At 71.1% G+C, this 57,034-nt stretch carries 55 protein-coding genes and 2 pseudogenes (1 of these 57 cut by a window edge); 46 read left to right on the forward strand and 11 right to left on the reverse strand.

What is annotated here, in order from left to right:
• The 3 genes and pseudogenes from ACIQ8J_RS26435 to ACIQ8J_RS26445 all read left to right on the forward strand — a co-directional run.
• A pseudogene (locus ACIQ8J_RS26435) lies at positions 1–117 on the forward strand (3-isopropylmalate dehydratase small subunit); the annotation flags it as partial.
• Between the two features lie 239 nt (positions 118–356).
• The gene (locus ACIQ8J_RS26440) at positions 357–584 is read left to right on the forward strand and encodes a hypothetical protein (RefSeq protein WP_329462819.1); all 228 of its coding nucleotides are present in this window, start codon (positions 357–359) and stop codon (positions 582–584) included.
• 144 nt (positions 585–728) lie between these two features.
• Positions 729–1,367 (forward strand): HU family DNA-binding protein, encoded by a 639-nt coding sequence (locus ACIQ8J_RS26445; RefSeq protein WP_403275210.1) that lies wholly within the window; start codon positions 729–731, stop codon positions 1,365–1,367.
• 105 nt (positions 1,368–1,472) lie between these two features.
• On the opposite strand, the gene ACIQ8J_RS26450 is transcribed toward ACIQ8J_RS26445, so the two are convergent.
• Entirely contained in the window at positions 1,473–1,676 is a 204-nt protein-coding gene (locus ACIQ8J_RS26450) for a hypothetical protein (RefSeq protein ID WP_403275208.1), read from the reverse strand.
• Positions 1,677–1,850: 174 nt separating this feature from the next.
• Positions 1,851–2,474, reverse strand: coding sequence for a 2-phospho-L-lactate guanylyltransferase (gene cofC / locus ACIQ8J_RS26455; RefSeq protein WP_403275227.1), 624 nt, complete (start codon positions 2,472–2,474; stop codon positions 1,851–1,853).
• 250 nt (positions 2,475–2,724) lie between these two features.
• Here cofC and ACIQ8J_RS26460 point away from each other — a divergent pair, with 250 nt between their 5' ends.
• From ACIQ8J_RS26460 to ACIQ8J_RS26470, 3 genes are read left to right on the forward strand one after another with little or no spacing between them, the layout of a single operon-like run.
• On the forward strand, positions 2,725–3,471 hold the full coding sequence (locus tag ACIQ8J_RS26460; protein ID WP_403275206.1) for a lysophospholipid acyltransferase family protein: 747 nt from the start codon (positions 2,725–2,727) through the stop codon (positions 3,469–3,471).
• The gene (locus ACIQ8J_RS26465) at positions 3,468–4,481 is read left to right on the forward strand and encodes an NAD(P)H-dependent glycerol-3-phosphate dehydrogenase (protein ID WP_403275204.1); all 1,014 of its coding nucleotides are present in this window, start codon (positions 3,468–3,470) and stop codon (positions 4,479–4,481) included. The genes ACIQ8J_RS26460 and ACIQ8J_RS26465 overlap by 4 nt, the downstream gene beginning before the upstream one ends.
• A gap of 57 nt (positions 4,482–4,538) precedes the next feature.
• On the forward strand, positions 4,539–5,696 hold the full coding sequence (locus tag ACIQ8J_RS26470) for a D-alanine--D-alanine ligase family protein (protein WP_403275202.1): 1,158 nt from the start codon (positions 4,539–4,541) through the stop codon (positions 5,694–5,696).
• An 11-nt stretch (positions 5,697–5,707) separates the two neighbouring features.
• On the opposite strand, the gene ACIQ8J_RS26475 is transcribed toward ACIQ8J_RS26470, so the two are convergent.
• A complete protein-coding gene (locus ACIQ8J_RS26475; protein ID WP_403275200.1) occupies positions 5,708–6,193 on the reverse strand; it encodes a DUF3515 family protein in 486 nt (161 codons plus the stop codon).
• 20 nt (positions 6,194–6,213) lie between these two features.
• Entirely contained in the window at positions 6,214–6,447 is a 234-nt protein-coding gene (locus ACIQ8J_RS26480) for an Lrp/AsnC family transcriptional regulator (protein ID WP_053727902.1), read from the reverse strand.
• A gap of 224 nt (positions 6,448–6,671) precedes the next feature.
• Between ACIQ8J_RS26480 and ACIQ8J_RS26485 the strand changes: the two genes are divergently transcribed.
• Entirely contained in the window at positions 6,672–7,637 is a 966-nt protein-coding gene (locus ACIQ8J_RS26485) for a thiamine-phosphate kinase (RefSeq protein ID WP_403275198.1), read from the forward strand.
• Positions 7,634–8,440 (forward strand): bifunctional hydroxymethylpyrimidine kinase/phosphomethylpyrimidine kinase, encoded by an 807-nt coding sequence (thiD, locus tag ACIQ8J_RS26490; protein ID WP_403275196.1) that lies wholly within the window; start codon positions 7,634–7,636, stop codon positions 8,438–8,440. Before ACIQ8J_RS26485 ends, thiD begins: the two co-directional genes overlap by 4 nt.
• Positions 8,441–8,523: 83 nt before the next feature.
• On the opposite strand, the gene rpmB is transcribed toward thiD, so the two are convergent.
• Positions 8,524–8,709: a 50S ribosomal protein L28 gene (gene rpmB, locus ACIQ8J_RS26495; RefSeq protein ID WP_003957616.1), complete on the reverse strand. Its 186-nt coding sequence runs from the start codon at positions 8,707–8,709 to the stop codon at positions 8,524–8,526.
• A 262-nt stretch (positions 8,710–8,971) separates the two neighbouring features.
• Between rpmB and ACIQ8J_RS26500 the strand changes: the two genes are divergently transcribed.
• The 9 genes from ACIQ8J_RS26500 (at position 8,972) to mutM (ending at position 18,051) form a co-directional block, all read left to right on the forward strand.
• The gene (locus ACIQ8J_RS26500; RefSeq protein WP_403275193.1) at positions 8,972–10,579 is read left to right on the forward strand and encodes a DAK2 domain-containing protein; all 1,608 of its coding nucleotides are present in this window, start codon (positions 8,972–8,974) and stop codon (positions 10,577–10,579) included.
• Between the two features lie 72 nt (positions 10,580–10,651).
• Positions 10,652–12,865, forward strand: a complete 2,214-nt coding sequence (gene recG / locus ACIQ8J_RS26505) for an ATP-dependent DNA helicase RecG (protein ID WP_403275191.1) — start codon at positions 10,652–10,654, stop codon at positions 12,863–12,865.
• A 47-nt stretch (positions 12,866–12,912) separates the two neighbouring features.
• A complete protein-coding gene (gene rsmD / locus ACIQ8J_RS26510; RefSeq protein ID WP_403275189.1) occupies positions 12,913–13,509 on the forward strand; it encodes a 16S rRNA (guanine(966)-N(2))-methyltransferase RsmD in 597 nt (198 codons plus the stop codon).
• A gap of 26 nt (positions 13,510–13,535) precedes the next feature.
• The gene (gene coaD / locus ACIQ8J_RS26515; RefSeq protein WP_403275225.1) at positions 13,536–14,015 is read left to right on the forward strand and encodes a pantetheine-phosphate adenylyltransferase; all 480 of its coding nucleotides are present in this window, start codon (positions 13,536–13,538) and stop codon (positions 14,013–14,015) included.
• 96 nt (positions 14,016–14,111) lie between these two features.
• Positions 14,112–15,197, forward strand: a complete 1,086-nt coding sequence (locus tag ACIQ8J_RS26520; RefSeq protein WP_403275187.1) for an ATP synthase F0 subunit B — start codon at positions 14,112–14,114, stop codon at positions 15,195–15,197.
• Positions 15,198–15,381: 184 nt separating this feature from the next.
• Positions 15,382–16,029 carry a YceD family protein gene (locus ACIQ8J_RS26525; protein ID WP_403275223.1) on the forward strand — a complete coding sequence of 216 codons (648 nt, stop codon included), beginning with the start codon at positions 15,382–15,384 and terminating at the stop codon, positions 16,027–16,029.
• A gap of 2 nt (positions 16,030–16,031) precedes the next feature.
• A complete protein-coding gene (gene rpmF, locus ACIQ8J_RS26530; protein WP_007493396.1) occupies positions 16,032–16,205 on the forward strand; it encodes a 50S ribosomal protein L32 in 174 nt (57 codons plus the stop codon).
• A 19-nt stretch (positions 16,206–16,224) separates the two neighbouring features.
• Positions 16,225–17,037 carry a ribonuclease III gene (gene rnc, locus ACIQ8J_RS26535; RefSeq protein ID WP_403275185.1) on the forward strand — a complete coding sequence of 271 codons (813 nt, stop codon included), beginning with the start codon at positions 16,225–16,227 and terminating at the stop codon, positions 17,035–17,037.
• Between the two features lie 144 nt (positions 17,038–17,181).
• Positions 17,182–18,051, forward strand: a complete 870-nt coding sequence (gene mutM / locus ACIQ8J_RS26540) for a bifunctional DNA-formamidopyrimidine glycosylase/DNA-(apurinic or apyrimidinic site) lyase (protein ID WP_403275183.1) — start codon at positions 17,182–17,184, stop codon at positions 18,049–18,051.
• On the opposite strand, the gene ACIQ8J_RS26545 is transcribed toward mutM, so the two are convergent.
• Complete coding sequence (locus ACIQ8J_RS26545; protein ID WP_403275181.1) at positions 18,024–18,434, reverse strand: winged helix-turn-helix transcriptional regulator; 411 nt, start codon at positions 18,432–18,434, stop codon at positions 18,024–18,026. The genes mutM and ACIQ8J_RS26545 overlap by 28 nt on opposite strands.
• A 161-nt stretch (positions 18,435–18,595) precedes the next feature.
• Here ACIQ8J_RS26545 and ACIQ8J_RS26550 point away from each other — a divergent pair, with 161 nt between their 5' ends.
• Positions 18,596–19,186, forward strand: a complete 591-nt coding sequence (locus ACIQ8J_RS26550) for a flavodoxin family protein (RefSeq protein ID WP_403275179.1) — start codon at positions 18,596–18,598, stop codon at positions 19,184–19,186.
• A 214-nt stretch (positions 19,187–19,400) separates the two neighbouring features.
• Here the strand turns inward: ACIQ8J_RS26550 and ACIQ8J_RS26555 are convergent, their stop codons facing one another.
• Entirely contained in the window at positions 19,401–20,309 is a 909-nt protein-coding gene (locus ACIQ8J_RS26555) for a CAP domain-containing protein (protein WP_403275177.1), read from the reverse strand.
• A 179-nt stretch (positions 20,310–20,488) separates the two neighbouring features.
• Between ACIQ8J_RS26555 and ACIQ8J_RS26560 the strand changes: the two genes are divergently transcribed.
• The 4 genes from ACIQ8J_RS26560 (at position 20,489) to ACIQ8J_RS26575 (ending at position 27,029) form a co-directional block, all read left to right on the forward strand.
• The gene (locus tag ACIQ8J_RS26560) at positions 20,489–20,782 is read left to right on the forward strand and encodes an acylphosphatase (RefSeq protein ID WP_329462799.1); all 294 of its coding nucleotides are present in this window, start codon (positions 20,489–20,491) and stop codon (positions 20,780–20,782) included.
• Positions 20,783–21,161: 379 nt separating this feature from the next.
• Positions 21,162–21,380: a hypothetical protein gene (locus tag ACIQ8J_RS26565; RefSeq protein ID WP_403275174.1), complete on the forward strand. Its 219-nt coding sequence runs from the start codon at positions 21,162–21,164 to the stop codon at positions 21,378–21,380.
• 303 nt (positions 21,381–21,683) lie between these two features.
• A complete protein-coding gene (locus ACIQ8J_RS26570) occupies positions 21,684–25,385 on the forward strand; it encodes an AAA family ATPase (RefSeq protein ID WP_403275172.1) in 3,702 nt (1,233 codons plus the stop codon).
• 225 nt (positions 25,386–25,610) lie between these two features.
• Positions 25,611–27,029 carry a sugar porter family MFS transporter gene (locus tag ACIQ8J_RS26575; protein ID WP_403275170.1) on the forward strand — a complete coding sequence of 473 codons (1,419 nt, stop codon included), beginning with the start codon at positions 25,611–25,613 and terminating at the stop codon, positions 27,027–27,029.
• Between the two features lie 88 nt (positions 27,030–27,117).
• Here ACIQ8J_RS26575 and ACIQ8J_RS26580 read toward each other — a convergent pair whose 3' ends face one another.
• Together ACIQ8J_RS26580 and ACIQ8J_RS26585 are read right to left on the reverse strand one after the other, a co-directional pair.
• A complete protein-coding gene (locus tag ACIQ8J_RS26580; RefSeq protein WP_403275168.1) occupies positions 27,118–28,140 on the reverse strand; it encodes an LLM class flavin-dependent oxidoreductase in 1,023 nt (340 codons plus the stop codon).
• A 59-nt stretch (positions 28,141–28,199) separates the two neighbouring features.
• Positions 28,200–29,663, reverse strand: a complete 1,464-nt coding sequence (locus tag ACIQ8J_RS26585; protein WP_403275166.1) for a cytosine permease — start codon at positions 29,661–29,663, stop codon at positions 28,200–28,202.
• Between the two features lie 193 nt (positions 29,664–29,856).
• Here ACIQ8J_RS26585 and ftsY point away from each other — a divergent pair, with 193 nt between their 5' ends.
• Positions 29,857–31,065, forward strand: coding sequence for a signal recognition particle-docking protein FtsY (ftsY, locus tag ACIQ8J_RS26590; protein ID WP_403275164.1), 1,209 nt, complete (start codon positions 29,857–29,859; stop codon positions 31,063–31,065).
• A gap of 79 nt (positions 31,066–31,144) precedes the next feature.
• Here ftsY and ACIQ8J_RS26595 read toward each other — a convergent pair whose 3' ends face one another.
• Positions 31,145–31,810, reverse strand: a complete 666-nt coding sequence (locus tag ACIQ8J_RS26595; RefSeq protein WP_403275161.1) for a bifunctional DNA primase/polymerase — start codon at positions 31,808–31,810, stop codon at positions 31,145–31,147.
• Between the two features lie 462 nt (positions 31,811–32,272).
• Here ACIQ8J_RS26595 and ACIQ8J_RS26600 point away from each other — a divergent pair, with 462 nt between their 5' ends.
• From ACIQ8J_RS26600 to ftsH, 6 genes are all read left to right on the forward strand, one after another.
• On the forward strand, positions 32,273–33,748 hold the full coding sequence (locus ACIQ8J_RS26600; RefSeq protein ID WP_403275159.1) for a hypothetical protein: 1,476 nt from the start codon (positions 32,273–32,275) through the stop codon (positions 33,746–33,748).
• A 317-nt stretch (positions 33,749–34,065) separates the two neighbouring features.
• Positions 34,066–35,406, forward strand: coding sequence for an ammonium transporter (locus ACIQ8J_RS26605; protein WP_403275157.1), 1,341 nt, complete (start codon positions 34,066–34,068; stop codon positions 35,404–35,406).
• Positions 35,403–35,741 carry a P-II family nitrogen regulator gene (locus ACIQ8J_RS26610; RefSeq protein ID WP_399056553.1) on the forward strand — a complete coding sequence of 113 codons (339 nt, stop codon included), beginning with the start codon at positions 35,403–35,405 and terminating at the stop codon, positions 35,739–35,741. The genes ACIQ8J_RS26605 and ACIQ8J_RS26610 overlap by 4 nt, the downstream gene beginning before the upstream one ends.
• A 20-nt stretch (positions 35,742–35,761) precedes the next feature.
• Positions 35,762–38,209, forward strand: a complete 2,448-nt coding sequence (locus ACIQ8J_RS26615) for a [protein-PII] uridylyltransferase (protein ID WP_403275155.1) — start codon at positions 35,762–35,764, stop codon at positions 38,207–38,209.
• A gap of 207 nt (positions 38,210–38,416) precedes the next feature.
• Entirely contained in the window at positions 38,417–39,967 is a 1,551-nt protein-coding gene (ffh, locus tag ACIQ8J_RS26620) for a signal recognition particle protein (protein WP_403275153.1), read from the forward strand.
• Between the two features lie 255 nt (positions 39,968–40,222).
• A complete protein-coding gene (ftsH, locus tag ACIQ8J_RS26625) occupies positions 40,223–42,067 on the forward strand; it encodes an ATP-dependent zinc metalloprotease FtsH (protein WP_403275221.1) in 1,845 nt (614 codons plus the stop codon).
• 38 nt (positions 42,068–42,105) lie between these two features.
• Here the strand turns inward: ftsH and ACIQ8J_RS26630 are convergent, their stop codons facing one another.
• Positions 42,106–42,969, reverse strand: a complete 864-nt coding sequence (locus ACIQ8J_RS26630) for an SAM-dependent methyltransferase (protein WP_403275150.1) — start codon at positions 42,967–42,969, stop codon at positions 42,106–42,108.
• A gap of 197 nt (positions 42,970–43,166) precedes the next feature.
• On the opposite strand from ACIQ8J_RS26630, the gene proS reads away from it, so the two are divergent.
• The 17 genes and pseudogenes from proS to whiG all read left to right on the forward strand — a co-directional run.
• Complete coding sequence (gene proS, locus ACIQ8J_RS26635) at positions 43,167–44,579, forward strand: proline--tRNA ligase (protein ID WP_403275148.1); 1,413 nt, start codon at positions 43,167–43,169, stop codon at positions 44,577–44,579.
• A gap of 281 nt (positions 44,580–44,860) precedes the next feature.
• Positions 44,861–45,460, forward strand: coding sequence for a hypothetical protein (locus ACIQ8J_RS26640; protein WP_403275146.1), 600 nt, complete (start codon positions 44,861–44,863; stop codon positions 45,458–45,460).
• 232 nt (positions 45,461–45,692) lie between these two features.
• A complete protein-coding gene (gene rpsP, locus ACIQ8J_RS26645) occupies positions 45,693–46,130 on the forward strand; it encodes a 30S ribosomal protein S16 (RefSeq protein WP_053727931.1) in 438 nt (145 codons plus the stop codon).
• A 2-nt stretch (positions 46,131–46,132) separates the two neighbouring features.
• Complete coding sequence (locus ACIQ8J_RS26650) at positions 46,133–46,372, forward strand: RNA-binding protein (protein WP_005311361.1); 240 nt, start codon at positions 46,133–46,135, stop codon at positions 46,370–46,372.
• 126 nt (positions 46,373–46,498) lie between these two features.
• Positions 46,499–47,053: a ribosome maturation factor RimM gene (gene rimM, locus ACIQ8J_RS26655; RefSeq protein WP_403275144.1), complete on the forward strand. Its 555-nt coding sequence runs from the start codon at positions 46,499–46,501 to the stop codon at positions 47,051–47,053.
• The gene (gene trmD / locus ACIQ8J_RS26660) at positions 47,053–47,874 is read left to right on the forward strand and encodes a tRNA (guanosine(37)-N1)-methyltransferase TrmD (protein WP_403275142.1); all 822 of its coding nucleotides are present in this window, start codon (positions 47,053–47,055) and stop codon (positions 47,872–47,874) included. Before rimM ends, trmD begins: the two co-directional genes overlap by 1 nt.
• Positions 47,875–48,001: 127 nt before the next feature.
• Complete coding sequence (gene rplS, locus ACIQ8J_RS26665) at positions 48,002–48,352, forward strand: 50S ribosomal protein L19 (protein WP_350232925.1); 351 nt, start codon at positions 48,002–48,004, stop codon at positions 48,350–48,352.
• 56 nt (positions 48,353–48,408) lie between these two features.
• Positions 48,409–49,182 carry a signal peptidase I gene (gene lepB / locus ACIQ8J_RS26670; RefSeq protein WP_403275140.1) on the forward strand — a complete coding sequence of 258 codons (774 nt, stop codon included), beginning with the start codon at positions 48,409–48,411 and terminating at the stop codon, positions 49,180–49,182.
• Positions 49,175–50,281: pseudogene (gene lepB / locus ACIQ8J_RS26675) on the forward strand (signal peptidase I); the annotation flags it as partial. The gene lepB (ACIQ8J_RS26670) and the pseudogene lepB (ACIQ8J_RS26675), both read left to right, overlap by 8 nt.
• The gene (gene lepB, locus ACIQ8J_RS26680; RefSeq protein ID WP_403275219.1) at positions 50,187–51,173 is read left to right on the forward strand and encodes a signal peptidase I; all 987 of its coding nucleotides are present in this window, start codon (positions 50,187–50,189) and stop codon (positions 51,171–51,173) included. The pseudogene lepB (ACIQ8J_RS26675) and the gene lepB (ACIQ8J_RS26680), both read left to right, overlap by 95 nt.
• Before the next feature lie 104 nt (positions 51,174–51,277).
• The gene (lepB, locus tag ACIQ8J_RS26685) at positions 51,278–52,021 is read left to right on the forward strand and encodes a signal peptidase I (RefSeq protein ID WP_403275138.1); all 744 of its coding nucleotides are present in this window, start codon (positions 51,278–51,280) and stop codon (positions 52,019–52,021) included.
• 4 nt (positions 52,022–52,025) lie between these two features.
• Entirely contained in the window at positions 52,026–52,538 is a 513-nt protein-coding gene (locus tag ACIQ8J_RS26690; protein WP_403275136.1) for an NUDIX hydrolase, read from the forward strand.
• Positions 52,539–52,567: 29 nt separating this feature from the next.
• A complete protein-coding gene (locus ACIQ8J_RS26695; protein ID WP_003965949.1) occupies positions 52,568–52,876 on the forward strand; it encodes a DUF2469 domain-containing protein in 309 nt (102 codons plus the stop codon).
• Positions 52,877–53,050: 174 nt separating this feature from the next.
• Complete coding sequence (locus tag ACIQ8J_RS26700) at positions 53,051–53,425, forward strand: YraN family protein (RefSeq protein WP_403275134.1); 375 nt, start codon at positions 53,051–53,053, stop codon at positions 53,423–53,425.
• A 1-nt stretch (position 53,426) separates the two neighbouring features.
• On the forward strand, positions 53,427–55,043 hold the full coding sequence (locus ACIQ8J_RS26705; protein ID WP_403275132.1) for a YifB family Mg chelatase-like AAA ATPase: 1,617 nt from the start codon (positions 53,427–53,429) through the stop codon (positions 55,041–55,043).
• Positions 55,040–56,206 carry a DNA-processing protein DprA gene (gene dprA, locus ACIQ8J_RS26710; RefSeq protein WP_403275130.1) on the forward strand — a complete coding sequence of 389 codons (1,167 nt, stop codon included), beginning with the start codon at positions 55,040–55,042 and terminating at the stop codon, positions 56,204–56,206. The genes ACIQ8J_RS26705 and dprA overlap by 4 nt, the downstream gene beginning before the upstream one ends.
• Before the next feature lie 350 nt (positions 56,207–56,556).
• A protein-coding gene (gene whiG, locus ACIQ8J_RS26715) for an RNA polymerase sigma factor WhiG (protein ID WP_403275128.1) crosses the window boundary here: on the forward strand, positions 56,557–57,034 show its 5' portion. It continues 365 nt past the right edge of the window; 478 of the gene's 843 nt are visible here — the first part of the coding sequence; it begins with the start codon at positions 56,557–56,559; the stop codon falls past the right edge of the window.

Raw genomic sequence — 57,034 nt, forward strand, 5'->3', positions numbered from 1 at the left:
CGCTGGCGGCTCCTGAACGGCCTGGACGACATCTCGATCACGCTCCAGAACGAGCCCGACATCGCCACCTACGAAGCCCACCGCCCCACCTTCAAGCCCAGCACGATCCAGGCCTGAACCGCGTATTGACCCCCCTTCGGCTGCATCGCGCCCCCTGATTTCCGGATTGATTTCCGGGCAGGGGGCGCGTCGCGTTTTGGGCTCCGGGGGTGACGTCAACTAGCCTTGTGCGCAGGGCAGATGGCCGGATAGTCGCTTGCGCGATCGGGGGTGCGTACGGACGTCCAGGAGTCGCTGGATTCGCCCAGTTGCCCCCGCCGGAGGTGACAACTCGCCTCAGATGGCACAATCGACGCATGGAACGCGACAGCCAACTCGGGCTCTACGGGATGGTGGCGGACCAGCTCAAAGAAGCGCACACAAGGGTGCGCGAACTGCAAGTCCCGGAGGGCGTACGGATGGCGCTGTCCCGGAAGCTGCTGGTCATAACAGCGGCTGCCAAACACGATCTCGCCGATGCGGCAAGGCGTCTGGACCGGTTGATGAAGGACCTCGACGAGGGCCGATTCCCCGAAGGCGACTGAGCCGCAAGGAACTCGGCGAGAGCCGACTTCGTTGCGGCACTAGGGTGATTAGCCCGTTTCGTGTTTGATTTGCGGTATATATCTGCCTAACGTGCGAAAAGGCCTGGACACTTTCGCTCAGGCAATGTCTCCGAAGGGGAAGACGTGAACAAGGCGCAGCTCGTAGAAGCGATTGCCGACAAGGTCGGCGGCCGTCAGCAGGCCGCGGACGCGGTTGACGCGGTGCTGGACGCGATCGTCCGCGCAGTCGTCGCCGGCGACCGCGTCTCGGTCACCGGTTTCGGCTCGTTCGAGAAGGTCGACCGCCCGGCCCGGTACGCCCGCAACCCGCAGACGGGTGAGCGCGTACGGGTCAAGAAGACCTCGGTTCCCCGCTTCCGCGCGGGCCAGGGCTTCAAGGACCTCGTCGCGGGCTCGAAGAAGCTCCCGAAGAACGACGTGGCCGTCAAGAAGGCCCCCAAGGGCAGCCTCTCGGGCGGTACTTCCACCCGTACGACCGTCAAGAAGGCCGCGGCCAAGAAGGCCACCGCCAAGAAGACGACGGCCAAGAAGGCCACCGCGGTGAAGAAGACCACCGCGGCGAAGACCACGGCGGCCAAGAAGACCACCGCCAAGAAGGCCACGGCCAAGAAGACCACGGCCAAGAAGGCGGCGCCTGCCAAGAAGGCCGCCACCGCGAAGAAGACCGCGCCGGCCAAGAAGGCCGTCGCGAAGAAGGCGCCCGCGAAGAAGACCACGGCGCGCAAGACCACCGCCAAGAAGACCACCGCTCGCAAGAAGTAGTCCGCAGCGGTTACGCGGCAAGGCTCAAGCGCCGGGCCGGGCTCCCCTCGGGGAGACCCGGCCCGCGGTCGTTTCCGGCCAAGTCGCCCCGCGCGCGGCGGGGGCTCAGAGGGTCTGCAGCGTCACCAGCGTGATGCGCAGCTCCGCGCCGGACCCCTCGGTCTCGATCCGGACCCGCTGGCCCGGCCGCAGCAGCCGCAGACCGCCCGCGTCGAAGGCCGGGGCACCGAAGTCCACCAGGGTGCCGTCGTCGAGCAGCACACTGCCGCTGCGGGTCTCGGAGTCGTATGTGTACGCGGTCGCCTGCATAGCGCCAGCTTAGGGGGTGTTCGGTGGATCAGGGCCGGGGTCGCGACGCCTGGCACGGCACCTCGCCGCGTTGCCGAACCGCCCCGATAGCTCCGCTATCAAGACGCTCCGGCGCCTTGCGATGCACCGCACCAGCCGCCGCGCCCTGTCCGACCCTGATCCACCGAACACCCCCTAGTGCCCCCCTACGGGGTCCAGAGCTCCCCGCAGGGCTGCCGTGGCCGGGCCCACGCCCAGGGTCAGGGCGGCTCGCAGGTCCGTGCCGGTGTCGACGTCGCCGCGGACCGAATCCACGCCGTCGAGCAGGATTTCGGCGGCCCCCGACGCCGAATGCGCGGCCCGGGAAGGGCCGCCGAAAACCGGATTCAAATCGACGCCCGGAACGGCCGAAAGGAAAGTCGTCCCGATTCCCGCCGCGTCCGCGAGAAAAGCCCGCGGAAATGCGGCCGCCGCGGCGAGCACCCGGCCCAGTTCGGCGGGCCGCAGCGCCGGCAGATCCGCGTTCAGGGCCGCCACCGGGGCCGCCGGGCGCAGCGCGCGCACCCGGTACGCCCCGTGCGCCAGTGCGGCGTTGAGGCCCGCGCCGGGGGAGTCGGGCACGATGCGCGCGCCGAGCGCGGCCAGTTCCGCCCCCGCCTTCGGGTCGTTGGTGACGACCGCCACATCGCGCACCGCCGGGCAGTCGAGCGCGGCCGCCACCGTGTCGAGCGCGAACGCCAGCGCGAGCCGCGGCCGCAGCCCGCCGCCGACGGCGGCCGCCAGCCTGCTCTTGGCCAGCGCCAAGGGCTTCAGCGGTATGACGAGGGACCAGCGGGCAGCTGTGGCGGTGTTCGTGGCGTCCCCTCCGTCCGAGCGCCGCCCCGATCCGGCCGGGCCGCGGCGGGCTTCATTGTCACCCGCCCGGAGCCCCGCTGTCCGGGCCGGGGCGTACGGTGTTCTCGACAGACCAGGGGCCTGGGGCGACACTTGCCCCCAGCAGCCACGCAGAGTCAGTTCATCCCCCGGGTCTCGCAGCGGCCCGGCCGGGTCCACAAAGGAAGGTGTCCGAGTGTCCCGCCGCAGAATCGGCTTCTGGTACCGCCTGGCGGCGGTCATCGCAAAACCGCCGCTGGTGGTTCTGATCAAGCGGGACTGGCGCGGAATGGAGAACATTCCGGCCGAGGGCGGATTCATCACCGCGGTGAACCACAATTCCCATCTGGACCCGTTCGCGTACGCCCATTACCAGTACAACACGGGCCGTGTTCCGCGATTCCTGGCCAAGCACGGGCTTTTCAAGAAGGGATTCATCGGGGCCATCATGCGTGGCACCGGACAGATCCCCGTCTACCGCGAGACCACCAACGCGCTCAGCGCGTTCCGGGCCGCGATCGACGCCGTGGAGCGCGGCGAATGCGTCGCGTTCTACCCCGAGGGCACCCTCACCCGGGACCCCGACCAGTGGCCGATGACCGCCAAGACCGGCGCCGCCAGGGTCGCGCTGACCACCCGCTGCCCGGTCGTCCCGGTCGCCCAGTGGGGCGCCAACCTGGTGCTGCCGCCGTACGCGAAGAAGCCCCACCTGTTCCCGCGCAAGACGCACATCGTGCTCGCCGGACCGCCGGTCGACCTGTCGCGGTTCTACGGCAAGGACTTGACCCCGGACGTCCTCAAGGAGGCAACCGAGGTCATCATGGCGGCCATTACCGAACTCCTCGGCGAACTGCGGGGCCAGACCCCGCCCGCCGAACCGTACGACCCGCGCAAGGCACGTCTGGAACAGCGCCGCAAGGCCGCCGGGGAGGGCACCAAGTGACACACGGCACCACCAAGGCAGCGGTGTTCGGAACGGGTTCGTGGGGCACGGCGTTCGCCATGGTCCTCGCCGACGCGGGCTGCGAGGTGACCCTCTGGGCCCGCCGGCCCGAACTCGTCGAAGCGGTCAACTCCACGCGCACCAACCCGGACTACCTGCCCGGCATCGAACTCCCCGAGTCCGTACGGGCCACCACCGACCCCGCCGAGGCCGCGGCCGGCGCCGACTTCACCGTCCTCGCCGTGCCCTCCCAGACGCTGCGCGCCAACCTCGCCGAATGGGCCCCGCTGCTCGCCCCCGACACCGTGCTCGTCTCCCTCATGAAGGGCGTCGAACTCGGCACCGCCAAGCGGATGAGCGAGGTCATCGCCGAGGTCGCCAAGGTCTCCGAGGACCGCGTCGCGGTCGTCACCGGACCCAACCTGGCCAAGGAGATCGCCAAGCGGATGCCGGCCGCCGCCGTCGTCGCCTGCCGGGACGAGGCCGTCGCCCGGCGCCTCCAGGCCGCCTGCCACACCCCGTACTTCCGCCCGTACACCAACACCGACGTCGTCGGCTGCGAACTGGGCGGCGCCGTCAAGAACGTCATCGGCCTCGCCGTGGGCATCGCCGACGGCATGGGGCTCGGCGACAACGCCAAGGGCTCGCTCATCACCCGCGGCCTCGCCGAAACCACCCGGCTCGGCCTCGCGATGGGCGCCGACCCGCTGACGTTCTCCGGCCTCGCGGGCCTGGGCGACCTCGTCGCCACCTGCTCCTCGCCGCTCTCGCGCAACCACACCTTCGGCACCAACCTCGGCAGGGGCATGACCCTGCAGGAGACGATCGCCGTCACCAAGCAGACCGCCGAGGGCGTCAAGTCCTGTGAATCCGTACTGGATCTGGCGCGCCGGCACGGCGTCGACATGCCCATCACGGAGACCGTCGTCGGCATCGTCCACGAGGGCAAGCCGCCGGTCGTCGCGCTCAAGGAGCTGATGTCGCGCAGCGCCAAGGCCGAGCGGCGCTGACCGCGCCGGGCCCTCGGCAGCGGCGGCGGCGCCTCGAACGGGTACCCTCAACGCGATATGAGCAGCGAGAACCTCCCCCAGAGCCCTGAGAAGCAGCTCCGCAAGCCGCGGGTGGCCGTAGTGTTCGGCGGCCGCAGCTCCGAACACGGCATCTCGGTCGTCACCGCCGGTGCCGTGCTGCGCGCCATCGACCGTACGAAGTACGACGTGCTGCCCATCGGCATCACGACGGACGGCCGCTGGGCACTCACCGCCGACGACCCGGAGCGGATGGCGATCAGCGACCGCCGCACGCCCAGCGTCGAGGACCTCGCCGAGTCCCCCGAGGGCGGTGTGATCCTCCCCGTGGACCCGGCCAGCCGCGAGGTCGTCTACAGCGAGCCCGGATCGGTGCCCAAGGCGCTGGGCGAGGTCGACGTGGTCTTCCCCGTGCTGCACGGCCCCTACGGCGAGGACGGCACCCTCCAGGGCCTCCTGGAGCTCTCCGGCATCCCGTACGTCGGCGCGGGCGTCCTCGCCTCGGCCGTCGGCCAGGACAAGGAGTACATGAAGCGCGTCTTCACCTCCTTCGGGCTGCCCGTCGGGCCCTACCTCGTGGTGCGCCCGCGCGAGTGGGAGCAGGACGAGAAGAGCGCCCGCCAGCGGATCGCGGACTTCGCGGGCGAGCACGGCTGGCCGCTGTTCATCAAGCCGTCCCGGGCCGGCTCCTCGTTCGGCATCACCAAGGTGGACTCCTTCGAGGGCCTGGACGAGGCCATCGCCGAGGCCCGCCGCCACGACCCCAAGTTCCTCGTGGAGTCGCTGCTGCGCGGCCGCGAGATCGAGTGCGGGGTCCTGGAGTTCGAGGACGGGCCGCGCGCGAGCGTGCCCGCCGAGATCCCGCCGGTGACCGCCCACGAGTTCTACGACTTCGAGGCCAAGTACATCGACTCGGCGGCCGGCCTCGTGCCCGCGCCGATCGGCGAGGAGGCCACCGCCGAGGTGCAGCGGCTCGCCGTCGAGGCCTTCGACGCGGCGTCCTGCGAGGGCCTGGTCCGCGCGGACTTCTTCCTCCAGGACAACGGCCGGTTCGTCATCAACGAGATCAACACGATGCCGGGGTTCACGCCGATCTCGATGTACCCGCGGATGTGGCAGGAGAGCGGCGTCGACTACGCCGAGCTCGTCGACCGCCTCATCCAGGCGGCGCTGCGCAGGTCCACGGGACTGCGCTAGACCCTGGGCCCCTAGGGCACGTCCAGGGTCTTGGGGACCGTCTTGCCGACAGGGGCGCCGAACGGCTGGAGCACCGAGGCGTCGTGCTCGTACCGGGCCCCTGTCAGCAGCTCGACGTAGGGCTCGCGGTACTGGGTGATGAAGCGCGGCCCCTGGGGGCGGGGCTGCACGGTCCAGGAGACCCCCTCCACCTCGACCCCCGGATACTTCGGATCCGCCACCTCCGCGGGCCGCGGGATCCCGCAACGCAGTACGATCTCCGCGTCTCCCGCACCCCACCGCGCGGTCAGCGGGGATTCGGGCGCCGGGTCGTCGCGCTTCTGCCCGGCCACGGTGTCGGGCAGCAGCTTGTGCAGCGCCGCACAGGCGGCCGCCTCCTTCGCGGGTGGCGAGGGAACCGCTACCGGCGGGGTGGCGTCGGACGAAGAACAGCCCGCGGCCGCCAGTACGGCGGCCGCGGACAGGACGAGAAGCGGCCGGCGGCGAGAAGATGTCACCGGCCCAGGGTATGCGGGGGCTACAGATGGACGACCGGGCAGGTCAGGGTTCGTGTGATGCCGTCCACCTGCTGGACCTTGGCGACCACCATGCGACCGAGTTCGTCAACCGTCTCGGCCTGCGCGCGCACGATCACGTCGTACGGTCCGGTCACGTCTTCGGCCTGGATCACCCCCGCGAGCTTTCCGATGGCCTCGGCGACTGTCGACGCCTTGCCCACCTCGGTCTGAATGAGGATGTACGCCTGTACCACGGAACCTCCAGGGCGGCCACGAGGATCATGTGGGGGAGAGAAAGAGACGCCACGGTACCGCGTCGCCCCGCGCGACGGGGAGACCCGCGCGCCCGGCCGCGCACGCCGAGTGGCGAAGGCGGACATGAAGTTGACGTATGTGTTGACGGTACCCACGGCCGAGACCGCTCGCGACCGCAAGCGCGCCGGGGCACCCGGGGTACGAAGATGAGAGGTGGGACACGGTGAAAGGCACTGTGGGCGAGTTGGGGGAGTTCGGGCTCATCAGGGAGCTGACCTCCCGGCTCACCTCCACCCCCGCGGTACGGCTGGGGCCGGGCGACGACGCCGCGGTCGTGACCGCACCCGACCGCAGGGTGGTCGTCAGCACGGACGTCCTCCTGGAGGGCCGGCACTTCCGGCGCGACTGGTCGACGGCGTACGACGTGGGACGCAAGGCCGCCGCGCAGAACCTGGCCGACATCGCCGCCATGGGCGCCGTGCCGACCGCGGTCCTGCTCGGCCTGGTCGTGCCGGCCGAACTGCCGGTCACCTGGCCCACCGAGCTGATGGACGGCATCCGCGACGAGTGCCAGGTCGCGGGCGCGGCCGTGGTCGGCGGCGACGTCGTGCGCGGGGACACCATCACCGTCGCCATCACCGCACTCGGCGACCTGCGCAACCACGAGCCGGTCACCCGGGCCGGCGCCCAGCCCGGCGACGTGGTCGCGGTGACGGGCTGGCTCGGCTGGTCGGCGGCGGGGTACGCCGTCCTGTCGCGCGGCTTCCGCTCGCCGCGCGCCTTCGTCGAGGCACACCGCCGCCCGGAGCCCCCGTACCACGCGGGCCCCGCCGCCGCCGGGCTCGGCGCCACCGCCATGACCGACGTCAGCGACGGCCTGGTCGCCGACCTCGGCCACATCGCCGAGGCCAGCAAGGTCCGCATCGACCTGCGCTCCGGGCTCATCGACATCCCGACGCAGATGAGCGACATCGGCCAGGCCGTCGGCGTCGACCCGCTCCAGTGGGTGCTCACCGGCGGCGAGGACCACGCGATCGTGGCGACGTTCCCGCCCGACGTGAAGCTGCCCGCCCGCTGGAAGGTCATCGGCGAGGTCCTCAACCCGTCCGCGCTGCCCACCGTCACCGTGGACGGCGCGCCCTGGACCAGCAAGGGCGGCTGGGACCACTTCGGGGACGATCCCGCATGATCCCCCGTGTGCTGACCGTCGCCGGATCCGACTCCGGCGGCGGCGCGGGCATCCAGGCCGACCTCAAGACGATGCTGGCGCTCGGCGTGCACGGCATGAGCGTCATCACCGTCGTGACCGCGCAGAACTCGCTCGGCGTCCAGGGTGCCTGGGAGCTTCCGGTCGAGGCGGTGCGGGCCCAGTACCGGGCCGTCGTCGACGACATCGGCGTCCAGGCCGTGAAGACCGGCATGCTGTCGTCGGCGGCCCTCGTGGAGGCCGTCGCAGAACTGCTCGCCGGCACGGACGCGCCCGTCGTCGTGGACCCGGTGGGCGTCTCCAAGCACGGCGACCCGCTGCTCGCCGCCGAAGCCCTCGACTCCGTACGCACCAGGCTGCTGCCGGCCGCGACCGTCGCCACCCCCAACCTGGACGAGGTGGCCCAGCTCACCGGCGTGCACGTCGAGGACGAGGACGGGATGCGGCGGGCGGCGCGGGCGGTCCTGGAGTTCGGCCCGCGGTGGGCGCTCATCAAGGGCGGGCACTTGCCCGGGTACACAGGGCGGGCGGGTGGGAACGACGCAGTGGACCTGCTCACCGACGGCACCGAGGAGCACTGGCTGCGGGCTCCGCGCCTCGACAACCGGCACACCCACGGCACGGGCTGCACGCTGGCCTCCGCCGTCGCCTCGGGCCTCGCCAAGGGCCTCACGGTCCCCGAGGCGGTCCGGGCGGCCAAGGAATACGTCACGGGCGCCATCGCCGCGGGATTCGCGCTGGGCGGCGGAATCGGTCCGGTCGACCACGGCTGGCGCTTCCGGTAGCGGGTAAGGCAAAAAGCCGGTCCACCGAGGTGGACCGGCTTTTCAAGGCAACCGCAGGGGCTGCGCTACGACAGACGTCGCAATTAGCGCGAGACCTTGCCGGCCTTGATGCACGAGGTGCAGACGTTGAGCCGCTTCGGCGTCCGACCGACCACGGCACGCACACGCTGGATGTTCGGGTTCCAGCGACGAGACGTACGGCGGTGCGAGTGCGAAATGTTGTTGCCGAAGCCCGGCCCCTTGCCGCAGACGTCGCAGTTGGCAGCCACGGGTCACTCCAAAGACTTCAGATGCATTAAATGCACTTACAGTGAAAACCGGCGCACCGGAATCAGAGATCTGAAGTGGCTTGCCGGGGGAATCGGCCCGACTCTCGCCGGGCAACCGAAGCAGCATACAACGGCTGCTCCTGAGATACGAAACTACCACGGCCCCGGCCGCCCCCGCCCCGGCCCGGGGCCCGCACCGGGTCTACCCTGCGGTTCAGCCGCATCCCCGCTCGCCGTTCCCGTCCGCAAGGAGGACCACCAGGTGCCGCAGACCCTCGATGCCGTCGCGGTACGCAGCTGGTGCGCACTGGCGCTGGACGCGCTGGGCCGGGACCGCGAGGCGATCGACGCGATCAACGTGTATCCGGTCGCGGACGGGGACACCGGCACCAATCTCTATCTGACGATGGAGTCGGCGGCGCAGGCCGTGGAGGCGGTGTTCGCCGCCTACCCCGAGCCGCCGGTGTACGACGGCATCCCGGACACCGCCGACGTCGTACGCGCCATGGCGCACGGCGCGCTGATCGGCGCCCGCGGGAACTCGGGGACCATCCTCGCCCAGCTCCTGAGGGGCATGGCCGAGGTCGTCGCCGAGGGGGCGGGGGAACTCGCCGCGGCGCTGCGCAGGGCCGCCTCCGCCGCCTACCTGGCGGTCGCCCACCCCGTCGAGGGCACCGTCCTGTCGGTGGCCACCGCGGCCGCCAAGGCCGCCGAGAACGCGAGCGGAACCCCGGCCGCGGTGGCCCAGGCCGCGTACGCGGGTGCCAGGGACGCCCTGGAGGCGACGCCCTCCCAGCTCGCGGTCCTGGGGCGCGCGGGCGTCGTGGACGCGGGCGGGCGCGGCCTGGTGACCGTGCTCGGCGCCCTGGTCCAGGCCCTCTCGGGCGAGGCCCCGGTCGTACGGCACGAGGCTCCGGTGCCCATTCCCGTGGAGGACTGCCCGGCCGAGGCCCCCGGCGCCGGGCCCGCCTTCGAGGTGATCTACCTCCTGGACGCCGACGACGCGGCCGTGGACCGGCTGCGGGCCCGGCTGGACCGGCTCGGCGACAGCCTGGTGGTGGTCGGCGGCGACGGGCTGTGGAACGTCCACGTGCACGTGGACGACGCGGGCGCGGCCGTGGAGGCCGGGGTCGAGGCGGGCCGGCCGCACCGGATCCGGATCACGCACTTCGAGCAGCCGGCCGCCGTCGTGCCGCCCAGGGAACAGGTCCAGCGGGCCGTCGTCGCCGTCGTACCCGGCGAAGGCCTCGCCGGGCTCTGCGCCGAGGCCGGCGCCACGACCGTGCTCGCCCGGCCCGGCGAGGCCCCGGCCAGCGGGGAACTGGTCGAAGCCATCCGGCGCGCGCACGCCCGCGAGGTCGTGCTGCTGCCCAACGACGCCGAGCTGCGCCACACGGCCGCGGCCGCCGTCGAGCAGGCACGCGCGGAGGGCATCCGGGTCGCGCTCATCCCGACCCGGGCCGCCGTCCAGGGCATCGCCGCGCTCGCCGTCCACGCACCCGAGCGGCGCTTCGACGAGGACGTGGTCGCGATGACCTCGGCGGCCGGCGCCACCCGGCACGCCGAACTGGCCGTCGCCGAACGGCAGTCGTGGACGACGGCCGGCATCTGCCAGGCCGGGGACGTGCTCGGCCTCATCGACGGCGACGTGGCGGTCATCGGCGACGACCTGGCATCCACCGCCCGCACCGTCCTCGACCGGATGCTGGCGGCCGGCGGCGAACTGGTCACCCTGGTGCTCGCCACCGACACCCCGCCGGGCCTGGCGTCGGCCCTGGAGTCCCACGTCCGCGAATCCCACCTGGCGGTGGACACCGTGGTGTACGAGGGCGGACACCAGGCGGTGCCGCTGCTGATCGGCGTGGAGTAGCCCCGCTCCGCGCGCGGGTGTGACCAGCGGTTATCCACAGGGGGCGGCGTGCTGTCAGTCCCGTGGTGTGCAATGGATCGCGTGCCTGCGCTCGAAGAACCACTGAAGAAGCTGCTCGGCGGACCCACCGCGAAGGTGATGGCCGAGCAGCTCGACCTGCACACGGTCGGCGACCTCCTGCACCACTACCCGAGGCGGTACGAGGAGCGCGGCCAGCTCACCAAGCTGGCCGAGCTCCCCCTCGACGAGGACGTCACCGTCGTCGCCCAGGTCGCCGACGCCCGGGTGCACACCTTCAACGGCGGCCGGGGCCAGCGCCTGGAGATCACCATCACCGACGGCAGCGGCCGCCTCCAACTGGTGTTCTTCGGGCGCGGTATCCACAAGCCGCACAAGGAACTGCCGCCCGGCAGCCGGGCGATGTTCGCCGGCAAGGTGTCGATGTTCAACCGCCGCCTCCAACTCGCCCACCCCACCTACGCGAAGCTGGGCGCCGACGCGGACGACGAGAGCGACATCGACTCCTGGGCGGGCGCCCTCATCCCGATCTACCCCGCCTGCAAGGGCCTGGAGTCCTGGAAGATCGCCAAGGCGGTCGACGCGGTGCTGCCCAGCGCCCAGGAGGCCGTCGACCCGCTGCCGCCCGCCCTGCGCGAGGGCCGCGGCTTCGTCCCGCTGCCCGAGGCACTGCTCAAGGTCCACCGGCCGCGCGCGAAGGCCGACGTCGACGACGCCCGGCAGCGGCTGAAGTGGGACGAGGCCTTCGTTCTCCAGGTGGCGCTCGCCCGCCGACGCTACGCCGACACCCAACTCCCCGCCGTGGCAAGGAAACCCGCCCCCGGCGGAGTCCTCGACTCCTTCGACGCCGAGCTGCCCTTCACCCTCACCGAGGGCCAGCAAAAGGTGTCCGCGGAGATCTTCGGTGACCTCGCGACCGAGCACCCCATGCACCGCCTCCTCCAGGGAGAGGTCGGCAGCGGCAAGACGCTGGTCGCCCTGCGCGCCATGCTCGCCGTCGTCGACTCCGGCGGGCAGGCCGCGATGCTGGCGCCCACCGAGGTGCTGGCCCAGCAGCACCACCGCTCCATCACCGAGATGATGGGCGAGCTCGCCGAGGGCGGGATGCTCGGCGGGTCCGAGCAGGGCACCAAGGTGGTGCTGCTCACCGGCTCGATGGGGATGCCCGCCCGCCGCCAGGCGCTGCTCGACCTGGTGACCGGGGAGGCCGGGATCGTCATCGGCACGCACGCCCTGATCGAGGACAAGGTGCAGTTCCACGATCTGGGCCTGGTCGTCGTGGACGAGCAGCACCGCTTCGGTGTCGAGCAGCGCGACGCCCTGCGCGGCAAGGGCAAGCAGCCCCCGCACCTGCTCGTCATGACGGCCACCCCCATCCCGCGCACCGTCGCCATGACCGTCTTCGGAGACCTGGAGACCTCCGTCCTGGACCAGCTCCCGGCCGGGCGCTCGCCCATCGCCAGCCATGTCGTCCCCGCCCAGGACAAGCCCCACTTCCTGGCCCGCGCCTGGGAACGGGTCCGCGAGGAGGTGGACAAGGGCCATCAGGCGTACGTGGTGTGCCCGCGCATCGGGGACTCCGAAGACGACGCGGCGGAGGCGAAGACCGCCAAGGGGAAGAAGAAGGCAGAGGAGGCGGAGACCGCCGACAAGCGGCCGCCGCTCGCGGTGACCGAGATCGCGGACCAGCTGCGCAAGGGCCCCCTGAAGGGCCTGCGGATCGAGATCCTGCATGGGCGCATGCAGCCCGACGACAAGGACGACGTGATGCGCCGGTACGCCGCGGGCGAGGTGGACGTGCTGGTCGCCACCACGGTCATCGAGGTCGGTGTGAACGTGCCGAATGCCACCGCCATGGTGATCATGGACGCCGACCGCTTCGGCGTCTCCCAGCTCCACCAGCTGCGCGGCCGCGTCGGCCGCGGCGCCGCCCCCGGCCTGTGCCTGCTGGTCACGGACATGCCGGAGGCCGCCCCCGCCAGGGCCCGGCTCACCGCCGTCGCCGCCACCCTCGACGGCTTCGAGCTCTCCCGCATCGACCTCGAACAGCGCCGCGAGGGCGACGTGCTCGGCCAGGCCCAGTCCGGCGTCCGCTCCTCGCTGCGGATGCTCACCGTCATCGATGACGAGGAGGTCATCGCCGCCGCCCGGGAGGAGGCCGTCACGGTGGTCGCCGCCGACCCGGAGCTGGAACACCTGCCGGGGCTGCGCACGGCCCTGGACGCCCTGCTCGACAAGGACCGCGAGCAGTATCTCGACAAGGGCTGACAGACTGGGGGCGCAAGGTTCACGTACGTACACGGACAAGGACTGAGATGACCCGCGTGATCGCCGGCCGGGCCGGTGGCCGCCGCCTCGCCGTACCGCCGGGCACCGGCACCCGCCCCACCTCCGACCGGGCGCGCGAAGGCCTCTTCTCCACCTGGGAGGCGCTGCTCGGCACGCTCGACGGCATCCGGATCGCCGATTTCTACGCGGGCTCCGGAGCCGTCGGCCTGGAGGCGCTCTCGCGGGGCGCCGCGCACGCCCTGCTGGTCGAGGCCGACGGACGCGCGGCCCGCACCGTCCGCGACAACGTGGCCGCGCTCAAACTGCCGGGCGCCGAAGTACGCACCGGCAAAGCGGAACAGATCGTGACAGGACCGGCGCCCGCCGATCCGTACGACGTGGTCTTCCTGGACCCGCCGTACGCCGTCACCGATGACGATCTTCGCGAGATCCTGCTCACACTCCGCCGCGGGGGCTGGCTAGCCGAGGACTGTCTCGTCACCGTGGAGCGCAGCACCAGAGGCGGGGAATTCGGCTGGCCCGAAGGATTTGAAGGACTGCGGGCCCGTCGTTACGGCGAAGGCACGTTTTGGTACGGTCGCGCCGCCTCCACGTGCGAAGACGCACCCGGAGACACCCCATGACCGGACCGGAGAGCGAGGGACATCAGTTGCGCCGCGCCGTCTGTCCGGGGTCCTTTGACCCCATCACCAACGGACATCTCGACATCATCGCCCGCGCCTCCCGGCTGTACGACGTCGTACACGTCGCGGTGATGATCAACCAGTCGAAGCAGGGCCTGTTCACCATCGAGGAGCGGATCGATCTGATCCGCGAGGTGACGGCCGACTTCGGCAACGTGGAGGTCGAGTCCTTCCACGGCCTCCTCGTCGACTTCTGCAAGCAGCGCGACATCCCCGCCATCGTGAAGGGGCTGCGCGCCGTCAGCGACTTCGACTACGAGCTGCAGATGGCCCAGATGAACAACGGGCTCTCCGGCGTCGAGACCCTGTTCGTGCCGACCAACCCCACCTACAGCTTCCTGTCGTCCTCGCTGGTCAAGGAGGTCGCGACCTGGGGCGGAGACGTCTCGCACCTGCTGCCGGCCACCGTCCACCGGGCCCTGGTCGCCCGGCTCGCCGAGAAGTGAGCGGCTGACGGTCCGTCACTCGGTGTCGGGCGGGCGCCGACTGGCCTTACAGTCGTCCCGTCCGTCTCCAATCCGTTAGAAGAGTGGCGATCGCCGGTGGACGTGCAGAAGAAGCTAGACGAGATCGTCGAGGTGGTCGGCGGCGCCCGGTCGATGCCCATGTCGGCCTCGTGCGTGGTCAACCGCGCCGAGCTGCTCGCGATGCTGGAAGAGGTGCGCCAGGCCCTGCCCGGCTCGCTCGCCCAGGCCCAGGAGCTGATCGGGGGCCGTGAGCAGATGGTCGAGCAGGCCCGCCAGGAGGCCGAGCGGATCATCGAGTCCGCGCACGCCCAGCGCGGCACGCTGATCTCCGACACCGCGGTCGCCCGCCAGTCCCAGGACGAGGCCGACCGGATCCTCGGCGAGGCCCGCCGGGACGCCGAGGAGATCCGCGCCGAGGCCGACGACTACGTCGACTCCAAGCTCGCGAACTTCGAGGTCGTCCTCACCAAGACCATCGGCTCGGTGGACCGCGGCCGCGAGAAGCTGCTCGGCCGGGGCCCCGGTCTGGACGAGCAGGGCCGCTCGGACGAGGACGCCCCCGAGTACAGCTCGGACCCGCAGACGCTGATCCACCGCGCCGACGAGTACGTCGACGCCAAGCTGGGCGCCTTCGAGGCGGTGCTCGCCAAGACCCTCGAAGCGGTCGGCCGCGGCCGCCAGAAGCTGCACGGCCGGACCGCGTCGGACGAGCTGGGTGCCCACATGGCCGCCCAGGACGCGGCCGGCGAGCTGGGCCGGCACACCAGTGACGCCGACTACCTGGCCGGCCTCGCCGAGCTCGCCGAGCCCGAACCGGCCGCGTCCCACGCCGTCGCCGAGCCGCACATCCCCGCACAGCACATCCCCGAGCAGCAGCCCCAGGCCTACGACCCGTACGGCTACCAGCAGCCGCAGCAGGACCCGTACGGCTACCAGCAGCAGCCCCAGCCCCATCAGGAGCAGTACGCGCAGTACGGGTACTCCCAGCAGGACCCGTACGCCTACGACCCGGCTCAGCAGCAGTACGTGCAGCAGCACCAGCAGCCCCAGTACCAGCCGCAGCAGGCCGCGCTCGACGAGACCAGCCTCTTCGACACCAGCATGATCAACCTCGATCAGCTGCGTGCGTACGAGCAGGGCCACGGGCAGGGCCGACCGTAGCGCTCCGGTTCCGGATGCGGCCGGAGTGTGAGCGGCCGGGGGAGGGTCCGGGCCGGATTGGGCCTATCGCGGCCGGTCCAGTATCCTGGCTCTTCGGTCGCGCGTACGTCCGCGATCCACGCTGCCCGATTCGCTTCGCGAAGCCGGTGGCAGCCACTCCACGACCTCGAAAGCAGGAAGAGCCCTGAGCACGCGCCTCGACCACCGCGATCCCCTCGTGTTCGACACACACGAGCTGGGACGGCGTCCCGGTGCGCTCCAGCGGCTCTCCCGCACCGTGGAAGCCCCGAGGGAACTCGGGATCCCCGAGGTCATCCACGTGCCGGAGGGCCGGCCCGTGGACATCGAGCTCCGCCTGGAGTCGGTCATGGAAGGGGTGCTTGTCACAGGCACCGCCCGTGCATCGGCCGAGGGTGAGTGCGTAAGGTGTCTGGAGCCGCTTCAGCAGGACGTTGAAGTGGACTTCCAGGAAATGTTCTCGTACCCCGACACCGACGACCGGGGCCGCCGCAAGGCAGCCGCGGACGACGATGCCGAGGACGACGAGGACATGATTCCGCTTGAGGACGGCATGTTCGACCTCGAGCCTTTGCTGCGTGATGCGGTGGTGCTCGCACTGCCGATGCAGCCGGTGTGCCGGGAGGACTGCCCCGGGCTGTGTTCCGAATGCGGAGCGCGCCTGGCGGACGACCCGGACCACCACCACGACGCCGTCGACATTCGTTGGGCGGCACTGCAGGGACTCGCCGGGACCATCCAGGACGGCGAGAAGGACAACATGAGCGGCACTGCGTCTGACGTGCAGGATGCCGCCGAGAAGCAGGAGAAGTAGCCGTGGCTGTTCCGAAGCGGAAGATGTCGCGCAGCAACACGCGCCACCGCCGGTCGCAGTGGAAGGCTGCGGTCCCCACCCTGGTTGCGTGCGAGCGCTGCCATGAGCCGAAGCTCCAGCACATCGCGTGCCCGAGCTGCGGCACCTACAACAAGCGCCAGGTCCTCGAGGTCTGAGCGGCTGGTGAGAGGCCCGATGTCTGAGTCCAACGCCAAAAAGGCGGACAACAACACGGCCTCGTCCCACACGCTTCTGGAAGGGCGGCTCGGCTATCAGCTCGAGTCCGCCCTTCTGGTGCGTGCGCTCACCCACCGTTCGTACGCGTACGAGAACGGCGGTCTGCCGACCAATGAGCGGCTCGAGTTCCTGGGGGACTCGGTGCTCGGTCTGGTCGTCACGGACACGCTGTACCGCACCCACCCCGACCTCCCGGAAGGCCAGTTGGCCAAGCTCCGGGCCGCGGTGGTCAATTCTCGTGCGCTTGCGGAGGTGGGCCGCGGGCTCGAACTCGGCTCCTTCATCCGGCTCGGCCGGGGTGAAGAGGGCACGGGTGGCCGGGACAAGGCGTCCATCCTCGCCGACACCCTTGAAGCGGTGATCGGTGCGGTCTATCTCGACCAGGGTCTTGAGGCGGCGTCCGCGCTCGTCCACAAGCTGTTCGACCCCCTGATCGAGAAGTCCTCGAACCTCGGGGCCGGCCTGGACTGGAAGACCAGTCTCCAGGAGCTGACGGCGGCCGAAGGGCTCGGTGTTCCCGAGTACCTGGTCTCCGAAACCGGTCCTGACCACGAGAAGACCTTCACTGCTGCCGCCCGCGTCGGTGGTGTCTCGTACGGCACCGGCACCGGCCGCAGCAAGAAGGAAGCGGAGCAGCAGGCCGCGGAATCGGCATGGCGGGCCATTCGGGCCGCCGCCGACGAGCGGGCCAAGACGGCGGCCGAGGCCCCCGTCGCCGCCGAGGCCGATGGCGGGTCGCCGACCCCCGCCGCCGGTGGTTCGGCGGCCTGACGCACCCTTCCTTCGAGCCCCCGTCCAGCGCACTCCGGTGCCGGGCGGGGGTTCTGCCTTTCCCCCTGGGAGTGGTCGTGGGCGTGGTCGCCATGGGCCGGGGCCCGCCGCAACTCGCCCTGGGGCAAGGGGTAATCTGCGCCCATGCCTGAGCTGCCTGAAGTCGAAGTGGTCCGGCGCGGACTTGAGCGCTGGGTGGCCGGTCGCATCGTGGCGGAGGTCGAGGTGCTGCACCCGCGCGCCGTGCGCCGCCATCTCGCCGGGAGCGCGGACTTCGCGGCGCGCCTCAAGGGCCACCGGATCGGGGTCGCGCGCCGGCGCGGAAAGTATCTGTGGCTGCCGCTCGCGGACACGGACGCCTCCGTGCTCGGGCATCTCGGGATGAGCGGGCAGCTGCTCGTCCAGCCGCAGGACGCCCCGGACGAGAAGCATCTGCGGATCCGGATCAGGTTTCAGGACGAGGCGGGCACAGAGCTGCGCTTTGTCGACCAGCGGACCTTCGGCGGGCTCTCGCTGCACGAGACCGCCGCCAACAGTACGGACGGGCTGCCCGATGTCATCGCGCACATCGCCCGGGACCCGCTGGACCCCGAGTTCGACGACGAGGCCTTCTTCGCGGCACTGCGGCTGCGACGCACCACGGTCAAACGAGCACTGCTCGATCAATCGCTCATCAGCGGGGTCGGCAACATCTACGCCGACGAGGCGCTCTGGCGCGCCAGGCTGCACTACGACCGCCCGACCGCGACCCTGACCCGCCCCAAGGCGGCCGAACTCCTGGGCCACGCACGGGACGTGATGAACGCCGCCCTCGCCGTCGGCGGCACCAGCTTCGACAGCCTCTACGTCAACGTCAACGGCGAATCCGGGTACTTCGAGCGATCGCTCGACGCCTACGGACGCGAGGGCGAGCCCTGCCGGCGCTGCGGGACCGCGATGCGCAGGCGCGCCTGGATGAACCGGTCCAGCTACTTCTGCCCGAAGTGTCAGCGGGCCCCGCGCGCCACGTCGTAGGTCTGCCGCGCCCCGAGGACCGCGGGCATCCGCTCCTCCACGAAGTGGATGAGCGCCAGCAGCCGTTCGGCCACCTCCTGGCCCAGCGGGGTCAGTTCGTAGTCGACCCGCGGCGGATTCGTCGGCTGCGCCTCGCGGTGGACGAGTCCGTCGCGCTCCAGGGAGTGCAGCGTCTGGGAGAGCATCTTCTCGCTCACGCCGTCGATCCGCCGGCGCAGCTCGTTGAAGCGGAAGCTCCCCTCGTACAGCGCGCCCAGGGTCAGGCTGCCCCAGCGGCCCGTGACGTGCTCCAGCGTGCTCCGGGACGGGCAGCTCTTGGAGAACACGTCGAAGGGCAGGTCGGCGGCGGCGGTGAGCTTGGCGGTACAGGAGTTCTCGTCCATGGCACCACCATACTCGCGGGCAGCGCACACTCAAGGGTTGCGCTAACTGAAAGTTAGTGCTTTCCTGGGTGCAGCGCCGCAGCGGGCAGCCCCCGCGAGGCCGAACACCGGCCGTCGCGCCCGTGCTGCCGCTTACCCGTCCTCATGAGGAGAATCCTGCCGTGACCACTCCCGTCGTCTCGATCGCCTACCACTCCGGCTACGGCCACACCGCCGTCGTCGCCGAAGCCGTTCGCAACGGTGCCGCCGAGGCCGGAGCGACCGTCCACGTCATCAAGGTCGACACCATCACCGACGCCGAGTGGGAGCTGCTCGACGCCTCCGACGCCGTCGTCTTCGGCTCGCCCACCTACATGGGCACCGCGTCCGGCGCCTTCCACCAGTTCGCCGAGGACACCTCCAAGCGCTGGTTCAGCGACGCCTGGCAGGACAAGCTGGCCGCCGGTTTCACCAACTCCGGCTCCAAGAGCGGCGACAAGGGCCACACCCTGCAGTTCTTCCAGACGCTGGCCGCCCAGCACGGCATGCACTGGGTGAGCCTCGGTCTGAAGCCCGGCTGGAACTCCAGCACCGGCTCCGAGCAGGACCTCAACCGGCTCGGCTTCTTCTCCGGCGCGGGTGCCCAGACCAACGCCGACCAGGGTCCCGAGGCCGTCCACAAGGCCGACATAGCGACCGCCGAGCACCTGGGCCGCCGCGTCGCCGAGACCGCCCGCATCTTCGCCGCGGGCAAGGCCGCCGTCAGCGGCTGATCACCAGGGAACGCCGTCAGCGGTTGATCATCGGTGAACAGTGATCGATTGCCCGATGCGTGATCTGTTTCCGCAGATGCGAAAGGGCCCCGTTCGTTCGTAACGCCCAGAGCGTTCGTAACGAAGGGGGCCCTTTCGAGCACGTACGAACAAATCACGCACGCGCGGAGACGAATGAGCGATCACCCGGACGTGATGGCGTACGGGCAAATGATCAAAAGCCGAAGTCCTGTGTCCACCACGGGCCGCCGGGACCGAAGTGCACTCCGACGCCCAGGGACTTGTACTCACAGTTGAGGATGTTCGCGCGGTGGCCCGGACTGTTCATCCAGGCGTCCATCACGGCCTTGGCGTCGGCCTGGCCGCGGGCGATGTTCTCGCCGCCGAGACCCTGGATGCCGGCCTTCGCCGCCCGGTCCCAGGGCGACTTGCCGTCCGGGTCGGTGTGGTCGAAGAAGCCGCGGGCCGCCATGTCGTCGCTGAACGCGGTGGCGAGCGAGGCCAGCGCGGCATCCGACTTCACCGGCATGCAGCCGGCCTGCGCCCGCTGCTGGTTGACCAGCGACATCACGGTGGCGGCGGCCGCGGCCTCGGCGGTCGGCGCCTGGACGCGCTGCTGGGGTATGACGGTCGAGGGGGCGACCGACGGGACGACCGGCGCGGTGACCGGCTTCGAGGGGGCCGGCTTCGAGGGGGCCGGCGCCGGGGGCTTGCGCGGTGCGGGCGGCGCGGAGGCCGGTGCCGACGGCGTGGCCGAAGCGCTGGGGGAGGGGGCGGTCGACGGCAGGTGCGCTGCCTTGGCCGTCTCGGCGGGCGTGGGCGCCGCGCTGGTCGGCTTCTCCGACTCGCCGCCCTGTGCCTGCACATTGGGCGTACCGCTCGGGTCGAGCCGGCCGCCGGCCATCGTGTCGCCGCTCACCTTGTACGTACCGCCGCCGGGCAGCAGCCCCGAGGCGACGGCCACGGCGCCCACCGCCACCGCGGCGGAGACGCCGAGCAACCCGGTGCGCACGGGCACCGAGGCCCGCTTCTTGCGGCGTGATCCACCCTGGGACCGGCCGTCCGAACCCTCCGCGAGATCTGCGGGCGCGGGTTCGCCGGCGGAGCGTCGATGGCGTCCCATCTGCTGTGCCTTCCTCAATGCCTGGGCAGTGCCTGGTCGCAATGCGCACGGGCCGCGATCGGCCCGAATGATCAAATGGGTACTAGCCCATTCGGGTGAGGCTCATTTCGTCGCGACTGTACGCCATGGCGCATGGGGGCGAAGTGCTGCGTGAGCAATTGGCCGGTTAGCGTGCACCTATGAACGAAGATGCGCACGGAGATGTTCGACTCACGGCCTGGGTGCGCGGGCAAGTGCAGCAAGTCGGCTTCCGCTGGTTCACCAGGGCAAACGCTCTGGAAATCGGCGGCCTCACCGGGTTCGCCCTCAATCTGGACGACGGCCGGGTGCAGGTCGTCGCCGAGGGCCCGCGTGAGAATTGCCACCGTTTGCTGGAGTGGCTTCGCTCCGACGACACACCGGGACGCGTCGACGGAGTGACCGAGATCTGGGACACCGTGCGGGGCGGCTACGACAGCTTCGCGATCCGCTGACCACCCGTCCGTATACGAGCCGCAGCCGGCCGCGGTGACACCCCGCGTCCGGCTCGCAACCCCGCGCTGACCTCGAACGATCTGCCTGTTGCCAAGTCGGGCTCGGCGTGGAAGGCTGCGGCAGTAAGGATGATCTCCACGCCCCCAGGGCTCCGAGAAGAGGCAGCGCCGCTCGTTTCAGCGGCCGCGTGCCCCCGGATCGCCCGTTGATACGGGGCGTGATCGTGTTGACCGTCAAACTTTTTGGTGAGACTCTGGAAGCCCCGCGCACCTTAGCTGTTTGGCATGAGAACCGCAGTGAAGTCCAAGCACCGCGGGTGCGATTCCCTCACGACCCACACCGCTTCGGTCGGTCACTCATTGTGGAGGACCATCCATCATGGCAAAGGCGCTTCTCGGTTACGTCGGCGGTTCCGACCCGCGACTCCTCGCCGAGATGCGACGGCTCCAGCAGCGCGTCCAGGACCTTGAGTCCGAGCTCGTAAGGATTCAGTCCGAGAACGACGTGCTGTCCGCTGCCGCCGCTTCGCACCGCGGAGATTCGCTGCTCGAAGGCATCGACATCGACGTCCCGCAGGCGGAGCCCGCACTCACCTGATCGCCGGGTGAGAGAGGCTTCCGTCGCTCTCGTCGAGATCGAGAGATCCGCAACACCTGCAAGGTATTGCAAGGGACGCCCCGGCGTCCCTTCTTTCTTTCCGCCATTTCACCGCCCCGGCGCGTCGAGAGCCGGACGCCGCCCCTCACCGTCTGATGTGCCCTGCACCTTCCTGGGTGAAACCGTCGACGCATTGTCTTCCCGGGGCAGAGCTCCCGCGCGCCCGGCGCGAAAACCCATGTGGCAGGCCGGAGCAGAGGGCCTCCGGCGGTCGGAGCAGAGCGAGAGGTAGAGTCCGGCGGCGTGCACCTCAAGGCCCTCACCCTGCGTGGATTCAAATCCTTCGCGTCCGCGACCACGCTGAAATTCGAGCCGGGCATCACCTGTGTGGTGGGCCCCAACGGCTCCGGCAAGTCCAATGTCGTGGACGCGCTGAGCTGGGTCATGGGCGAGCAGGGCGCCAAGTCGCTGCGCGGCGGCAAGATGGAGGACGTCATCTTCGCCGGGACCACCGGCCGCCCGCCGCTCGGCCGCGCCGAAGTGTCCCTCACCATTGACAATTCCGACGGCGCATTGCCCATTGAGTACGCCGAAGTCACCATCACGCGGATCATGTTCCGCAACGGCGGCAGCGAATACCAGATCAATGGTGACACCTGCCGCCTGCTCGACATCCAGGAACTGCTCTCCGACTCCGGCATCGGCCGCGAGATGCACGTCATCGTCGGCCAGGGCCAGCTCGATTCCGTACTGCACGCCGATCCGATGGGCCGCCGGGCCTTCATCGAGGAGGCCGCCGGCGTCCTCAAGCACCGCAAGCGCAAGGAGAAGGCGCTGCGGAAGCTGGACGCGATGAAGGCGAACCTCGCGCGCGTGCAGGACCTCACCGACGAACTGCGGCGCCAGCTCAAGCCGCTCGGCCGGCAGGCCGCCGTCGCCCGCCGGGCCGCCGTCATCCAGGCCGATCTGCGCGACGCCCGGCTCAGGCTGCTCGCCGACGACCTCGTACGGATGCGGGAGGCGCTGCGCACCGAGATCGCCGACGAGGCCGAACTGCTGCGCCGCAAGGAGAGCGCCGAGGCCGATCTGAAGGCCGCCCTCACCCGCGAGGCCGAGCTGGAGGACCAGGTACGGCAGTTGTCGCCCCGGCTCCAGCGGGCCCAGCAGAGCTGGTACGAGCTGTCCCAGCTGGCCGAGCGGGTGCGCGGCACGATCTCGCTCGCCGACGCGCGGGTCACCAGCGCGACCGCGCAGCCGCCCGAGGAGCGGCGCGGCCGCGACCCGCAGGACATGGAGCGCGAGGCCGCCCGCATCCGCGAACAGGAGGCCGAGCTGGAGGCCGCGCTCGAAGCGGCCGAGCACGCCCTGGAGGACACCGCCCGCCACCGCGCCGACCTGGAGCGGGAACTCGCCGCCGAGGAACGCCGTTTGAAGGATGTGGCCCGCGCCATCGCCGACCGGCGCGAAGGCCTGGCGCGGCTGCACGGCCAGGTCAACGCGGCGCGGAGCAGGGCCGGTTCCGCGCAGGCCGAGATCGACCGGCTCGCCGCGGCGCGCGACGAGGCGAGGGAGCGGGCCGCCCTCGCCCAGGAGGAGTACGAGCAGCTCAAGGCCGAGGTGGACGGCCTCGACGCGGACGACCACGAGCTGGCCGAAGCGCATGACGCCGCCAAGCGCGAGCTCGCGGCGGCCGAGGCCGCGCTGGCCGCCGCGCGCGAGGAGGCGACCGCCGCCGAGCGGAAACGTGCCGCCGTCGCCGCCCGGCATGACGCGCTTGCGCTCGGGCTGCGCCGCAAGGACGGCACGGGCGCGCTGCTCGGCGCCCGCGACACGCTGACCGGACTGCTCGGCCCGGCCGCCGAACTGCTCACCGTGACCGCCGGGTACGAGGTGCCGGTCGCCGCCGCGCTGGGCGCCGCGGCCGACGCGATCGCGGTGAGCGGCCCCTCGACGGCCGCCGAGGCCATCCGGATGCTGCGCAAACAGGACGCGGGCCGCGCCGCACTGCTGGTGAGCGGCGCCGCGGACACCGGGGACGACCGTCCGGTGCGCGGCGGCGGCCCGCCGCGTGCGGCGGACTTGGCGCGCGGCGAAGGACCGTCCCCCGCCGCCCACCCGGTGCGCGACCAAGGCCCGCTGCACGCCGCCGACCCGGTACGCGGCGAAGACTTGTCCCCCGCCGCCCACCCGGTGCGCGGCGACGGCCCGCCGCGCGCGGCCGATCTCGTGCGCGGGCCCGATGAGCTGATGTCCGCCGTGCGGCGGATCCTGCGCGGGGTCGTGGTCGTCGGGACGCTGGAGGATGCCGAGGAGCTCGTCTACGCGCAGCCCCAGCTGACCGCCGTCACCGCCGAGGGCGATGTGCTCGGCGCGCACTTCGCGCAGGGCGGATCGGCCGGGGCGCCCAGTCTGCTGGAGGTGCAGGCCTCCGTCGACGAGGCCGCGGCCGAGCTCGCCGAACTCGCCGTGCGGTGCGCGGAACTGGCCGAGGCGCAGCGGGCGGCGGGGGAGCGGCGCGGTGAACTGGCCGCGGAAGTGGAGGAGTTGGGGGAGCGGAGGCGGGCCGCCGAGAAGGCGAAGTCCTCCGTCGCCCAGCAGCTCGGGCGGCTCGCGGGGCAGGCGCGCGGCGCGGCCGGTGAGGCCGAGCGGACCGAGGCCGCCGCGGCCCGCGCCCAGGAGGCCCTGGAGAAGGCCGCCGCAGAGGCCGAGGAGCTGGCCGAGCGGCTGCTCGTGGCGGAGGAGATGCCGGTCGAGGAGGAGCCCGACACCTCCGTACGGGACCGGCTCGCGGCCGACGGCGCCAACGCCCGCCAGACCGAGATGGAGGCCCGCCTCCAGGCCCGTACCCATGAGGAGCGCGTCAAGGCGCTCGCCGGGCGGGCCGAGGCGCTGGACCGCGGGGCCCGCGCGGAACGCGAGGCGCGGGCCCGCGCCGAGCAGCGTCGCGCCCGGCTGCGCCACGAGGCGGCCGTCGCCGAGGCCGTCGCGTCCGGGGCCCGCACCCTCCTCGCCCACGTCGAGGTGTCGCTGGTACGGGCCGAGCGGGAGCGGGCCGCCGCCGAGGCCGCCAAGGCCGAGCGCGAGCAGGGGCTGACCGCCGCCCGGGTCGCCGGACGGGACCTCAAGGCGGAACTCGACAAGCTGACGGACTCGGTGCACCGCGGCGAGGTGCTCGGTGCCGAGAAGCGGCTGCGGATCGAGCAGCTGGAGACCAGGGCGCTGGAGGAGCTCGGGGTCGAGCCGGCCGGGCTGGTCGCCGAGTACGGCCCCGACCAGCTGGTGGCCCCCTCGCCGCCCGCCGACGGAGAAGAGCTTCCCGACGATCCCAGCCATCCGCGCAACCAGCCGGTCCCCTATGTGCGGGCCGAGCAGGAGAAGCGGCTCAGGGCGGCCGAACGGGCGTATCAGCAGCTCGGGAAGGTCAACCCGCTCGCGCTGGAGGAGTTCGCCGCGCTGGAGGAGCGCCACAAGTTCCTCTCCGAGCAGCTGGAGGACCTCAAGAAGACCCGGACCGACCTCCTTCAAGTCGTGAAAGAGGTGGACGAGCGGGTGGAGCAGGTCTTCACCGAGGCCTACCGGGACACGGCCAGGGAGTTCGAGGGCGTCTTCTCGCGGCTCTTCCCGGGCGGCGAGGGCCGGCTGATCCTGACCGACCCGGGCAACATGCTCGCCACCGGGGTCGACGTGGAGGCGCGTCCGCCGGGCAAGAAGGTCAAGCGGCTCTCGCTGCTCTCGGGCGGGGAGCGCTCGCTGACCGCCGTGGCGCTGCTCGTCTCCATCTTCAAGGCCAGGCCCAGCCCCTTCTACGTGATGGACGAGGTCGAGGCGGCCCTCGACGACACCAACCTCCAGCGGCTGATCCGGATCATGCAGGAGCTCCAGGAGTCCTCGCAGCTGATCGTGATCACGCACCAGAAGCGGACCATGGAGGTCGCCGACGCCCTGTACGGGGTCTCGATGCAGGGCGACGGTGTCTCCAAGGTCATCAGTCAGCGGCTGCGCTGACCTCGGACGACGGCCCCGCACGCTTCCACTTCTTCAAGACTTGAACAACTGACGGCAAGCCGTGCCGCCAAATTCACAGTCGAGCAGGTATTGACTTCGAAACTTGAAGGCATAGTCTCTGCAACGTTGCTTTTACCTTCAAGTGGTGGGTGACAGGAAGTTGTGCGCCACTTGGAGGAGTCCCCCCACGCCCGGCGACGCTGCCGGGCGGCCCCAGGAGTGCACGTGACCAGTACCGCGCAGGCGCAGGCGTCCGGAGGCGGCCAGACCGCGCCGGACCACCTCGGCCATGTCATCTTCATCACGGCGGCGGCCGCGATGGGCGGCTTCCTCTTCGGCTACGACAGTTCCGTGATCAACGGCGCCGTAGAGGCGATCCGCGAGCGGTACTCCATCGGCTCGGGGACGCTCGCCCAGGTCATCGCGATCGCCCTGATCGGCTGTGCGATCGGCGCCGCCACCGCGGGCCGGATCGCCGACCGCATCGGCCGCATCCGCTGCATGCAGATCGCGGCGACGCTGTTCACCATCAGCGCCATCGGCTCGGCGCTGCCGTTCGCACTCTGGGACCTCGCCTTCTGGCGGATCATCGGCGGCTTCGCCATCGGCATGGCCTCGGTCATCGGCCCGGCCTACATCGCCGAGGTCGCCCCGCCCGCCTACCGCGGCCGGCTCGGCTCCTTCCAGCAGGCCGCCATCGTCATCGGCATCGCCATCTCCCAGCTCGTCAACTGGGGCATCCTCAACGCCGCCGGCGGCAACCAGCGCGGCAAGCTCATCGGGCTCGAAGCCTGGCAGGTCATGCTCGGCGTCATGGTGGTCCCCGCCGTCCTGTACGGCCTGCTCTCCTTCGCCATCCCCGAGTCGCCGCGCTTCCTCATCTCCGTCGGCCGCGACAGCGACGCCAAGAAGGTGCTCGCCGACGTCGAGGGCAAGGGCGTCGACCTCGACGCCCGCGTCGCCGAGATCGAGCACGCCATGCGCTCGGAGCACAAGTCGACCTTCAAGGACCTGCTCGGCTCCAAGTTCGGCTTCCTGCCGATCGTCTGGGTCGGCATCGGCCTCTCCGTCTTCCAGCAGCTCGTCGGCATCAACGTCGCGTTCTACTACTCCTCGACGCTGTGGCAGTCCGTCGGCATCGACCCGTCGAGCTCGTTCTTCTACTCGTTCACCACGTCGATCATCAACATCATCGGCACCGTGATCGCGATGGTCCTGGTCGACCGGGTCGGCCGCAAGCCGCTCGCGCTCGTCGGCTCCATCGGCATGGCGGTCGCGCTCGCCGTCGAGGCCTGGGCCTTCTCCGCCAACCTCGTCGACGGCAAGCTCCCCAACACCCAGGGCGTCGTGGCCCTGATCGCCGCCCACGTCTTCGTGCTCTTCTTCGCCCTGTCCTGGGGCGTGGTGGTGTGGGTCTTCCTCGGCGAGATGTTCCCCAACAAGATCCGCGCCGCCGCCCTCGGCGTCGCCGCGGCCGCCCAGTGGATCGCCAACTGGGCCATCACCGCCAGCTTCCCGACCCTCGCGGACTGGAACCTGTCGGGCACCTACGTCATCTACTCGGTCTTCGCCGTGCTCTCGATCCCCTTCGTGCTCAAGTACGTCAAGGAGACCAAGGGCAAGGCGCTGGAGGAGATGGGCTAATCCCCGCTGCCCCTCTCTCCTCGCACAGCACACTGCCCCGGCTCGACGTCGAGCCGGGGCAGTGTGCTGTGTCCGCATCCCGTCCGGATCAGAGCAAGGGCAGCACCCGTTCGCAGAACAGGTGCAGACTGCGCCAGCCCTCGTCCGGCGGCATGCCGCCGCACAGCGGGTGCAGCACGAGGGTGTCGGCGGCCAGCGCCACGCACTGCTCGGGCGTCACGATCCGGTAGACGCCCTCGGCGCGCAGCTCGTCCACCGTGGTGGCCGCCGACCTCACCGCCGAGCGGATGTCCTTGGACTGCCAGGACGCGTACATCCGCGCCTCGTGCAGGAAGTGCCCGCCGTACTCGGCCCACGTCCGGTCCGGGTCCTCGGAGATGTGCAGCAGCGGCGTCCGCGCCGTCGGCATCATGCAGAAGCCGTCGGTGCCGTACTCGGCGAGCTTCGCGTTGTAGTACGCCTGGAGCTCCGGCAGATGCGCGCTCGGGAAGAACGGCAGCCCCAGCCGGGCCGCGCGGCGGGCCGCGGCCCGCGAGGAGCCGCCGACCAGCAGCATCGGATGCGGCTCGGTGAACGGCCTTGGGGTGACCCGGACTTGACGCCCCCGGAAGGTGAACTCCTCGCCCGTCCACGCCTTCAGGAGGGTTTCGAGCAGCTCGTCCTGGAGCCTGCCGCGCCGCCCCCACTCGACGCCCTGCCGCTCGTACTCGGCGGGCCGGTAGCCGATCCCCGCCACCGTGACGAGCCGGCCGCCGCTCACCAGGTCGAGCACCGCGATGTCCTCGGCGAGGCGCAGCGGGTCGTACAGCGGGCCGATGATCGCGGACACCGTCACCGCGATCCGCCCGCCCGTCGCCCGACCGCCACCCCTCACGGAGGCGCCGCGCGCCGCTGAATTTCCTTGTGTGGCGCCGAACACGGCGCCCGCGAAGGCGAAGGGCGACGGCAGCCAGTTGTTGTCCGTGCCGTGGTGCTCCTCGGTCTGGACGGTGTCGATGCCCCGGTCGTCGGCGTACGCCGCCATCTCCAGGGCCGCCCGGTAGCGGGCGGACAGCGACTGCGAGGTGGCGTCCGGGTCCACCAGATTCATGCGTACGACCGTGAACGGCATGGCAAATCCCCCTCCACCGGGGCGGGTTCCGGTGAAGGGGGACGGTAGCTGACGGTGGGTCAGACGGCCAGGGGCTCGGGGGACTTGGCCGCATCCGACGGCTCCGACGGCTCCGGGGTCACCACGGGGGGCTTGGGCAGCACCACGTACAGCAGTCCGGAGATCACGATGGTGGCGACCCAGCCGAGGCCGTACTCGCCGACCGGGTTGTTCGCGGCCAGCGGGCCGGTGAACCAGTCGGAGGTGGTGAACATCAGGCCGCCGAGCAGGCCGACCGCCCAGGCGATGACCGCGGCGGGGGAGAAGCCGCCCTTGTACCAGTAGGCGCTGGTGCGGGTGGTGTCGAGCAGCGCCTTGGCGTCGTACTCGGTGCGGCGCAGCATGTCCGCGCCGAACACGCCGACCCAGGCCGAGAACGCGACGGCGAGCAGCGAGAGGAAGGCGATGAACGAGCCCATGAAGCTCGTCGCGACCAGCATCAGGACGCCGCCGAAGATCAGCGAGATCACCGCGTTCACCGAGACGGCCCAGTGGCGCGGGATCCTGAAGCCGAGCGTCTGCGCGGTGAAGCCCGCCGAGTACATCGACATCGAGTTGATCAGCAGCATGCCGACCAGCGCGATCAGCAGGTAGGGCACCGCGATCCACATCGGCAGGATCTCGCCGAGGAAGGACACCGGGTCGGTGGCCGAGGCCAGGTCCGGGGTGGAGACCGCCATGACGGCGCCCATCAGGACCATGGGCAGCACCACGATGCCGGCGCCGCCGATGGAGTTGCCGACGATCGCCTTGGAGGAGGCGGTGCGCGGCAGGTAGCGGGCGAAGTCGGGGGCCGACGGGATCCAGCTGACACCGCCGGCGGCGATCATGCCGGTGCCCGCGACCATCAGCGAGGTCTTGCCGGCCGGCTGGTGGAAGACGGCCGACCAGTGGGTGTTCATGACCAGGTAGACAAGGACCAGGACCGAGAAGGCGCCGAACAGGTACGTCGCGTACTTGTTGCACTTCTGCACGACGTGGATGCCCAGGCCCGAGATCGCGAAGGTGATGACCACGAAGACGGCGAGCGTGACGATGATCAGGAACGTGTTGCTCTTGATCCCGAAGAGGATGTCGAGCACGGTCAGCACCGCATAGGCGCCGGTCACCGCGTTGATGGTCTCCCAGCCCCAGCGCGCCACCCAGATCAGCGAACCGGGCAGCAGATTGCCGCGCTGGCCGAAGACCGCACGCGACAGCGCCATGCCGGGCGCCCCGCCCCGCTTGCCCGCGATGCCGATCAGGCCGACCAGGCCGTACGAGACGACGGGGGCGCAGACGGCGACCACGATCGCCTGCCAGAAGTTGAGCTTGTACGCGACGACGAGGCTCGCGCCCATCGTGAGCAGCAGCACGCTGATGTTGGCGGCGACCCAGGTGGGGAAGAGCTCGCGGGTTCTGGCGGTGCGCTCCGCGTCCGGCACCGGCTCCAGGCCGCGTGTTTCCAGGGCGCTCTGCGCTTCGTCGGGGGTGCTAGTGCTCATGGGGGTGGAGTTCCGTGCCTCTCGCTCGGCTCGGCGCTGAGCCGGTGGGGGTAGTCGAAGGGGACTCTACGCGCGTTGACGCGCCCACTTCTATCGTACTTTAATCTGACACCTGCCCCATAATTCCGTTCCGTTCCTGGAGGAAGCCACAATCTGGGTCGCCGCGGGGCCCATGCCCGATACTGGGACGGTTATGGAATTCGTCATCCTTGCTGTAGTCATCGCCCTGGTCGCGGTCGGCGCGATCAGCGGGCTCGTGGTCAGCAGCCGCAAGAAGAAGCAGCTGCCGCCCACCGCACCGCCGAGCACGCCGACCATCACAGCCCCGCCCGCCGAACCTCAGGTCGGTGAGGACGCCGCGGAGACGGCTGAGGAACCCCGCCGCACCATCGAGGAGGTCGGCCTTCCCGAGGCGCCCGCCGCGCCGGTCGCCGTAGCGGAGCCGGCCGCCCCCGAGGCCCCGGCGCTGGAGATCCCCGAGCCGACCGCCGGCCGGCTCGTCCGGCTGCGCGCCCGTCTCGCCCGCTCGCAGAACTCGCTCGGCAAGGGACTGCTCACCCTGCTCTCCCGCGAGCACCTCGACGAGGACACCTGGGAGGAGATCGAGGACACCCTCCTCACCGCCGACGTCGGCGTCGCCCCGACCCAGGAGCTGGTCGACCGGCTCCGCGAGCGCGTCAGGGTGCTCGGCACCCGCACCCCCGAGGACCTGCGCGCGCTGCTGCGCGAGGAGCTCCTCACCCTGCTCGGCCCGGACTTCGACCGCGAGGTCAAGACCGAGGGCGGCGAGACCGTCCCGGGCGTCGTGATGGTCGTCGGCGTCAACGGCACCGGCAAGACCACCACCACCGGCAAGCTCGCCCGCGTCCTGGTCGCCGACGGCAAGTCCGTCGTGCTCGGCGCGGCCGACACCTTCCGTGCCGCCGCCGCCGACCAGTTGCAGACCTGGGGCGAGCGCGTCGGCGCCCGCACCGTGCGCGGACCCGAGGGCGGCGACCCCGCCTCGATCGCGTTCGACGCCGTCAAGGAAGGCATCGCCGAGGGCGCCGACGTCGTCCTCATCGACACCGCGGGCCGGCTGCACACCAAGACCGGGCTCATGGACGAGCTCGGCAAGGTCAAGCGCGTGGTGGAGAAGCATGGCCCGCTGGACGAGATCCTGCTCGTCCTGGACGCCACCACGGGCCAGAACGGCCTGGTCCAGGCGCGCGTGTTCGCCGAGGTCGTGGACATCACGGGCATCGTCCTGACCAAGCTCGACGGCACGGCCAAGGGCGGCATCGTCATCGCCGTCCAGCGCGAACTGGGCGTGCCCGTCAAGCTGGTCGGGCTCGGCGAGGGCGCGGACGACCTGGCCCCGTTCGAAGCCGAGGCCTTCGTGGACGCGCTCATCGGCGAGTAGCCCCACCGGACGTCCGCCCCGCCCCGCCGCACCGACCGGATGCGGCGGGGCGCTTCCGTGTCCGAGGCGGTTGAAGCGGCTACGCGCCCGAACGGTGGCAGATGTACGCGAGCGTACCCAGCAGCAGCCGCGCCTCGGGCGGGCGGGTCGCCGTGTCCAGGGACGGCGGGCGCAGCCAGTGCACCTCACCCGACGGCGGCGCCGGTACGTGGCCGCCGCGCGGCGGGCAGCGCAGGTCCAGACCGGCGTCGTCCCAGCCCATCCGGTAGAGCAGCCCGGGGAGTTCGGCCGAGGCGCCCGGGGCGACGTAGAAGTGGGTGCGGCCGGCCGGCGTGCTCGACACCGGCCCCAGCGGCAGCCCCATCCGCTCAAGCCGCACCAGGGCGCGCCGCCCGGCCGGGGCCGCCACGTCCAGCACGTCGAAGGTCCGCCCAACCGGCAGCAGGACCGCGGCCCCCGGGCACTGGGACCACGCCTTGGTCACCTCGTCCAGGGTGGCGCCCGCGGGGACCTCGGGAATGAAGTCGAGCGGATGCGTGCCCGGCGACGTACACGCTGAACTGCCGCAGGAGCACCGGCCGTTCAGCTCGCGGGCGCCCGGCGCGACGTCCCAGCCCCACAGGCCGGTGTACTCGGCGACCGCGGTGACCTCGTTCGTGCGAGTCGTGCGCGCCGAACGGCCGCGGCGCCAAGAGCCGGGCCGGGTCTCCTTGATCCCCCGGCCGCCGCCGATCGTGAAGCCCATGCCCCCTCCAACGGGTCTGCCGCGTCCCTGGTTACGACGCCGGTGACGATGTCGTGACGATGCGGAGTCTTCCGTTTACGCTCCGTCTCCGCCAGGTCGGACGCGGTCGTGAAAGGGGTGGTGCGGTGCGCCGCGCGCGCCCCGGTTCGCTCCGCTCCACCTCGACGCTGATCGTCATGTGTCAAGTGAATCGCGCCCGGCCGCAAGCGAGTTCATTCGAAGGGGTGGCGAATGGTGGCGATTGTGGAATCGCCATGGCTAGAGGGGTGATCGTAGGATTACCGTCGGTACACGAACCCTGGGCATGCAACCGGTTGCGGGTATGCCGGAGGCAAGCCGGTTACCCCTCCGAGCGGGGGCAACCGTAAGACAGGAGGCCCAACTAGAGGCATTCTGGTAGGGGTTCGCGCAATCGATGCACGACCGAGCAGACAGATTCTTCAACGGATTGGGGGCGTTCCCGTGGGCGGCAGTGGGGCTAGCGGTACGAGCGCCGGCAAGCGCCCCAACGAGCAGCTGAGTTCGTGGTTCGTACGGAGCGGCTGGTCGAAGGGCGAGCTGGCGCGCCAAGTGAACCGGCGCGCGCGCCAGATGGGCGCGCATCACATCAGCACCGACACCTCACGGGTCCGGCGCTGGCTCGACGGCGAGATGCCCCGCGAGCCCATTCCCCGCATCCTCTCCGAGCTGTTCTCCGAACGCTTCGGCAGCGTCGTCGCCATCGAGGACCTCGGCCTGCGCCAGGCCCACCAGTCACCGTCGGTGGCCGGGGTCGACCTGCCCTGGGCCGGACCCCAGACGGTCTCGCTGCTCAGCGAGTTCTCCCGCAGCGACCTGATGCTCGCCCGGCGCGGCTTCCTCGGCACCTCGCTGATGCTGGCCGCGGGCCCCTCCCTGATCGAACCCATGCAGCGCTGGCTGGTGCCCTCGCCCGGCGGCGAGCTCGGCCCCCCGGAGACCGCCGCGAGCGCCCGCCGCCCCTCCCGGCTCTCCCGGCCCGAGCTGGAACTCCTCGAATCCACCACCGCCATGTTCCGCCAGTGGGACGCCCAGTGCGGCGGCGGACTGCGCCGCAAGGCCGTGGTCGGCCAGCTCCACGAGGTCACCGACCTGCTCCAGGAACCCCAGCCCGCCGCCACCGCCAAACGCCTCTTCCGGTGCGCGGCCGAACTCGCCGAGCTGGCCGGCTGGATGAGCTACGACGTCGGCCTCCAGCCCACCGCCCAGAAGTACTTCGTGCTCGCCCTGCACGCCTCCAAGGAAGCCGGCGACAAGCCGCTCGGCTCGTACATCCTGTCCTCGATGAGCCGCCAGATGATCCACCTCGGCCGCCCCGACGACGCCCTGGAACTCATCCACCTCGCCCAGTACGGCAGCCGGGACTGCGCCACCCCCCGCACCCAGGCCATGCTGTATGCGATGGAGGCCCGCGCGTACGCCAACATGGGCCAGCCCAGCAAGACCAAACGGGCCGTCCGGATGGCCGAGGACACCTTCGGCGACGCCGGGCTCGACGGCGGGCCGGAGCCCGACTGGATCCGCTTCTTCTCCGAGGCGGAGCTCAACGGCGAGAACGCCCACTCCTACCGCGACCTCGCCTATGTGGCCGGCCGCAGCCCCACCTACGCCTCGCTCGCCGAACCCGTGATGGAACAGGCCGTCGCCCTGTTCGGCAAGGACGAGGAGCACCAGAGGTCGTACGCGCTGAACCTGATCGGCATGGCCACCGTGCACCTGCTCAAGCGCGAGCCCGAGCAGTCCACGGTGCTGGCCGAGCAGGCCCTGCGGGTCGCCAAGCGGGTCCGCTCCGAGCGGGTCAACACCCGGCTGCGCAAGACCGTCGACACCGCGGCCCGCGACTTCGGGAACGTCGCCGAAGTCGTCCAGATGACGGACCTCCTCAGCAGGGAGCTGCCCGAGACGGCCGAGGCCGTCTGAGCGAGGGCACCACGACCCCGGCCGCGGCCACTCGCCCCGTTCAGCCCGACTCGGCTCCCCCACGCCAGGTCGAGCGGGTGACGTCGCGGCCGGTCCGGGGTACGGAAACGTACGCGGATGGTAGTCGCCGGACCCCCTCCTGATCCGGCAGTTCACGGGCGCGTAACACGCCCGCCTCCTTCGTCACTGCGGTGAAACATCGAGCGGCATCGACCGAAACGGCGCTCGGCCAACCTCATGGCGCATAACCGGCTCCCAGCCAGTTCCCGCCCGAGTAACGCCCCCGCACGGGCCGTACCGACGACGAGGAGACGCCGATGCCTCCAGGCATCACGCTCGCAGCTGACGCTCCGCAGCTGTCCAGCGCCAACACCGGATTCATGCTGATCTGCTCAGCGCTGGTGATGATCATGACCCCGGGGCTTGCCTTCTTCTACGGAGGCATGGTCCGCGTCAAGAGCACCCTCAACATGCTGATGATGAGCTTCATCAGCCTCGGCATCGTCACGATCCTGTGGGTGCTCTACGGATTCAGCCTGACCTTCGGCGAGAGCAACGGCTTCATCGGCTGGAGCAAGGCCTACTTCGGGCTCAGCGGCATCGGCCTGGTCCAGCTCTGGCCCGGATACACCGTCCCGATCTACGTCTTCGCCGTCTTCCAGCTGATGTTCGCGATCATCACGCCCGCGCTCATAAGCGGAGCCCTCGCGGACCGTGTCAAGTTCACCGCCTGGTCGCTGTTCATCGCCCTGTGGGTCACCGTCGTCTACTTCCCGGTCGCGCACTGGGTGTGGGCCTCGGACGGCTGGCTCTTCAAGAAGGGCGTCATCGACTTCGCCGGCGGCACCGCCGTCCACATCAACGCGGGTGCGGCCGCCCTCGGCGTGATCCTGGTCATCGGCAAGCGCGTCGGCTTCAAGAAGGACCCGATGCGGCCGCACAGCCTGCCGCTCGTCATGCTCGGCGCGGCCCTGCTGTGGTTCGGCTGGTTCGGCTTCAACGCCGGCTCCTGGCTCGGCAACGACGACGGCGTGGGCGCCGTCATGTTTATCAACACCCAGGTCGCCACGGCAGCGGCGATGCTCGCCTGGCTGCTGTACGAGAAGCTCCGCCACGGCTCCTTCACCACCCTCGGCGCCGCGTCCGGCGCGGTCGCGGGCCTCGTCGCCATCACCCCGTCCGGCGGCTGCGTCAGCCCGCTCGGCGCGATCGCCATCGGCGTCATCGCGGGCGTCCTGTGCGCCATGGCCATCGGCCTCAAGTACCGCTTCGGCTTCGACGACTCGCTCGACGTGGTCGGCGTCCACATGGTCGGCGGCATCACCGGCTCGCTGCTGATCGGCTTCTTCGCCACCGGCGGCGTACAGTCCACCGCCAAGGGCCTCTTCTACGGAGGCGGCCTGGACCAGCTCGGCAAGCAGGCCATCGGCGTCGGCGCGGTCCTCGGCTACTCGCTGGTGGTCTCCGCCATCCTGGCCTTCGCCCTCGACAAGACGATCGGGATGCGGGTCCCCGAGGACGACGAGGTCCTCGGCATCGACCAGGTCGAGCACGCCGAGACGGCGTACGACTTCAGCGGCGCGGGCGGCGGCACGGCGCCCCGCACCGCAGCGGCCGTCCCGGGCGACGTGGCAGCGAACAAGAAGGTGGACGCATGAAGCTCATCACCGCGGTCGTCAAGCCGCACCGGCTCGACGAGATCAAGCAGGCCCTCCAGGCCTTCGGCGTCCACGGCCTGACCGTCACCGAGGCCAGCGGATACGGGCGCCAGCGCGGTCACACCGAGGTCTACCGGGGCGCCGAGTACACCGTCGACCTCGTACCCAAGATCCGGATAGAGGTCCTGGTCGAGGACGACGACGCGGAGGAACTGATCGACGTCGTGGTCAAGGCCGCCCGCACCGGAAAGATCGGCGACGGCAAGGTGTGGAGCATGCCGGTCGAGACGGCGGTCCGGGTACGGACCGGCGAGCGCGGGCCCGACGCACTGTAGAGACGGCAAGGAGCTGCTGGGTGACGAGCGTTGAAGCGAGTACCGAATCCTGTGACGGCGACTCGGAGCCCGGCGGCTACGCGGCGGCCCGGCTGCGTCTTCTCAACGAGAAGACGCAGTCCGGGCCGCCGCGCCGTGCGGCCCTGGCCGAGCTGACCGACGACTGGCTGGCCAGGATGTTCACCGTCGCCGCCGAAGCGGCCGGGGTGGCGGGCGCCTGCCTGGTCGCGGTCGGCGGCTACGGGCGCGGCGAACTCTCCCCGCGCAGCGACCTCGACCTGCTGCTCCTGCACGACGGGCGGGCCGACGCCGCGGCCGTCGCCTCCCTCGCCGACCGGCTCTGGTACCCGGTGTGGGACCTCGGCCTCGCCCTCGACCACTCCGTACGCACCCCGGCCCAGGCCCGCAGGACGGCGGGCGAGGACCTCAAGGTGCAGCTCGGCCTCCTGGACGCCCGCCATCTCGCGGGCGACCTCGCCATGACGGCCGCCCTGCGCACCGCCGTCCTCGCCGACTGGCGCAACCTCGCCGCCAAGCGCCTGCCCGAACTGGACGAGCTGTGCCGCGAACGGGCCGAGCGGCAGGGCGAGTTGCAGTACCTCCTCGAAGGCGACCTCAAGGAGGCCAGGGGCGGGCTGCGGGACGCGACCGCGCTCCGGGCGGTCGCCGCGTCCTGGCTGGCGGACGCGCCCAGGGAAGGGCTCGGCGAGGCCCGGCGCAGACTCCTGGACGTGCGCGACGCGCTGCACCTGTGCACCGGCCGCGCCACCGACCGCCTCGCCCTCCAGGAACAGGACGCCGTCGCGGCCGAACTGGAGCTCCTCGACGCCGATGTGATGCTGCGTCAGGTATCGGAGTCGGCGCGCGTCATCTCCTACGCCGGCGACGTCACCTGGCGTGAGGTGGGCCGGGTGCTGCGGGCCCGGTCCGCGCGGCCCCGGCTGCGCGGACTCCTCGGCGGCCGCACCGGCGCACCCGGGCGGACCCCGCTCGCCGAAGGCGTCGTGGAACAGGACGGCGAGGTCGTGCTCGCGCTGGCCGCCCGCCCCGAGAAGGACCCGGTCCTCCCGCTGCGCGCCGCCGCCGCGGCCGCCCAGTCCGCCCTGCCCGTCTCCCCGCACGCGGTACGCCGACTGGCGAGCGCGGCGCGGGCCCTCCCGTCGCCCTGGCCCGCCGAGGCCCGCGAACAACTCGTCACCCTGCTCGGCGCGGGGGAGCCGACCGTCCCCGTGTGGGAGGCCCTGGAAGCGGAAGGCCTCATCAGCCGGCTGCTGCCCGACTGGGAACGGGTCCGCTGCCGCCCGCAGCGCAACGCCGTGCACACCTGGACCGTCGACCGCCACCTGGTGGAGACCGCCGTGCGGGCCTCGTACCTGACCCGCCGGGTCGGCCGCCCAGACCTGCTCCTGGTCGCCGCCCTCCTGCACGACATCGGCAAGGGCTGGCCCGGCGACCACTCGGTGGTCGGCGAGACCATCGCCCGCGACATGGCGGCCCGGATCGGCTTCCCCGGTGATGACGTGGCGGCCATCGCCACGCTCGTACGCCACCACCTGCTGCTCATCGAGACCGCGACCCGGCGCGACCTGGACGACCCGGCGACCGTGCGCGCGGTCGCCGACGCGGTCGGCTCGACCGGCACCCTTGAACTCCTGCACGCCCTCACCGAGGCGGACGCGCTGGCCACCGGACCCGCCGCCTGGTCGTCCTGGCGCGGAGCGCTCGTCGCGGACCTGGTGAAACGCGCCTCGGCGGTCCTCGCGGGCGCGAGCGTCGACCCCGAACCCGCCGCGACCACCGCCGAACAGGAACGCCTCGCCGTGGAGGCGCACCGCACCGGCGGGCCCGTCCTCGCCCTGCGGGCCCGCGCCGACGGCTCCGACGAGCAGGAACCCCTCGGCGTGGAACTCCTCATCGCCGTCCCCGACCAGCCGCACGTCCTGCCCGCCACGGCCGGCGTCCTCGCCATGCACCGCCTCACCGTGCGCGCCGCCGAACTGCGCGCGGTCGAACTCCCGGATCTGGTCGGCGGCTCCGTACTCCTGCTGGACTGGCGGGTGGCCGCCGAGTACGGCTCGCTGCCGCAGGCCGCCCGGCTGCGCGCCGATCTGGTGCGGGCGCTCGACGGCTCCCTCGACATCGAAGGCCGCCTCGCCGAGCGGGAGGCCGCCTACCCGCGCCGCCGCGGCGTGCAGGCGCCGCCGCCCCGGGTGACGGTCGCCCCCTCCGCCTCCCACCACGCCACCGTCATCGAGGTCCGCGCCCAGGACGTCCCGGGGCTGCTGCACCGCATCGGGCGCGCACTGGAGAGTGCGGGCGTCCGGGTGCGCAGCGCCCACGTCTCGACGCTGGGGGCCAATGCGGTGGACGCGTTCTACGTGACGGACGGGGAGGGTGTGGTGCTGACCCCGGAGCGGGCGGCGGAGGTGGCGAGGGAGCTGGAGGCGGCGCTGGGGAAGCCGGGGTAGGCCGCTGCGCGGAGCCTCTTGCCCACCCCGCCCCTTCCCGAACCGGGGGCTCTGCCCCAGGTTCGCCGGTCCTCGAACGCCGGACGGGCTCGACGGGGCAGCGGGTGGGGGAAAGCGCCGCAGGCACCCCCCACGGCCCTCGCCGCCCGGGATACCCTGGGGGACGTTCACCCGACCGCCCCACGACGCCGAGGACCCGCGACCACCGTGTTCGACACCCTCTCCGACCGCCTTGCCGCGACATTCAAGAACCTCCGGGGCAAGGGCCGCCTGTCCGAGGCGGACATCGACGCCACGGCGCGCGAGATCCGCATCGCGCTGCTCGAAGCCGACGTCGCGCTGCCCGTAGTCCGCGCCTTCATCAAGCAGGTCAAGGAGCGCGCGTCGGGCATCGAGGTCTCCCAGGCCCTCAACCCCGCCCAGCAGGTCATCAAGATCGTCAACGAGGAGCTCATCGGCATCCTCGGCGGCGAGACCCGGCGCCTGAGGTTCGCCAAGAACCCGCCGACCGTCATCATGCTCGCGGGTCTCCAGGGCGCCGGTAAGACCACCCTCGCCGGAAAGCTCGGCAAGTGGCTCAAGGGCCAGGGCCACTCCCCGCTCCTGGTGGCCTGCGACCTCCAGCGCCCCAACGCCGTCAACCAGCTGAGCGTCGTCGCCGAGCGCGCGGGCGTCGCCGTCTACGCGCCCGAGCCGGGCAACGGGGTGGGCGACCCGGTCAAGGTCGCCCAGGACTCCATCGAGTTCGCCCGCTCCAAGCAGTACGACGTGGTCGTGGTCGACACCGCCGGACGCCTCGGCATCGACCAGGAGCTGATGCAGCAGGCCGCGGACATCCGCGACGCCGTCAGCCCCGACGAGATCCTCTTCGTGGTCGACGCGATGATCGGCCAGGACGCGGTCAACACCGCCGAGGCCTTCCGCGACGGCGTGGGCTTCGACGGAGTGGTGCTCTCCAAGCTCGACGGCGACGCCCGCGGCGGTGCCGCGCTCTCCATCGCGCACGTCACCGGCAAGCAGATCATGTTCGCCTCCAACGGCGAGAAGCTGGAAGACTTCGACGCGTTCCACCCGGACCGCATGGCGTCCCGCATCCTCGACATGGGTGACCTGCTCACCCTGATCGAGCAGGCGGAGAAGACGTTCAGCCAAGAAGAGGCCGAGAAGATGGCCTCCAAGCTGGCGTCGAAGAAGGGCCAGGACTTCACCCTGGACGACTTCCTGGCCCAGATGGAGCAGGTCAGGAAGATGGGCTCCATCTCCAAGCTGCTCGGCATGCTGCCCGGCATGGGGCAGATCAAGGACCAGATCAACAACATCGACGAGAAGGATGTCGACCGCACGGCCGCCATCATCAAGTCGATGACCCCGGCCGAGCGCGCCGACGCCACGATCATCAACGGCTCGCGCCGCGCCCGTATCGCCAAGGGTTCCGGCGTCGAGGTCAGCGCGGTCAAGAACCTGGTCGAGCGGTTCTTCGACGCCCGCAAGATGATGTCCCGGATGGCGCAGGGCGGCGGAATGCCGGGCATGCCGGGGATGCCGGGCATGGGTGGCGGCCCCGGCCGGCAGAAGAAGCAGATCAAGCAGGCCAAGGGCAAGCGCAAGAGCGGCAACCCCATGAAGCGCAAGGCCGAGGAGGCCGCAGCGGCCGCCGCCGCCGAGGCCAAGGCGCAGGGCGGGGCGCTCGGCCTGCCGGCCGCCGAGGCGCAGAAGAGCTTCGAGCTGCCCGACGAGTTCAAGAAGTTCATGGGCTGACCGTCCGCAGCGATCAGCGTGAGGCGCCTTCCGGAAGGTCCGGAAGGCGCCTCCGCCGTTTCCGGTCGACCCGGCGGCCCGGCATCGTGACGACCCGTCGGGCTCGCCCGGAATGCCCCATTAGTGCCGCTCTCCAATAATGGCGCGTACCGGCCATGAGGAGAGCACGTGCCCAGTTCCGTACCCCCGCGCGACCGCACCGACCAGCCGTGGCGTTCGGAGGGGGCGCCACCGCCGCCCGCGCCGAAGAAGAAGATGCCCGGCGGCTGGGGCCGGCTCATCCTCACCGCCCTGATCGTCTACCTGATCACCAACCTGATCCTGTCGTTCTTCAACAACGGCGACGAGCGGACGGTCTCGTACACCGAGTTCAGCAAGCAGGTCGCGGCGGGCAACGTCTCGAAGATCTACGCCAAGGGCGACGCCATCCAGGGCCAGCTCAAGAACAAGGCGCCGGTGCCGTCCGGCGAAGGCAGCGGCGACTACACCAAATTCACCACCCAGCGGCCGACCTTCGCCAACGACGACCTGTGGACCCAGCTGACCAAGCAGAACGTCACCGTCACCGCCGAGCCCGTCGTCGAGCACCGCAGCTTCCTGGCCAACCTGCTGATCTCGCTCGCGCCGATGCTGCTGCTCGTCCTGCTCTGGGTGTTCATCGCCCGGCGCATGAGCGCGGGCATGGGCGGCGGCGCCGGCGGCATGCTCGGCCGCAAGGCCCCGCCCAAACCGGTCGAGATGACCGGCGCGAAGCGCACCACCTTCGAGGACGTGGCCGGCATCGACGAGGTCGAGGGCGAGCTCAACGACGTCGTGGACTTCCTCAAGAACCCGGACGCCTACCGGGAGATGGGCGCGAAGATGCCCGGCGGCGTCCTGCTCGCGGGAGCGCCCGGAACCGGCAAGACGCTGCTCGCACGGGCGGTGGCGGGGGAGGCCGGGGTGCCGTTCTTCTCGGCCTCCGCCTCGGAGTTCATCGAGATGATCGTCGGCGTGGGCGCCTCGCGGGTACGCGAACTCTTCGCCGAGGCCCGCAAGGTGGCCCCCGCGATCGTCTTCATCGACGAGATCGACACGATCGGGCGGGCCCGCGGCGGCGGCTCCGGCATGGGCGGGCACGACGAACGCGAACAGACCCTGAACCAGATCCTCACCGAGATGGACGGCTTCTCCGGCTCCGAGGGCGTCATCGTGCTGGCCGCCACCAACCGGTCCGACGTCCTGGACCCGGCGCTCACCCGGCCGGGCCGCTTCGACCGCATCGTCCACGTCAGCCCGCCCGACCGGGGCGGCCGCGAGGCCATCTTGAAGATCCACACCCGGGAGATCCCGATGGACCCGGACGTGGACCTGGAGCACGTCGCCCGCACGACCCCGGGCATGACCGGCGCCGAGCTCGCCAACCTCGCCAACGAGGCGGCCCTGCTCGCCGTCAAACGCCAGCAGCGCCAGGTCACCCAGTCCGACCTCTCCGACGCCCTGGAGAAGGTCCAACTCGGCGCCGAACGGCCCCTGGTGATGCCGTACGAGGAGCGCCGCCGCACCGCGTACCACGAGAGCGGGCACGCGCTGCTCGGGATGCTCCAGCCCGGCGCGGACCCGGTCCGCAAGGTCACCATCGTGCCGCGCGGCCGGGCCCTCGGCGTCACCCTGTCCACCCCGGACGCCGACAAGTACGCGTACACCGAGGAGTATCTGCGCGGCCGGATCATCGGCGCGCTCGGCGGCATGGCGGCCGAGCGGACCGTCTTCGACGTCATCACCACCGGCGCCGAGAACGATCTCGAACAGGTCACCAACCTGGTCCGCGGGATGGTCGCCCGCTGGGGCATGAGCGAGCGGATCGGCCCGCTGACCGCGCTGCCGAGCGACGCCCAGCAGGCGTACGGGCTCTCGGCGGCGCCCGCCACCCTGGACGCCATCGCCGGCGAGATGCGCCGCATCGTCGACGAGTGCTACGAGACGGCGTGCCGACTGCTGCGCGAGAACCGCGCCAGGCTGGACGCGCTGGCGGAGGCCCTGCTTGCGAACGAGACCCTGGAGGAGGAGGCGGCCTACCGCGTGGCCGGCATCCCCCGCCCGGCGAAGGCGGGATCGTAGAACGCCTCAACTCCCTTGATCTGGCGACCGGTTGGGGCTCACGGCGTGCGGGCGATCAGATAGCGGAAGACGTTCGCCATCCACACCGTGCCGTCCCGCCGGACATGCGGGTGGAGCGCCTCGGCGAGCTCCTTCTCCACCTGTGCGGGGTCGGTGGCCCGAGCCGCCGCGTCGAACGCGCCCGTCGCCAGCAGGCCCCGAATCGCGCTGTCCAGGTCCGCGTAGCCGAAGGGGCACGCCACCCGGCCCGAGCCGTCCGGCCTGAGCCCGGCCCGCGCGGCCACGTCCTCCAGGTCGTCGCGCCGGCTCGGCCGCCAGCGCGCGGCGTCGCCCACCCGGCCGGTCAGCCGGGTCGCCACCCGCAGCACCGCCGACGTGGCACACCGCTCCGGCGGGCCCCATCCGGCGAGTACCACCGCACTGCCGTGCTCCGCGAGCGGAACCGCCGACTCCAGCGCGGGCACCAGACCCTCCGTATCACCGGCCGCACAGCCGACCGGCTCGAAGGCCGTGATCAAGTCGTACGGCGTATGACCCGGCCCGGCGGCGTCGGCGGGCCCGCCCGTCACCAGCCGGGTCGCACCGGCCCCCGGGGCGGCGTCCCGGCCGTGCCCGGACAGCAGCCGCTCACGTGCCAGCGCCAGCCGCGCGCCGCGCTCGGGGTGGTCGACCCCGGTCACCGCCGCCCCGCGCGAGGCCGCGATCAGCAGCGCGAGCCCGGAGCCGCAGCCCAGCCCGAGCAGCCGGGTGCCCGGCCCCACGTCGAGGCGCTCGTACGCCGCCTCGAAGAGGGGGACCAGCATCCGTTCCTGGATCTCCGCCCAGTCCCGCGCGCGCACGGAGGCGCCCCCGAAGGGGACCGAGGCCGTACGGGACTGATGCCGGACGAGCGTTGGTGTCATGGAAAGCGCCCCAATCCGCCGAGAGGTCAGCTGTGCCCTGATTGACAGCCCCCCGTGAATGTCCGTACGCACTTCCCCCGTATGCCAGGGAACTCCGCATCCCGCCCCGCGTCCAGAGGGTGGAGGGCAAAGCGCGGTGCCGGGGCGGCCGGAAGGCGATTCACGCTCCGGCACCCCTGCGCCGTACCATTCGCGCCATGGCAAAGGCACCCGTTCTCACGCCCCAGGCGGAAGACTTTCCCCGCTGGTACCAGGATCTGATCAACAAGGCCGAGCTCGCGGACAACGGTCCCGTGCGCGGCACCATGGTGATCCGACCGTACGGCTATGGCCTCTGGGAGCGGATGCAGCAGGAGATGGACGCACGCATCAAGGACGCGGGCGCCCAGAACGCGTACTTCCCGCTCTTCATCCCCCAGTCTTACCTGACTCGCGAGGCTGAGCACGTCGAGGGCTTCGCGCCCGAGCTCGCGGTGGTCACGCACGGTGGTGGCAAGGAGCTCGAAGAGCCCGTCGTGGTCCGCCCGACCTCCGAGACGATCATCAACGACTACTTCTCGAAGTGGGTCCAGAGCTACCGCGACCTGCCGCTGCTCATCAACCAGTGGGCCAACGTGGTCCGTTGGGAGATGCGCCCGCGCGTCTTCCTCCGTACGAGCGAATTCCTGTGGCAGGAGGGGCACACCGCCCACGCCACGTACGAGGACGCCCGCGACTACGCGGCGCGCATCCACAAGGACGTCTACGCCGACTTCATGATCAACGTCCTCGGCATCGACGTCGTGCTGGGCCGCAAGACCGCCAGGGAGCGGTTCGCCGGAGCCATCAACACCCTCACCCTCGAAGGGATGATGGGCGACGGCAAGGCCCTCCAGATGGGCACCAGCCACGAGCTCGGCACCAACTTCGCCAAGGCCTTCAACACCCAGTACCTGTCCAAGGACGGCAAGCAGGAACTGGTCTGGCAGACCTCCTGGGGCGTCTCCACCCGCATGGTCGGCGGGCTGATCATGTCGCACGGCGACGACAACGGCCTGCGGGTGCCGCCGCGGCTCGCCGCCGTCCAGGTCGTCGTCATGGCGATCAAGGGCGACGAGGCCGTCGCCAAGGTCCGCGAACTGGGCGACCGCCTCAAGGCCGTGGGCATCCGCGTCCAGGTCGACGACCGCGTGGACACCCCCTTCGGCCGCCGCGCCGTGGACTGGGAGCTCAAGGGCGTACCGGTACGCATCGAGATCGGCCCGCGCGACCTGGAGGGCGGCACCGCGATGCTGGCCCGCCGCATCCCCGGCGGCAAGGAGCCCGTCTCCATCGACGCGCTCACCGAACTGCTGCCCGCCGTCCTCGAAGAGGACCAGGCCACGCTCCTGAGGCAGTCCCGCGAGCGCCGCGAGTCCCGTACGAGCGATGTCGCCACCCTGGACGAGGCCGCCGAGGCCGCCGTCGCCGGCGGCTGGGCGCGCATCCCGTGGGCGACGCTGGGCCCCGAGGGCGAGGCCAAGCTCGCCGAACAGGCCGTGTCGGTGCGGTGCCTGGTCGCCGAGGACGGGTCGGTGCCCGAGGCCGACGACGCACCCGGTACGGTCGCGATCGTCGCCCGCGCCTACTGATGAGGACCCGGCCCGCCGCAGGTGGCGCACAAGCCACCGGGAGTCGGCCGAAACACCTCTTGCGCGTCCCCTGACAACAGTCGCTCCGGCGTGCAGACTTCCGCTACGCGCCGGGGCGTACGCGCCGCTACGTCATACCTTGGTGTGAGCTGTGAGCCTTCTCCGCAGATCAGCGCACCCGCCCTCGTCCGCACGCATCAATGCCAACTGACGGGTACGAGCAAATTATTTGGGATGCCCCGGAATAGGAACACAGCGGCACTGCGGCTCGTTGTCACGACGTGAGCACGACACCACCTGTTCTCGCCGCAGAGCTGGCACAGGCGTGGGCCGACATTCAGCGGTACCACCCCGAGCTGCCGGACCTAGCCGCGCCCGAGTCCCTGATCGGAGAGTCCTCGTCCGCCTGTGGCGCCGAGCTCTCCTTCGAGCGACTGCTCCATGAGGCAGTCCACGGCATTGCCGCCGCCCGCGGTGTCCGCGACACCTCCCGCGCCGGCCGCTACCACAACCGGAGATTCCTGGCGATCGCCGAGGAGCTCGGCCTCGACCACACGGAGGAACCGCACCCCAGCAGCGGCTTCTCCCTGGTCACGCTGAACGCCGAGGCCAGGCGCCGCTACCGGCCCACCATCGAACGGCTGCAGCGCGCGCTCAAGGCGCACACCGTCGCCACGGCCGCCGACACCAAGCGCTCCTTCCGCGGACCTGCCGCCCGGCACGGCTCCTCCGGTGGCGGCGTGCGGGTCAAGGCCGTCTGCGACTGCGGGCGCAACGTGCGCGTCGTGCCGTCCGTGCTCGCCCAGGCGCCGATCGTCTGCGGCGGCTGCGGCAAGCCGTTCCGCATCCCGGAGGGGGCGGAAGTGGTCGCCGTGGCGTAGCCGGCCCCGGGGCCGGCCCCCCAGGCCCCGGGGGAGCGATGTCCACCGGGGGTGCCCCACGGGCCCCCGGCGTGCGCACCTCAGGCGTGTGGCACAATGGCTAGCTGTACTCGACAGCCGCACAGGAACCCTCTCGCCTCCGGCTGACGCGTCCATCGGGCACTCCGAGTACCGCAACCCCACGTGGCATCTCATGTGCCCAACCACGTCAAGACCAGGAGACACCACTCCAGTGGCAGTCAAGATCAAGCTCAAGCGCCTCGGCAAGATTCGCCAGCCGCACTACCGCATCGTCGTCGCCGACGCCCGCACCCGCCGTGACGGTCGCGCGATCGAGGAAATCGGTCTGTACCACCCGACGTACAACCCGTCGCGCATCGAGGTCAACGCCGAGCGTGCGCAGTACTGGCTGTCCGTCGGCGCCCAGCCGACCGAGGCCGTCCTCGCCATCCTGAAGCTCACCGGCGACTGGCAGGCGCACAAGGGCCTCCCGGCCCCCGCGCCGCTGCTCCAGCCGGAGACGAAGGAAGACAAGCGCGCTTCCTTCGAGGCCTTCGCCAAGACCCTTGAGGGCGACGACGCCAAGGGTGAGGCCATCACCCAGAAGGCGAAGAAGACCGAGAAGAAGGCGGACGAGGCCGAGGCCGCCGCCGAGTCGACCGAGGCCTGAGCATGCTCGAGGAGGCTCTCGAGCACCTCGTGAAGGGCATCGTCGACAACCCCGACGACGTGCAGGTCGCCTCGCGCAACCTGCGTCGTGGGCGCGTGCTGGAGGTCCGGGTCCACCCCGACGACCTCGGCAAGGTGATCGGCCGCAACGGCCGCACCGCCCGCGCCCTGCGGACGGTCGTGGGCGCCATCGGCGGCCGCGGCATCCGCGTCGACCTCGTCGACGTGGACCAGGTCCGCTGACCAGTTGGTCGTTTTAGTTGGATGCGCCGGCTCGGGCCGGGGAGGGCCACAGGCCCGCCCCGGCCCGCAGTCGTATTCCGGGCCATAGTTGTACCAAGGCCGCAGCTGTCTGAAGGAGAAACAAGCGTGCAGTTGGTAGTCGCGCGGATCGGCCGCGCCCACGGCATCAAGGGCGAGGTCACCGTCGAGGTGCGCACCGACGAGCCGGAGCTGAGGCTCGGCCCCGGCGCCGTCCTCACCACCGACCCGGCGTCGGCGGGCCCGCTGACCGTCGAGACCGGCCGGGTGCACAGCGGCCGGCTGCTGCTGCGCTTCGAGGGAGTGCGCGACCGCAACGCCGCCGAGGCCCTGCGCAACACCCTCCTCATCGCCGACGTCGACCCGGCCGAACTGCCGGAAGAGCCCGACGAGTACTACGACCACCAGCTCATGGACCTCGACGTGGTGCTCGCCGACGGCACCGAGATCGGCCGCATCACCGAGATCACCCACCTGCCCTCGCAGGACCTCTTCATCGTGGAGCGGCCCGACGGCAGCGAGGTCATGATCCCCTTCGTCGAGCAGATCGTCACCGACATCGACCTGGAGCAGCAGCGCGCGGTCATCGACCCGCCGCCCGGCCTCATCGACGACAGCGAGGCCGAGATCGCCTCCGGCCGCGACGCCGAGGACGCCGGCTGATGCGGCTCGACGTCGTCACGATCTTCCCCGAGTACCTCGAACCGCTGAACGTCTCCCTGGTCGGCAAGGCCAGGGCCCGCGGCCGGCTCGACGTCCACGTCCACGACCTGCGGGACTGGACGTACGACCGCCACAACACGGTGGACGACACCCCCTACGGCGGCGGACCCGGCATGGTCATGAAGACCGAGCCGTGGGGCGCCTGCCTGGACGACGCGCTCGCCGACGGATACGAATCCGGGGCACACGGCCCGGTCCTGGTCGTCCCCACGCCCAGTGGCCGCCCCTTCACCCAGCAACTCGCCGTCGAACTCTCCGAACGGCCCTGGCTGATCTTCACGCCCGCCCGCTACGAAGGCATCGACCGCCGCGTCATGGACGAGTACGCGACCCGGCTGCCGGTGTACGAGGTCTCCATCGGCGACTACGTACTGGCCGGAGGCGAAGCCGCCGTCCTCGTGATCACCGAGGCCGTGGCCCGGCTGCTGCCCGGTGTCCTCGGCAACGCCGAGTCCCACCGCGACGACTCCTTCGCGCCCGGCGCCATGGCAAACCTCCTCGAAGGCCCCGTCTACACCAAGCCCCCCGAGTGGCGCGGCCGGGGCATCCCGGACGTCCTCCTCAGCGGCCACCACGGCAGGATCGCCCGCTGGCGGCGCGACGAGGCGTTCAAGCGCACCGCCCTCAACCGGCCCGACCTGATCGAACGTTGCGAGGCCTCCGGCTTCGACAAGAAGGACCGCGAGACCCTCTCGATCCTCGGCTGGGCCCCCGAGCCCGGCGGCCGATTTTGGCGCAGGCCGCAGGCCGTGGAAGAATAGGCCGCTGCTGTACGCCCAGCCGGCGCCCCTGCCACAGGGGGAACGACGCCCGCCCGCGCGCACAGCACCCCCAACTCATCTCGAATTCCGCTGATGACCTGTGGCATCGGCGAGGAAGCAGTCAGACATGGCAAGCCTGCTCGACTCCGTCAACGCAGCCACGCTGCGCAGCGACGTCCCGGCCTTCCGCCCGGGTGACACCGTCAACGTCCACGTCCGCGTCATCGAGGGCAACCGCTCCCGTATCCAGCAGTTCAAGGGCGTAGTCATCCGCCGCCAGGGCGCCGGTGTCTCCGAGACCTTCACGGTCCGCAAGGTCTCCTTCTCCGTCGGCGTCGAGCGCACCTTCCCGGTGAACTCCCCGATCTTCGAGAAGATCGAGGTCGTGACCCGCGGTGACGTCCGTCGCGCCAAGCTCTACTACCTCCGTGAGCTGCGCGGCAAGGCCGCGAAGATCAAGGAGAAGCGCGACCGCTGAGCCCCGGCTCACACCCGCGTACGGGCCTGACGGCAGCCGGATAAGCTCTGGCCCCGATGGACACCGAAGCACAGCACACGGAGCGCGACCCTTCCGCCACCCCCGATCCGGGGCCCGCGGAACGGTCGCGCTCCGCGCGTTTCACCGCCCTCTCGGGCCACCTCGACGGGCCCTGGCGCAAAGCCGCGGCGCTGCTCACCATCTGCGTGGTCTTCCTGCTCCTGCTGAGCCACTTCGTCGTGCAGCCCTTCCTCATCCCCAGCGGCTCCATGGAACCGACCCTCCAGGTCGGCGACCGGGTCCTGGTCGACAAACTCGCCTACCGGTTCGGCGGCACCCCGGCGCGCGGCGACGTCGTCGTCTTCGACGGCCGCGGCTCGTTCGTACAGGAAGGGGACGAGGGGAACCCGCTGGGGCGTGCCGTGCGTTCAGCAGGAGCGGCGCTCGGGCTGACCGAGCCGGCCGGGACCGACTACGTCAAGCGCGTCGTCGGCGTCGGCGGGGACCGGGTGGTCTGCTGCGACAAGCGGGGGAGGATCCAGGTGAACGGCACAGCGGTCGACGAGCCCTACCTGTACCCGGGCGACGCCCCCTCCCAGGTGCCCTTCGACATCGTCGTGCCCGACAACACGCTGTGGGTCCTCGGCGACCACCGCTCCCGCTCCAGCGACTCCCGCGACCACCTCGGCGAACCCGGCGGCGGCATGGTGCCGGTGGACCGGGTGATCGGGCGGGCCGACTGGATCGGCTGGCCGTTCGGCCGGTGGACCTCGGTGGGCGGCTCCGACGCCTTCGCGGGCGTACGGAGCGCGGGCGGGGGACATGGGTAATCGCGGGCGGCCGCGCTCCACCGCCCCCGCCCACGACCAGCCGCTGCCCACCGGCACCCGGCCCACGAGCCCCGCACCCGACCCGGGCCGTCGCGGCCAGGCCGGCCGCGCCGAGCGCCGCAGACTCGCCCGCAAGGTCAAGCGGCGCAGACGCCGGTCCGCGGTGCGCGAGATACCCCTCCTGATCACTGTGGCGCTGCTCATCGCGCTCGTACTGAAGACCTTCCTGGTGCAGGCCTTCGTGATCCCGTCCGGCTCGATGCAGCAGACGATCACCATCGGCGACCGGGTCCTGGTCGACAAGCTCACCCCCTGGTTCGGCTCCACGCCGCAGCGGGGCGACGTCGTGGTGTTCAAGGACCCCGGCGGCTGGCTCAGGGACGAGAAGAAGACGGCCCCCGGCGAGGACCCCGTCGTCGTCAAGCAGGTCAAACAGGGACTCACCTTCATCGGCCTGCTGCCCTCCGACAACGAGCAGGACCTGATCAAGCGCGTCATCGGGGTCGGCGGCGACACCGTGAAGTGCTGCGACAAGGACGGCAGGGTCAGCGTCAACGGCGTACCCCTGGACGAGCCCTATGTCTATGTGGCCCCCGGCGATCCGACCCGCATCATCCAATTCGAGGTAAAGGTTCCCCCGGGCCGGCTCTTCGTCATGGGCGACCACCGGTCCAACTCCGCGGACTCCCGGTACCACCTTGACGACGGTCACCAGGGCACCGTCTCCGAGGGCGGCGTGGTGGGCCGCGCAGTGGTCATAGCCTGGCCTTTCTCGCACTGGCGCAGGCTTCAGGAGCCGCCCACGTTCGGCTCGGTGCCCGCCGCGCCGGGCGGCTCGGCACTGCCCGCGTCGAATAGGGTGTCGTCCCGGGATCCGGCGGCGGATCCGGACCGAGCGACCCAGCCCCCGACCCCTGCGGAACTCCCGCTCGTTATGGGAGTGGTGGGCCTGAGCCTTGTACGGGCCAGGCGGTGGCACAGAGTGAGGAGTGGATGTGGGGGATTTGGCGGTCGGCGCACGATCCGGACGCGAAGAGCCGGAGGAGCGGCCGGAGCACGAGCTCGCCGATTCCTCCCCGGGACCAGTCGCGGGAGCGGGCTCCGGGCCACCCGCGAACGGAACCCCGCCCGTGGTGCCCGCGCAGGACAGCGGACCGGGCAACGGCGGACCCGGCGACGAAGGACCCCGTGAGGGAGAAGGCCGCACCCCCAGGAAGGCGCGTTCCTTCTGGAAGGAACTGCCGCTCCTCATCGGCATCGCCCTGGTTCTGGCCCTGCTGATCAAGACGTTCCTGGTGCAGGCCTTCTCCATCCCCTCGGACTCGATGCAGGACACCCTGCAGCGCGGCGACCGGGTGCTTGTCGACAAACTGACCCCGTGGTTCGGCGCCGAGCCGCAGCGCGGCGAGGTCGTCGTCTTCCACGACCCGGGCGGCTGGCTGGACGGCGAGCCCACCCCGAACCCGAACGCGGCGCAGAAGTTCCTCAGCTTCATCGGCCTGATGCCGTCCGCCGAGGAGAAGGACCTGATCAAGCGGGTCATCGCGGTCGGCGGCGACACCGTGGAGTGCAAGAAGGGCGGGCCCGTCATGGTCAACGGCCACGCCCTGAAGGAGCCGTACATCTACCCGGGCGACAGCGCCTGCGACGACATGCCGTTCGGGCCGCTGAAGGTGCCGGACGGGCGGATCTGGGTGATGGGCGACCACCGCCAGAACTCGTTGGACTCCCGCTACCACCAGGAACTGACCGGTGGTGGCACGGTCTCCACCGACGAGGTCGTCGGCCGCGCCTTCACCATCGCCTGGCCGCTCAACCGCCTGGACTGGCTCGGCGTCCCCGACACCTTCGACCAGCCCGGCCTGAGCGCGATGGGCACGGGCGCGCCCGCCGCCCTCGGCCTCGTCGGCGCGGTGCCGATGGTGCTGTGGCGCCGCCGCAAGCTCCTTCAAACGCGGGTCAAGGCGGAAAGCCCGGTCGCCAAGGGCTGACCCGCGGGCGTACCGCCGGGTAGGGTGCGGTCCCGGATTGTCGATCTCCGGGGCCCCGGGGTGCGTCGCGCACCCCGGGGCGCTGCCGGAAAGGGAGCGCAGCGATGAGCGGTAACGGACTGGACCACGACGGCCACGGCCGCGGTCTCGGCAGTGTGCTGTCGGGCCTGGCCGTGGCCGTCGGCTGTGTGCTCTTCCTCGGCGGCTTCGCCTGGGGCGCCGTGCAGTACAAGCCGTACACCGTGCCCACCCAGTCCATGTCGCCGACCGTCAAGGCCGGGGACCGGGTGCTGGCCCAGCGGATATCCGCGGGCGATGTCCGGCGCGGCGACGTCGTGGTCTTCAAGGACGCGACCTGGGGCGACATGCCCATGGTCAAGCGGGTCGTGGGCGTCGGCGGCGACCGGGTGGCCTGCTGCAGCAAGGACGGCCGACTGACCGTCAATGGCAAACCGGTCGAGGAACCGTATCTGCACGGCATGAACCCCGCCTCCGGCACCCCCTTCGACGCCAAGGTCCCGGCCGGGCAGGTCTTCCTCCTCGGCGACAACCGCCTGGTCTCGCTCGATTCCCGCGTCCACCTGGACGACGCCGCCCACGGCTCGGTCCCGCTGTCCGCCGTGACCGCCCGCGTCGACGCCATCGCCTGGCCCATGGACGGCATGCTGGCGCGCCCCTCGGGCTTCGAGGCGCTGCCCGATGGCATCTCGCAGCCGGGCCCGCTGAAACTGGTCGCGGGCGCCGTGGTGGCCGGTGCGGTACTGATCGTGGCCGGAGCCGCCTACGGGCCGGTCGCCGGGCTCGCCCGCCGCCGCCGGGCGAGGGCCGCGTCGCCCGCCGGGAGGTGAACCGGTGACCGAACCGCGCAAGGTCGCCCGGGTCGTCCTGCTCGACCCGCAGGACCGCATCCTGCTCATGCACGGATACGAGCCCGAAGACCCCGCCGACACCTGGTGGTTCACCCCCGGCGGCGGCCTGGAGGGCGACGAGACCCGCGCCGAGGCCGCCCTGCGCGAACTGGCAGAGGAGACCGGGATCACAGACGTCGAGCTCGGCCCCGTGCTGTGGCAGCGCAGGTGCTCGTTTCCCTTCGACGGGCGCCGCTGGGACCAGGACGAGTGGTACTACCTGGCACGTACCACCCAGACCGAGGCCACCCCGACCGGCCTGACGGAGCTGGAGCTGCGCAGTACCGCGGGCTTGAGGTGGTGGACCTCCGCCGAACTGTCGGCGGCGCGTGAGACGGTGTACCCGACCAGGCTCGCCGAGCTGCTGCGCACGCTGCTCGACGAGGGTCCTCCGCATGCGCCGGTGATCCTGGCCCCGGAAATCGTCCAGGGGCCCAGGGAGGCTGACGCACAATAGGGGGACGCACGGCTGAAGGGGAACATGCCATGAGCGCCGAGGACCTCGAAAAGTACGAGACCGAGATGGAGCTGAAGCTCTACCGGGAGTACCGCGACGTCGTCGGTCTGTTCAAATACGTGATCGAGACCGAGCGGCGTTTCTACCTCACGAACGACTACGAGATGCAGGTGCACTCGGTCCAGGGCGAGGTGTTCTTCGAAGTGTCGATGGCGGACGCCTGGGTCTGGGACATGTACCGGCCGGCCAGATTCGTCAAACAGGTGCGGGTCCTCACATTCAAGGACGTGAACATCGAGGAGCTGAACAAGAGCGACCTCGAACTGCCGGGCGGCTGAGTCTTTCCGCGCCGAGGACGCTGAATCCGCCCCGCGAGCGGGCGGCCACCCGGATCGCCCCCGGGGCGGAACCACCCCTTCGGGCGGCGGGGTTTTCCACAACCGGAGAGTTGTCCACCAAGATCCACTCCCGGGCGGCGGATGCGTGACAGTCGGTACCGGAGGTGGTGCCGGATGAACGCTCGCGGAGCACTCGGAAAGTACGGCGAAGACCTGGCGGTACGGCTGCTGGAAGCCGCCGGAATGACAGTCCTGGAACGCAACTGGCGATGCGGCAGGACCGGCGAGATCGACATCGTCGCCCACGACACGTCCCCCAGCGGACCCGTGCTCGTCATCTGCGAGGTCAAGACCCGCAGGACCAGCGCCTACGAACACCCCATGGCGGCCCTCACCCCCACCAAGGCCGACCGCCTCAAACGCCTCGCCGGCCACTGGCTCGCCGAGCACGGGGGACCACCGCCCGGCGGCGTACGCATCGACCTCGTCGGGGTCGTGCTGCCCCGCAAGGGCGCCCCGCAGGCCCAACACGTGCGGGGGGTGGCCTGACATGGGATTCGCCCGCACCTGCTCGGTCGCCCTCGTCGGCGTCGAAGGAGTCGTCGTAGAGGTCCAGGCCGACCTCGAACCCGGCGTCGCCGCCTTCACCCTCGTCGGACTCCCCGACAAGAGCCTCGTCGAAAGCCGCGACCGCGTCCGCGCCGCCGTCGTCAACTCCGGCGACACCTGGCCCCAGAAGAAACTCACCGTCGGACTCAGCCCCGCATCCGTCCCCAAGAGCGGCTCGGGCTTCGACCTGGCCGTCGCCTGCGCCGTCCTGGGCGCGGCCGAACGCATCGACCCACGACAACTCGCCGACCTCGTCATGATCGGCGAACTCGGCCTCGACGGACGAGTACGCCCCGTGCGCGGCATCCTGCCCGCCGTCCTCGCCGCCGCCGAAGCGGGCTACGAACACGTCGTCGTGCCCGAACAGACCGCCGCGGAAGCCGCACTCGTCCCCGGCATCTCCGTCCTCGGCGTCCGCAGCCTGCGCCAACTCGTCGCCGTCCTCACCGACGAACCCGTACCCGAAGAAGAACCCGCCGAAGAAGGCCGCCCCGACGCCATGCTCGCCGGACTCATGGTGCCCGGCGCGGGCGCCGGCACCGGACTCACCGCCGGCCTCAACGAGCGCGAACTCGACCTCATCGACGTCGCAGGCCAGCACGCCGCCCGCGCCGCCCTCGAAATCGCCGCAGCAGGCGGCCACCACCTGCTCCTCTCCGGACCCCCGGGCGCCGGAAAAACCATGCTCGCCGAACGGCTGCCCGGCATCCTGCCGCCCCTCACCCGACAGGAATCCCTCGAAGTGACCGCCGTCCACTCGGTCGCCGGCATCCTCCCGCCCGGCGAACCCCTGGTACGCCGAGCCCCCTACTGCGCCCCGCACCACTCCGCCACCATGCAGTCCCTCGTCGGCGGCGGCAACGGCATCCCGCGCCCCGGCGCCGTCTCCGTCGCCCACCGCGGAGTGCTCTTCCTCGACGAAGCCCCCGAATTCACCGGCAAAGCCCTCGACGCACTCCGCCAGCCACTCGAATCCGGACACGTCGTCATCGCCCGCAGCGCCGGAGTCGTCCGCCTCCCCGCCCGCTTCCAGATGGTCCTGGCCGCCAACCCCTGCCCCTGCGGCAGACACACCCTGCACGGAGCGGGCTGCGAATGCCCCGCCTCCATGATCCGCCGCTACCAGGCACGCCTCTCCGGCCCCCTCCTCGACCGCGTCGACCTACGCGTCGAAGTCGAACCCGTACGCCGCGAAGACCTCCTAGGCGGAGGCGGCCGTGGCGAAGCAAGCGCCGCCGTCGCCCAACGCATCCTCGCCGCCCGGGAACGCACCGCCGCCCGCCTCCACGACACCCCCTGGACCAGCAACAGCGAAGTCCCCGGACACGAACTGCGCACCCGCTGGCTCACCGCCCCCGGCGCCCTCACCGGCGCCGAACGCGACATGGAACGCGGACTGCTCACCGCCCGCGGCCTCGACCGCGTGCTGCGCGTCGCCTGGACCATCGCCGACCTCGCCGGAGACGACCGCCCCGACCAGGGCCACGTCGCCCTCGCCCTGGAACTGCGCACCGGCATCTCCCGCGGCGCCCCCATGCCGACCGGGAGCACCCCGTGAACACCGCGGCGGCCGGAGCCCAACGCCTCGCCAGAGCCGCCCTGACCCGCGTCATCGAACCCGGCGACGAACGCGGCGGCCGCTGGCTGCGCACCTACGGCCCCGTCGAGCTGATGCGCCGCCTCACCGCACCCCAGGGCCCCGAGGACGAACTGCCCGGCGCCGGCCCCGCACGACTCGAAAGCCACCGCCGCCGGGCCGCCGCGGCCGACCCCGAACAAGACCTCGCGACCGCCGCCGCGGCAGGCGCCCGCTTCCTCGTCCCCGGCGACGAGGAATGGCCACGGCAACTGGACGACCTGGCGGACGCACGCCCCGTCGGACTCTGGGTGCGGGGCCACCCCGACCTGCGGATGTGGGCGCTGCGCTCGGTCGCCGTCGTCGGCGCCCGAGCCTGCACGCCCTACGGAGCCCACATGGGTGCCGTGCTCGGCTCCGGCCTCGCCGAAAAAGGCTGGGTCGTGGTCTCCGGTGCGGCCGCGGGCATCGACGGCGCCGTCCACCGCGGCACCCTCGCCGCAGGCGGAGCCACCATCGCCGTCCTCGCCTGCGGAGTCGACGTCGTCTACCCGCGCGGGCACGCCGAATTGATCGGACGCATCGCCGAACAGGGTCTCCTCATCGGTGAATTACCGCCCGGCGACCATCCGACACCCAGCAGATTCATCCTGCGCAACCGCGTCATTGCCGCCCTCACCAGAGGAACCGTCGTCGTGGAAGCCGAATACCGCAGCGGCTCCCTCGTCACAGCCCGCGCCGCACAGAGACTCGGCCGCTTCACCATGGGCGTACCCGGCCCGGCCACCAGCGGACTCTCCGCCGGAGTGCACGAACTCCTGCGCGGCGAGGGGGTCCTGGTCACCGACGCCGCGGAAGTGGTCGAACTCGTCGGGGACATGGGCGAACTCGCCCCCGCCCGCCGCGGCCCCGTACTGCCCCGCGACCTCCTCGCCCCCGGCGCCGCCCGGGTACTGGAAGCCCTCCCCGCGCGCGGCACCGCGGCCGCCCGCGACCTCGCCCGCGAAGCCGGCACCAGCACCGACGAAGCCCTCGGCAGACTCTACGAACTCCACTCCCTCGGCTTCGTCGAACGCGTGGGCGACAGCTGGAAGTTGACGGCCGACGCGCTGCGCCCGGCGGGCGCGCGGCGAGGCGGTGCTTGACCTGGGGCATTCGGGTGACAGGGTGAGAGCCTGAGTCTGACACCCAGTCCGGATCGGCCCGCGCTGCCCGGCGCGTGCGAGCGTGCGCGCCAGGCACCGCGGGCCCCGGACGGGGGTGAGACACAGGCACTGAAGCGCGACGTCCACCGCGAGCCGCACGACAGCGCTTTCGGGGCCGGAGCCCAGCGCGACGGCCCCCACCTGCACCTGCGCCCAGGCCCGCAAGAGCGACCCCACCCGACCTCCCGGCCTTCGCGCACCGCGACAGTCCAGTCACGCTACGCTCACGAGAACCCCGACCGGAACAGCCCCTCCCGCTCACGTCACAGCAGAACGGCTCAAGGCAACGCATGCCCCAGCACACCTCCGGGTCTGATCGCGCGGCAGCGCCCCCCGCTGCCCGCGGCAGCGGCACCGTGCGGCCACCGGCACCCTCGTCCGTCGACGAGCTGTGGCGGTCGTACAAGGCCACCGGCGACGAGCGGCTGCGCGAGCAGTTGATCCTGCACTACTCGCCCCTGGTGAAGTACGTCGCGGGACGCGTGAGCGTGGGCCTGCCGCCCAACGTCGAACAGGCCGATTTCGTGTCCTCCGGGGTCTTCGGGCTCATCGACGCCATCGAGAAGTTCGACATTGAGCGGGCCATCAAGTTCGAGACGTACGCCATCACCCGGATCCGCGGCGCGATGATCGACGAACTCCGCGCCCTCGACTGGATCCCGCGCTCCGTACGACAGAAGGCCCGCGCCGTGGAACGCGCCTACGCCACCCTCGAAGCGCAGCTGAGACGCACCCCATCCGAGGCGGAGGTCGCCGCCGAAATGGGCA

This window comes from Streptomyces sp. NPDC094147 (assembly GCF_044764265.1).
Lineage (GTDB): Bacteria > Actinomycetota > Actinomycetes > Streptomycetales > Streptomycetaceae > Streptomyces.

Coding starts and splice junctions, on each gene's coding strand:
- ACIQ8J_RS26580 (WP_403275168.1), bottom strand. CDS start 28,140: ATGCCGTTCACGGTCGTACGCATGAATCTGGTGGACCCGGACGCCACC.
- ACIQ8J_RS26440 (WP_329462819.1), top strand. CDS start 357: ATGGAACGCGACAGCCAACTCGGGCTCTACGGGATGGTGGCGGACCAG.
- mutM (WP_403275183.1), top strand. CDS start 17,182: ATGCCTGAGCTGCCTGAAGTCGAAGTGGTCCGGCGCGGACTTGAGCGC.
- ACIQ8J_RS26560 (WP_329462799.1), top strand. CDS start 20,489: ATGAACGAAGATGCGCACGGAGATGTTCGACTCACGGCCTGGGTGCGC.
- ACIQ8J_RS26695 (WP_003965949.1), top strand. CDS start 52,568: ATGAGCGCCGAGGACCTCGAAAAGTACGAGACCGAGATGGAGCTGAAG.
- trmD (WP_403275142.1), top strand. CDS start 47,053: ATGCGGCTCGACGTCGTCACGATCTTCCCCGAGTACCTCGAACCGCTG.
- ftsY (WP_403275164.1), top strand. CDS start 29,857: ATGGAATTCGTCATCCTTGCTGTAGTCATCGCCCTGGTCGCGGTCGGC.
- lepB (WP_403275140.1), top strand. CDS start 48,409: ATGGACACCGAAGCACAGCACACGGAGCGCGACCCTTCCGCCACCCCC.
- proS (WP_403275148.1), top strand. CDS start 43,167: ATGGCAAAGGCACCCGTTCTCACGCCCCAGGCGGAAGACTTTCCCCGC.
- ftsH (WP_403275221.1), top strand. CDS start 40,223: ATGCCCGGCGGCTGGGGCCGGCTCATCCTCACCGCCCTGATCGTCTAC.
- ACIQ8J_RS26705 (WP_403275132.1), top strand. CDS start 53,427: ATGGGATTCGCCCGCACCTGCTCGGTCGCCCTCGTCGGCGTCGAAGGA.
- ACIQ8J_RS26450 (WP_403275208.1), bottom strand. CDS start 1,676: ATGCAGGCGACCGCGTACACATACGACTCCGAGACCCGCAGCGGCAGT.
- rsmD (WP_403275189.1), top strand. CDS start 12,913: ATGACCCGCGTGATCGCCGGCCGGGCCGGTGGCCGCCGCCTCGCCGTA.
- ACIQ8J_RS26610 (WP_399056553.1), top strand. CDS start 35,403: ATGAAGCTCATCACCGCGGTCGTCAAGCCGCACCGGCTCGACGAGATC.
- ACIQ8J_RS26565 (WP_403275174.1), top strand. CDS start 21,162: ATGGCAAAGGCGCTTCTCGGTTACGTCGGCGGTTCCGACCCGCGACTC.
- ACIQ8J_RS26555 (WP_403275177.1), bottom strand. CDS start 20,309: ATGGGACGCCATCGACGCTCCGCCGGCGAACCCGCGCCCGCAGATCTC.
- ACIQ8J_RS26595 (WP_403275161.1), bottom strand. CDS start 31,810: ATGGGCTTCACGATCGGCGGCGGCCGGGGGATCAAGGAGACCCGGCCC.
- rplS (WP_350232925.1), top strand. CDS start 48,002: ATGGCAAGCCTGCTCGACTCCGTCAACGCAGCCACGCTGCGCAGCGAC.
- ACIQ8J_RS26605 (WP_403275157.1), top strand. CDS start 34,066: ATGCCTCCAGGCATCACGCTCGCAGCTGACGCTCCGCAGCTGTCCAGC.
- recG (WP_403275191.1), top strand. CDS start 10,652: ATGGATCGCGTGCCTGCGCTCGAAGAACCACTGAAGAAGCTGCTCGGC.
- ACIQ8J_RS26700 (WP_403275134.1), top strand. CDS start 53,051: ATGAACGCTCGCGGAGCACTCGGAAAGTACGGCGAAGACCTGGCGGTA.
- ACIQ8J_RS26650 (WP_005311361.1), top strand. CDS start 46,133: ATGCTCGAGGAGGCTCTCGAGCACCTCGTGAAGGGCATCGTCGACAAC.
- ACIQ8J_RS26545 (WP_403275181.1), bottom strand. CDS start 18,434: ATGGACGAGAACTCCTGTACCGCCAAGCTCACCGCCGCCGCCGACCTG.
- thiD (WP_403275196.1), top strand. CDS start 7,634: ATGATCCCCCGTGTGCTGACCGTCGCCGGATCCGACTCCGGCGGCGGC.
- ACIQ8J_RS26585 (WP_403275166.1), bottom strand. CDS start 29,663: ATGAGCACTAGCACCCCCGACGAAGCGCAGAGCGCCCTGGAAACACGC.
- lepB (WP_403275138.1), top strand. CDS start 51,278: ATGAGCGGTAACGGACTGGACCACGACGGCCACGGCCGCGGTCTCGGC.
- rnc (WP_403275185.1), top strand. CDS start 16,225: ATGTCTGAGTCCAACGCCAAAAAGGCGGACAACAACACGGCCTCGTCC.
- ACIQ8J_RS26630 (WP_403275150.1), bottom strand. CDS start 42,969: ATGACACCAACGCTCGTCCGGCATCAGTCCCGTACGGCCTCGGTCCCC.
- ACIQ8J_RS26470 (WP_403275202.1), top strand. CDS start 4,539: ATGAGCAGCGAGAACCTCCCCCAGAGCCCTGAGAAGCAGCTCCGCAAG.